Raw genomic sequence first — 57671 nt, 5'->3', positions numbered from 1 at the left:
CGCCACCTGCTGCTCGAGCACACTGACCGGTGCCACGAACTGCTGCTGCACCTGGCTGGTATCCGGTGCCGGCAGGGCCTTGCGGTCCAGCTTGCCGTTGGGGTTGAGCGGCAGTGTGTCGAGGAACACGAAGTACGACGGCACCATGTACTCGGGCAGCATCGCCTTGAGGTGGTCACGCAGCGCACCGCGCAACTCGGCCTGCCCTGCCCCGCTGGCCACCACGTAGGCCGCCAGCTGCTTGCCGCCCAGGCCCTGCACAGCGAGCACCACTGCCTCGCGCACGGCGGCATGCGCCTGCAGCGCGATCTCGATCTCGCCCAGCTCGATACGGAACCCGCGAATCTTGACCTGATGGTCGGTACGCCCGACGTATTCGAGTACCCCGTCGGCACCATGGCGCGCCAGGTCGCCGCTGCGGTACAGGCGCCCGCCACCCTGCACACTGGTGTCGAACGGATCGGGCAGGAAGGTCGCCGCGGTACGCCTGGCATCGCCCAGATAACCGCGCCCCACACCGATGCCGGCCACGAACAGCTCGCTGATGGCGCCGTTGGGCACCGGGTCGAGGTTGCCGTTGAGCAGGTACAGGCGGTTGTTGTCGGTGGCCACGCCGATCGGCAGGCGAATCCCCGTGGTCGAGGCCGGCAGGACGTTGAACAGCGCCACGTCGTCGGAACACTCGGCCGGGCCATAGGCGTTCACCAGGCCCACCTCGGGATAACGCTGCACCCAGCGCCGCGCCAGCTCCGGCGCCAGCGCCTCGCCGGTGGTCAGCAGCCAGCGCAGCCGACCCAGTTCCTGGCCGGGGCTGCCCAGTTGTTCAAGCTCGTCGAGCATCACCTGCAATAACGACGGCACGCTCTCGAGCAGGGTGATGCCGCGCTCGCGAACGTAGCTGAGCAACGCCCGCGGGTCATGCGCAATGCGGTTGGGCACGATATCCACCTGCGCGCCGAACAACGGCGCGGCCAGCAGCTGCCAGACCGAAATGTCGAAGCTCTGCGAGGCGGTCTGGGCGATCACGTCCGCGTCGTCCAGTTGCAGGTAAGGCACCTTGCTCAACTGGTTGTTGAGCATGCCGCGCTGCTCCACCTGTACCCCTTTGGGCGTGCCAGTGGAGCCGGAGGTGTAGATCAGGTAGGCCAGCGCTCGCCCGCCCGTATGGCGACCGGGGTAATCGATCGGCACGTCCACCGGCGGCAGTGCATCGTCGATCAGCAGCGTCGCTCGGCGAGCCTCGGGCAGCAGGGCCAGCAGGCCCTGGGCACGGGCCGCGAAGTCGCTGCTGGCCAGCAGTACCGGCGCACCGGCCAGGGCCAGCACCTCGGCCAGGCGCTGGTCGGGCAGTTGCGGGTCCAGCGCCAGGTAGGCACAGCCGGCCTTGAACACCCCCACGGCCATGCCCAGCAGCTCCAGATTGCGCTCGCTGAGCATCGCCACCGGCTGGTCCGGCTTGGCCCCGGCGGCCATCAGTGCCTGCGCCACCCGGCTGGCGTGCGCGTCCAGCTCGCGGTAGGTCCATGCCTGCGTTTCGCAGCGCGCCACCACCTGCTCGGGGTGGGCCGCCAGTTGCGCCTCGAACAGGTTCACATACCCGGCCTCCAGCGGGTATTCGGCCAGGGCCTCGGGCTGTTCATGCACCTTGGCCAGCTCCGGCGCGCCCACCAGGGCCAGCTCGTCGAAGCGACCATGAAAGCCCTCGGCCAGGGCCAGCAGCAGGCGACGGAAGTCTTCCAGCAGCGCGGCAATGGTGGGCTCGTCGAAGTAGCTCTGGTCGTAGGACAGGTGCAGGCCCAGCTCGTCGCCGGGGTAGATCACCACTGTCAGCGGGTAATTGGTGTGGGTTCGCGACGTGGAACCGGCCACGTTGAGCTGCTGCGCATTGCTCAGCACCTTGCTTTCCATCGGCGCGTTTTCATACACCAGCAGGCTGTCGAAGATCGGGTGCCCCGCTTCTACCGCACTGCACGCCTGGATCTGCACCAGCGGCAGGTACTCGTATTCGCGCAGGGTGAAGTTCTTCTCGAACAGGCGCTGCAGCCAGGCCTTCACGCTCAGGTCGTCACCGGCCTGCGGAATGTCCACGCGCAGCGCGATGCTGTTGATGAACAGCCCCACGGTGCTCTGCATCTCCGGGCGATTGACCGGGCGGCCCGCCACCGTCACCCCGAACAGTACGTCGTGCAGGCCGCTGTAGCGGTGCAGCACCAGCGACCAGGCAGCCTGGGCGAAGGTGTTGACGGTGATCTGATTGCGCTGGGCCAGTTCATGCAGCAGGCGCCCCTGCTCGGGGGCCAGGTACACGTAGTTGTCGCCGATGCCGGCCGACTCGCCATCGCCCTTCTTACGGTCGAACGGCAGCGCGGTGACTTCGCTGAAGTCCTGCAGCTCTTCGCGCCACATTGCCAGCGCCGCCTGCTCGTCCTGTTGCTGCAACCAGCCGATGAAGCTGCCGAAGCGCTCGGCGGCCGGCAGGGTCTGACCGTTGTAGAAGGTGAAGAAGTCTTCGAACAGCTGCGAGTGGCACCAGGCATCCAGCAGGATGTGGTGGTTGCTGAGGATGAACCAGTAATGGTCGGTTTCACGGCGGATCAGACGCACCCAGATCGGCGGCTGCTCCAGCAGCCTGAAGCCCTGGTCGCGCTCCTCGCGCAGCAGCGCCTGCAACGACACCTCCTGCTGCTCAGACGTCTGCTCGCTCCAGTCCAGGAAGCTCACGCTCAACTGCGCCTGGCGGTGCACGATCTGCAGCATCTGGCCATCACGGTCGAGGCTGAACGAGGTGCGCAGCGGTTCGTGACGCTGCGCCACCGCACGCCAGGCCACGGTGAAGCGCTCGAAGTCGATGGGGCTGCGGATGCTCTTGCGCGCCTGCATGAAGTAGATGCCCGAATGCGGGTCCATCAGGGTGTGCAGCAGCATGCCCTGCTGCATCGGTGACAGCGGGTAGATGTCTTCGATATCGCGCGCGGCAACCGGCAACTCGTCCAGGCGTGCCTGGGTCAGGCCGGCAATCGGGAAGTCCGATGGGGTCAGGCCGAAGCTGTCTGGCCGGACGCAATGCGCGATGAGCGCCTTGAGCTCTTCGGCATACGCCTGGGCCAGGGCCTGGATGGTCGGTTCGTCGAACATGCGGCGGCTGAAGCTCCAGCCCAGTTTCAATTCGCCGCCATACACCTGGCCATTGATCGCCAGCCAGTTGCCCAGCGGCGCCTCGGGGCTCTGGTTGGCCCCGGCGTGCTCGCTGGCCGGAGTGAGGAAGGCGTCCTGGCCGTCTTCGGCAAAGCTGCCATCGAACTGGCCCAGGTAGTTGAAGGTGATACGCGGCACCGGCAGCGCGGCCAGTGCTTCGCGGGCCTGCGCGTCACCCAGGTAGCGCAGCGCACCGAAGCCGATGCCTTTGTCCGGCACCGCACGCAACTGTTCCTTGATGCGCTTGATCGAGCCATCGAGGCTGTCGGTGGGGCTCAGCTTGACCGGGAACATGCTGGTGAACCAGCCCACTGTGCGGGTCAGGTCCACGTCATCGAACAGGTCTTCGCGACCATGCCCTTCGAGCTGGATCAGTACCTCATCACGCTCGGTCCAGCGTGCGATCACCCGCGCCAGGGCGGTCAGCAGCAGGTCGTTGACCTGGGTGCGGTAGGCGGCCGGGGCCTGTTGCAGCAACTTGCGGGTGGTGGCCGCGTCGAGCACGGTGTGGGCCGTGGCCAGATGCACGCCCTGCAGCGAACCCTGCGGATGGTCGCACGGCAGTTCGGCGCTGACGCCCGCCAGCTCGGCGGTCCAGTACGCCAGTTGCGGTTGCAGGGTGGCGGCATGGGTTTGCAAACGTTGCGCCCAGGCCTGGGTCGAGCTGGTCTTGGCCGGCAGGGTCACGGCCTGTCCGGCAGCCAGTTGCGTGTAGGCCGTTTGCAGGTCCTCCAGCAGAATGCGCCACGACACGCCATCGACCACCAGGTGGTGGATCGCCAGCAACAGGCGCTGACTGCCATCGGGCAGGGTCGCCAGTACCGCACGCAGCAGTTCACCGCGTTCGAGGTTCAGGCTGCGCTGGGCCTTTTCGCACAGCGCCTGCAACGCCTCGGCGTGTTCTGCCGCAGCCGCCCACACGATGGTCTGTTGCTGGGCCACGGCACCGTAGTGCGCGGCCCATTGGCCGTCGGCCTGGAGGCTGTAGTTCAGGCGCAGCGCATCGTGCTGGGTGGTCAGCGCCTGCAACGCCTGCTCCAGTGTCTGCGCCTGCAATGTCTGGCCGGGCTTGAGCAGCACAGCCTGGTTCCAGTGGTGCTGTTCGGGCATCTGCGCGCCGAAGAAATACTGGTGCACCGGCAGCAGCAGCGCCTGGCCGCTGGCAGCGCCCTGGTCGATCTGGCGGGCCTGCTCGCCCTGGCGCGCCACCGACGCCAGGCCCTGCACGGTCTGATGCTGGAACAGCTCCTTGGGGCTGAAATGGATGCCGGCCTGGCGCGCGCGGCTGACCAGCTGGATGGAGATGATCGAATCGCCGCCCAGTTCGAAAAAGTTGTCGGTAACGCCCACCTGCTCGACCTTGAGCACGCCCGCCCAGAGGGCGGCGAGCTGATGTTCCAGGTCGCTCTGCGGCGCCACGTAGGCCTGTTGCAGCAGGCTGGCGTCCGGTTTGGGCAGCGCCTTGCGGTCGAGCTTGCCGTTTGGGGTCAGCGGCAAGGCGTCGAGCACGATCAGGTGCGCCGGTACCATGTAGTCCGGCAGCACTGCTTTGAGGTGTTCACGCAAGGTGTTGCGCAGCTCGGTGTGCTGCTGCGCATCCGGCGCGGCCACGGGCACCACGTAGCCGGCCAGCTGTTTGCCGCTGGGGCCGGGGATGTCGACGACCACCGCTTCGCGCACCTGCGGGTGCCCCTGCAGACGGGCCTCGATCTCGCCCAGCTCGATACGAAAGCCGCGAATCTTGACCTGATAGTCGATGCGCCCCAGGTAGTCGACCAGGCCGTCGGCGCGCACCCGCGTGAGGTCGCCACTGCGGTACACGCGCGTGCCGTCGGCGGCGAACGGGTCGGGTACGAAGCGTTCGGCGGTCAGGCCGGGGCGGTCCAGGTAACCGCGTGCCACGCCCTGCCCGCCCAGGTACAGCTCACCGGCAAGGCCGTTGGGCAAAAGGTTCAGCTCGGCGTCCAGCACATAGGCCGTGCGGCGCCCCACCAGACTGCCGATGGGCGCGTAGGCGGCGCCACAGGTATCGCCTTCACGGGCCTTCCACAGCAGCGGCGTTACCACTGTTTCGGTCGGGCCGTAGCCGTTGACGATGTACTGCGGGCGCAACACACGCCAAGCCAGTGCATAGCTCGCCTGCGGCACGGCATCGCCGCCAAAGCAGTAGATGCGCACGGCCGGCGGGTTGCCGGCCTGTTCGACATGCTCGGCCACCTGCTGCAGGTATACCGGCGGCAGCGCAGTGACAGTCACGCCCTGCTCGCGCATCACCTGGCAGGCCTGCTCCGGCGACCACAGCTCGTCGCCGCGCAGCAGCAGGCGGGCGCCGTGGCTCAGGGCGGTCAGCCAACGCTCGTGGGCACCGTCGAAGGCCAGCGACATGAACTGCAGCTCGCAGTCGCGCGGGGTCATTTCATAGCGCTCGCCGATGGCCAGCACGTGCGCCACCAGCGGGCCATGCGCCACCGCCACGCCCTTGGGCTGGCCGGTGGAACCGGAGGTGTAGATCACGTAGGCCAGGTTGCCTTCGTTCAGCGCCACCTGCGGCGTGGTGTCGGCCCGCTCCTGCCAGGCCTGGGGCTGGTCCACCAGCAAGGTCGCCATCGCGCCGGGCAGCGCCAGCTGGTCGAGCACGTCGTGCTGGGTCAGCACCAGTGCAGCCTTGCAGTCCTCGATCATGTAGTGCAGACGGTCCTGCGGGTAGGCCACGTCCAGCGGCACATAAGCACCCCCGGCCTTGAGCACCGCCAGCAGGGCCACCACGGTGTCGACCGAGCGGCGCAACGCCACGGCCACGCGCACCTCGGGGCCTACGCCCAGTTCAATCAGGTGATGCGCCAGGCGGTTGGACTGGGCGTTCAGTTGCGCGTAGGTCAACTGGCGCCCTTCGCAGAGCACCGCCACCGCGTTCGGCGTCAGTGTCGCGTGGTCTGCGATCAACTGGTGAACCTGGCGCTGGCTCGACTGCTGGCCGGGCTGCCACTGGCCGAGGATCTGCCGGCGCTCGTCGGCGCCCAGCAGGCTCAGTTGCGCCAGGCGCTGACGCGGGGCCTGGCAGATGCCTTCGAGCAGGTTCTGCCAGTGCGCGGCCATGCGCTGGATGCGCGCGGCGTCGAACAGGTCGGTGCAATAGTTGAAGGTGGCCACCAGCCCGCTGGCGCGCTCGAAGGTGTTGAGCGAGATATCGAAATGCGCGGTCTGCTCGACCAGGTCGATTTCCTCGACGTGCAGGCCGTGCAGGCTGTCGGCCGAGACCTGGCCGCCAACGTCGCGCAGGTGGTTGTACATCACCTGGAACAGCGGGTTATAACCCAGCCCGCGCTCGGGCTTGAGTTCATCGACCAGTGCGTCGAACGGTACGTCCTTGTTGGCCTGGGCCTGCAAGGCAGTGTCCTTGACGGCCTCCAGCAACTGGCTGAAGGTCAGCGCCGGGTCGATGCCCACCCGCGCCACCAGGGTGTTGACGAAGAAGCCGATCAGCCCTTCGAGCTCCAGGCGATTGCGGTTGGTGACCGGGATACCGATGTTGACCTTGGGCTTGCCGCTGTAGCGTGACAGCACGATGGCAAACGCCGCCAGCAATACGTGGAACAGCGTGGCGTTGTGCTGCACCGCCAGTTCGCGCAGGCCGCTGGCCAGCGTGTCCGGCAGGCGGATGTCGATACGCCCGCCCTGATGGCTCTGCTCCTTGGGTCGGCTGCGGTCGGCCGGCAGTTCGAGCACCGCGAAGTCATCTTCGAGCTGGTCCTTCCAGTACTCGAGCTGGGCCTGTTGCAGCCCCTGGGCCAGACGCTTGCGCTGCCAGGCGGCGTAGTCGGCGTACTGCACCGGCAGCGCCTCCAAGTGCAGCGGCTCGCCGCGCACACGGGCGTTGTAGGCGTTCGCCAGCTCGCGCATCATCACCCCCATCGACCAGCCGTCGGAGACGATGTGGTGCAGCATCAGGCCCAGCACATGCTCGTCACCGGCGCACTTGAACAGGCTGACGCGCAGCAGCGGGCCGTGCGCCAGGTCGAACGGGGTGGCGGCCTCTTCGTCCAGGCGCTGCATCAGTGCCTGTACAGGCTCGGCGCTGAGGTCGTGAATCGCGATGGCCAGCGGCGCAGGCGGCAACACGCGCTGCCACGGCATGCCGTCGCGCTCGTCGAACACGCTGCGCAGCGACTCGTGGCGACCCACCAACGAATCGAAGGCCGACTGCAGGGCCGACAGGTCCAGCGCGCCGTGCAGACGCACAGCCAGCGGCGTGTTGTAGGCCGCGCTGTGCGGGTGCAGCTTCCAGAACAGCCACTGGCGGTACTGGGCATGCGAAACCGCCAGCGGCGCGCTGCGGTCCAGTACCTCGAAGTCGGCTTGCGTTACCGGCGCCAGGGCTTGCGCCACGTCGGTGAAGGCCAGCAGGTCGGCGCTGTCGAACAGCGCGCGCAGCGGGATATCCAGGCCCAGTTGCTTGCGCACCCGCGAGACCACCTGGGTGGCCAGCAGCGAGTGTCCGCCCAGGGCGAAGAAGTTGTCGTCCAGGCCCACCTGATCCATGTGCAGTACTTCGGCCCAGATCTGTGCCACCACTGCCTGCAATGGTGTCTGCGGCGCACGGTAGGTAGTCTGTGCCGCTGCCGGCTGCGGCAGGGCCTTGAGGTCGAGCTTGCCGTTGGCGGTCACCGGCAGGCGTTCGAGCAACGACAGGTGGGTGGGCACCATGTGTTCGGGCAGGGCCTGCTTGAGCGCGGTGCGGCTGGCATCGAGCAGGGCCTGCTGCGCGGCATCGCCGTGTGGCGCGTCAACCGGCACCAGGTAAGCGGCCAGTTGCTGCGCCTGGCCCTCGCCCACCACACGCACCACGGCAGCACGAATGCCGGGCAACTCGCGCACGCGACTCTCGATTTCTGCCAGTTCCACACGATAACCGCGAATCTTGACCTGACCGTCCATACGCCCGGCGAACAGCAGTTGCCCCAGGCCGTTGCGACGCACCCAGTCGCCGGTGCGGTACAGGCGCCCGCCGGCAGCGTCATCCGGGTCGGGCACAAAGCGTTCGGCGGTCAGCCCGGCACGCCCCAGGTACCCCCGGGCCAGCCCGGCCCCGGCGATGTACAGCTCGCCTCGCGCCGCGCCTGGCACCTGCTGCAGGCAAGCATCGAGCACCTTCACGCGAAGGTTGTCCAGCGGCGTGCCCAGCACCGGCTGGCCATCCATTGCATGGGTCAGCACACCCACGGTGGTTTCGGTGGGGCCGTAATGGTTGATCACCGCAAGCGTCGGGGCCAGCCCCGCGATGCGTTGCAGCAGAGCAGGCGTGCAGGCTTCGCCGCCGAGGATCAGGCACTGGCGGGGCAACGCTGCTGAACCTGCAGGCAGCATGGCCTCCAGGTGCGAAGGCACGATCTTCAGCGCATCCACCGCGTGCTCGTGCAGGTAGCGGGCGAAAGCGTCGGCATCCAGCACCGTCTGCTTGTCCAGCAGGTGCAGGGTCTTGCCGCTGCACAGTGCACCGAACAGCACGGTGTGGCCCAGGTCGGCGGCAGGCGTGGTGACCATCGCCAGGCTCCCGATGGCCTGCATCGGCAGGCGTCGACCGACCCCGCGCACGTAGTTGGCCAGCGCGCCATGGCTGATGCCGACACCCTTGGGCCTGCCGGTGGTGCCGGAGGTGTAGATCACATAGGCCAGGTTGTCCGGCGCGACCGCCACTACCGGCGCGGCAGCGTCGGGGTACACGGCATCGGCGTGCATCAGGTGTACCTGCACCGGCAATGTTTCTGCCCAGGTCGAAGCGGCCAGCACCACGCGCACGTTGCTGTCAGCCAGCATGAAGTCGAGCCGCTCGCGCGGCTGCTCGGGCTCTAGTGGCAGGTAGGCGGCGCCTGCCTTGAGCACAGCCAGGATGGCCACCAGCATGTCGATGGAGCGGTCGGCAACCACGCCGACCCGCTCGTCCACCTGCACCCCGGCCTGGCGCAACGCCGCAGCCAGTGCGTCGCTGCGCTGGCACAGGGTGGCATAGGTGATCTGCCGACCGGCGCTGATGGCCGCGATGCCCTGCGCAGTGGCTGCGCCCGCCTGCTCGATCAGCTGATGGATGCAGGTGTCGTCCAGCGCGAGGGCCGGCGTGTCGATGTGCGGGGTACCGGCGACCAGCAGCGGCAGCTCACCGACGGCACGCGACGCGTCCGCCACCAGGCCTTGCAGCAATTGCACCCAATGCTCGCCCATGGCGACGATGGTGGCCGCATCGAACAGGTCCAGCGCATAGGTGAAGGTGGCGTGCAGGCGACCGGCGCTTTCGTAGGTGTCCAGCGCCAGATCGAAACGCGCGCTGTGCTTGTCCAGCGCGACCTTCTCCAGGGCCAGGCCCGAGCGGGTGGTGATCTGCGCAGCATCGGCGATGTTGGCCTGGTGGTTGAACAGCACCTGGAACAGCGCGCCCTGGTTGGCGCTGCGTGGCAGATCAAGCGCTTCGACCAGGCGCTCGAACGGCAGGTCCTGATGCGCCTGGGCGCCGACAGCGGTGTGCTTGATGCGCTGCACCAGCTCGGCCACGTCGATCAGCGGGTCGATATCGGTGTGCAGCACCTGGGTATTGATGAAACAGCCGATCAGGCCCTCGACCTCGGCGCGGTTGCGGTTGGCCACCGGCACCCCGACGCGGATCGCGCGCTGGCCGCTGTAGCGTTGCAGCAGCAGCTTGAAGCCGCCCAGCAGCACCATGAACAGCGTTGCGCCCTGGGCGCGGGCGAGGCTGCGCAACTGCTCGGCCAGCGCCGGCTGCACTTCGAAGGCATGCCGCGCCCCGCGCTGAGTCGGTATGGCCGGACGCAGGTGGTCGAACGGCAGCACCAGCGGCGCATGGTCGTCACCGAGCTTTTCGCGCCAGTAGCCAAGCTGGCGTTCCTGCTCGCCGGCCTCCAGCCAGCTGCGTTGCCACAGCGCGTAGTCGCGGTACTGGATCGGCAGCTCGGGCAGGGCCGCTTCGCCCGAACTGCTGGCGGCGTCGTAAAGGCGGATGAACTCGTCGATCAGCACGTTCAGCGACCAGCCGTCGGCGACGATGTGGTGCAGGGTCAGCAGCAGCACGTGCTCGCACGCGTCGAGCCTGAGCAGTTGCACGCGCAGCAGCGGACCGTTGCCCAGGTCGAAGGGGCTGCCGGCATCGGACTCGACCCGTGCGCCGACTTGTGTTTCGCGGTCTGCGGGTGCGAGATGGTTCAGGTCATGGGTGACGATCGTGACCGGTGTGGGCGGCAGAACGCGCTGACGGACCTGCCCGTCGCCCTGTTCGAACAGCGTGCGCAGGGTTTCATGGCGAGCCACCAGCGCATCGAAGGCCTGTTGCAGGGCATGGTTGTCGAGTTCACCCTTGAGGCGCACGGCCATGGGCAGGTTGTAGGCGGCGCCTTGCGGGTCGAGCTGCCACAGGAACCACATGCGCCCTTGCGCGTAGGACAGGCCGTCGCGCTCGCTGCTGGTGGCGTTGGCCGGGATCGGGAACTGCGAGAAATCGACGCCCTCCTTGCGCAGTGCTTCCAGGAACAGCGGACGCTTTTCGGTTGGCAGTTCAATAAAGCGGCGAGCGAGTTTCAGCGAGTCTTGGGCATTCATGCAATGCGTCCTTGTCGATAGGATGCGGGACCACAAGGTCCAGTCGTATCCACAAGAACGAAGCAGGTGCAGGGTGATTTAGGCTGTGAAAGCGCCGGCGCATGCGTTGGCCAGCAAGGCTGGCGCCTGCACAGCGTGCACACGGCACATGCAACGTGCCGGGGCCTGCGGAACTGGAGTGGCCAGCCCCCTAATTTCCCCCCGTCTTCCCTCGTCTCCAAAGAGAACCCGCTGCAAGAAAGGCCTATGCCATGTCCACCGCCTCCTCCCTGACCCGCGCCGTCGGGCGCGGCCTGCGCAAGCTGGCCGGCGCACAGCCCGAGCGCGCCTACCGCCTGTTCGATGTCACCCTCAAGCAACGCATCCAACTGAGCCCGTCGTTGAGCCGCCTGGTGTTCACCGGCCCGGACGTGGCCCGGATGCACACCCTGGCTGCCGATCAACGCGTCAAGCTGTTCTTCCCCGCCGCCGACGGCAGCCCGCCCGAACTGCCCAACGACCTGCACTGGAACGAAGCCCGCCGCGCCCTGGCCGAGGCCAGCCGCCCGCCCATGCGCACCTACACCATCCGTGCCCTGCGCCGCGAACAGGCCGAGGTGGATATCGATTTCGTACTGCACGGGGTCAACGGCCCCGCCTCGGCCTGGGCCACCCACGCCCGCACAGGCGACCGTCTGCAGATCCTGGCACCCAACCTGGCCTTTGCCGGCGACCCCGGGGGCTACGAATGGAACCCGCCCGCTGGGGTGCGCAACATTCTGCTGGTGGGCGATGAAACCGCCTTGCCAGCCATTGCCGGCATTCTCGAAACCCTCGCCGGGCAAGATGACCCGCCCCAGGTCGAAGCCTATGTAGAGGTGCCGCTGCAACAGGACTGCCTGGCCCTGCGCTGCAATGCCAGCACCACCTTGCACTGGCTGCCACGCGACCAGCAACAGCGTATCCAGGGCCAGGCCATGGTGCATGCCGTGACCCAGCTGGCCACCCTGCCCGCCAGACGCCCGCCCGCCGACACGCGCCTCGAGGAGGTGGACATCGACCAGCAGATCCTCTGGGAACGTGCCAGCGCCAGCCACCAGAGCTTCTACGCCTGGGTGGCCGGGGAATCGGCTGCGGTGATGCAGATCCGGCGCTTTCTGATCAACGAACAGGGCCTGGACCGCAACGCGCTGACCCTGATGGGCTACTGGCGCGCCGGCCGCACGTTCGAGTAGGACCGCAGGCGTTTTCCAGGGCTCCGGGCGGCAGGCCGGGAGCCTTGGAAACATTTGCTTGCATTTTTTTGTGCAGGATTTCTGCTTCTCATTCGTCCTAACAATTACCACTGCACCCTTTCGAGCGAGCCTGAGCCCAGACACCCCGTGCTCCGGAACCTCATGCTCACCACACTCCGAATCGAAGTTGCCTGCCCAATGTCGAAAAAGTCACGTTCAAAACTCTGGTTTCTGGTCCACAGCTGGCTAGCCCTGCCGATCTGGTTCTTCGTGCTGATCGTCTGCTTCACCGGGACGCTGGCCGTGGTCAGCCAGGAAATCGTCTGGCTGGCGCAGCCCGAGGTCCGCGCCTCCAAACCCGACGGCGACCCGCCGATGCTGGGCTTCGACCAGGTGCGCGCCGCCGTCGAGGCCGCGCAGCCGGGGGTGTATGTCAGCACCATCGTGCGCCCGGACGAATCGCATTTCGCCCTGACCGTCAGCGTCACCTACCCCGACTCGCGCTCCACCACGCTCTACGTCAACCCGTACACCGGGGTGGTCCAGGGCGAGGCGGCGCAGTTCAACTTCCAGGCCTTTACCCGCGCCCTGCACGGCTGGTGGCTGGTGCCGTTCACCAATGGCTACAGCTGGGGCTGGTACCTGGTGTCGCTGCTGGGGCTGCCGATGCTGGCCTCGCTGGTCACCGGGCTGGTGGTGTACAAGCGCTTCTGGAAGGGCTTTCTCAAGCCGACCCTGCGCCTGAAGCACGGTGCGCGGATTTTCTGGGGCGACTTCCACCGCCTGAGCGGGATCTGGTCGATCTGGTTCATCGCGGTCATCTCGATCACCGGTACCTGGTTCCTGATCCAGGCGATTCTGTTCGACAACCAGATCTCGATTTCCAGCAACCAGGTGCTGCCGGTGATCGCCCGCGAGAACGTGCCCACCGCGCCCGCCGGCCAGCCGGCCCCGGTGCTGAGCCTGGATGCCATCGAAAAGATCGCCATCGACAAGATCCCGGGGCTGGACGTGAGCTTCATCAGCCTGCCGAGCAACGCCTACAGCCACACCGAAGTGGGTGGGCGCAGCTGGTACCCGCTGATGTTCCAGACCGCATCGGTCAACCCCTACAGCGGCGTGGTCGAGGCCCATGAGCTGCTGTCCGACCGCAGCAAGCTCGAATTCGTCACCGAGTCGATGCGCCCGCTGCATACCGGCGATTTCGGCGGTATCTGGATCAAGCTGATCTGGTTCGTGTTCGGCCTGCTGCTGAGCATGATGGTGCTCAGCGGCCTGCTGATCTGGACCAAGCGCACCGCCATCGCCACGGCCACCGCCCTCAAGCGCAGCGAAAAACCGGCACGCGCCAAGCGCGCCGCCGCTGCCACCCCTACCCCTTCGGAGAGCCAGGCATGAGCAAGGCAATCGCTGCACAACCGCCTTCGCGCCTGCGCCAGTTCTGGCTGAAGTGGCGCTTTCACATCAACGTCCTGCTATTGCTGGTACCGCTGGGTTTCATGCCCAAGTACTTCGCCGATGTGGCCTTGTTTCGCGGTGACGTGGGCCTGGGCGAACGCGAGATCGGCGAGGTCCAGGTCGGCCCCTGGAGCCTGAAGCTGGCCGAGCTGCGCAACGAGGCGCCGCGCCAGGACGGGCCGGCCGGCTACATGAAGAGCTTCAACGCCAGCCTGTGCGAAGCCTGTATCCCACAGGTCAAGGCCACCTACCTGCGTATCGGCAAGCCGCGCAGCCTGCGCGCCGCCGGCGGAATCTTCTTCGGTTCCCCTTACCGCATGGGCGCCACGGTGCCGGTGCCGCTCAAGACCAGCCCCGACGCCGAACTGTGGGTGACCATGGAAGGCTGGGACGGCAGCATGCACCAGGGTTCGGTCCCGCTCAGCAAGGCTTCGCCAAGCACTGTCGCCTGGCTTCAAAAACAAGGAGGCAAATGATGCCTGTTTCTGACCTGCTGCGTCGCCTGGGTGGCGCGGCACTGCTCACTTCGCTCGCCACCTTCAGCAACCTGGCGCTGGCCCACAACCCGATCTGCGAATGCAAGCAGATCGAAGGCGGCCAGATCCAGTGCACCGGCGGCTTTTCCGACGGCAGCGGCGCCCCCGGCGTAACCCTCGACGTGATCGGCTACGACGAAAGCATCCTGGTGCCCGGCAAGCTGGGCGAAGACTCCAAGCTCACCTTCAAGCGCCCCGATGCCGAGTTCTACGTGCTGTTCGACGCAGGCCCCGGTCATGTGGTGGAAATCGACCAGGCCGACATCGAGGCACCATGAGCACCCCGACCACGACCCAGACCATCCGCCCGGCCGGTGCCGGCCATGAAACGCTGTACGTGCTGCTGTTCTGCGCCCTGGTGCTGCTGGTGGCCGGCGCGGTGGTCAGCTGGCGCGGCGAAACCACCGAAACCAGCGAAGTGGCGGCCCATCAGTTCGATGCGCGCCGCGACCTCACGGCCGGCGAGCAAGGGATGTACGCCGACCTGCGGGTTACCCTGGAGGAGATCCAGCTGCGTCAGCAGGAAGAACAGCGCCTGCCCACCCCGGCCGAGCTGGATGCCGAGGGCTACGCCCCGTTCGCCCGCGACGCCAGCGCCGTGAGCCGTGGCGGCCACACCTGGCAGTTGCTCGAAGGCGGCGCCTACCTGGGGCTCAGCCAGGCCAGCGAAGTGGCCGGCTCGTTCCTGATGCGCCTGGGCGCACAGCCCGACAGCCCGGCCGATATCTGGCTCAACCGCAGCACCGACCTCACCGCCCCCCACGACCTCAGCGACGCCGCCTTGAGCGCTGCGGGCTGGCAACAGGTCGTCGCGCAATTCGATGCCGGGGTCACTCGCCAGCATCGGCACTGAACCCACGGATACACCTGAGAGAAGACCGCCTGCCCATGTCTATTTCATCGTTTCTGGTCAACCGCCGACGCATCCTGGCCGGCGTGTTCGCCCTGTGCCTGGCGCCCCTGGCGCACGCCGAAGAGGCCAAGCGCCTGCGTATCGGCATCACCCTGCACCCCTACTACAGCTACGTGGCCAACATCGTCGGCGACAAGGCCGAGGTGGTGCCGCTGATTCCGGCAGGCTTCAACCCGCACGCCTACGAGCCACGCGCCGAGGACATCAAGCGCATCGGCACGCTGGACGTGGTGGTGCTCAACGGCGTGGGGCATGACGATTTTGCCGACCGCATGATCGAGGCCAGCGAAAAGCCTGGCGTGGCCACCATCGAGGCCAACGCCAATGTGCCGCTGCTGGCGGCCACCGGCATCGCCGCACGCGGCGCGGGCAAGGTGGTCAACCCGCACACCTTCCTGTCGATCAGCGCCTCGATCGCCCAGGTCAACAACATCGCCCGCGAGCTGGGCAAGCTCGACCCGGCCAACGCCAAGGCCTACACCGCCAATGCCCGCGCCTATGGCAAGCGCCTGCGCCAGCTGCGTGCCGAGGCCCTGGCCAAGCTCACCAGCGCGCCCAATGCCGACCTGCGCGTGGCCACCGTGCACGCGGCCTACGACTACCTGCTGCGTGAATTCGGCCTGGAAGTCACCGCCGTGGTCGAGCCCGCCCATGGCATCGAACCGAGCCCCAGCCAGTTGAAGAAGACCATCAACCAGCTGCGCGACCTGGACGTGAAGGTGATCTTCTCGGAGCTCGACTTCCCGTCCACCTATGTGGACACCATCCAGCGTGAGTCCGGCGTGCGCCTGTACCCGCTGTCGCACATCTCCTACGGCGACTACAGCGCCGAAAAGTACGAAAAGGAGATGACCAGCAACCTCGATACCGTGGTGCGCGCGATCCAGGAGGCCGGGGCATGAGCGCCATCGAGCCGATCACCCTTGCCAGCCAGGGCCCCGGCGTGGAGTTCGACGCCGTTGGCCTGACCCTGGGCCGCACCACCATCCTCGACCAGGTGAGTTTCAAGGTGCGCCCTGGCAGCGTGCATGCGCTGGTGGGGCCCAACGGCGGCGGCAAGAGTTCGCTGATCAAGACCCTGCTCGGCCAGATGCCCCACCACGGCCGCCTGAACCTGCACTGGGCCGGCGCCCCCGGCTGCATCGGCTACGTGCCGCAGGCCCTGGAATTCGACCGTGGCCTGCCGATGACCGTGGACGACTTCATGGCCGCCATGTGCCAGCGCCGCCCGGCGTTCTTGGGGCTGTCGCGCCACTACGCGGCGAGCATCGGCCAGGCGCTGGAGCGCGTGGGCATGCAGGACAAGCGCAAGCGGCGCATGGGCGCCCTCTCCGGCGGCGAGCGTCAGCGCGTGCTGCTGGCCCAGGGGCTGATTCCGGCGCCGCAACTGCTGGTGCTGGACGAACCGATGTCGGCGCTGGATGAAGCCGGCATCCGCATCTTCGAACAACTGCTGCTGGACTGGCGCGCCAGCGGCACCACCGTGCTGTGGATCGAACACGACCTGGAGGCGGTGAAACGCCTGGCCGATCACGTCACCGGCCTCAACCGGCGCATCCTGTTCGACGCGCCGCCCGAGCAGGCCCTGCGCCCGGAGGCGCTGCTGCAACTGTTTTCCACCCACCCACGCAGCGCTGCGGTGACCGGGAGCCACGCCTGATGAACTATGAAGAATTTCGCCTGATGATCCAGGGCCTGGCGTCCTCGGGCTACCTGCCCGAAGCCCTGGCCTATGGCTTCGTGGTCAACGCGCTGCTCGCCGGCCTGCTGATCGGGCCGGTGCTGGGCGGGCTGGGCACGCTGGTGGTGGTCAAGCGCTTTGCGTTCTTCTCCGAGGCGGTGGGCCACGCGGCCCTGACCGGGGTGGCCATCGGCATCCTGCTCGGCGAACCCTATACCGGCCCCTACGGCAGCCTGTTCGGCTACTGCCTGCTGTTCGGCGTGCTGCTCAACTACCTGCGCAACCGCACCGGGCTGGCCCCGGACACCCTGATCGGGGTGTTCCTGTCGGTGTCGCTGGCGCTGGGCGCAAGCCTGCTGCTGATACTGGCGGGCAAGATCAACGTGCACATCCTGGAGAACGTGCTGTTCGGCTCGGTGCTGACGGTCAACGGCAACGACCTGCTGGTGCTGGCCATCGTCGGCGCGCTGGTGCTGGGCCTGAGCCTGCCGCTGTACAACCGCATCATGCTGGCCAGCTTCAACCCGCAGCTGGCGGCAGTGCGCGGGGTGGCAGTGAAGACCCTGGACTACCTGTTCGTGGTGCTGGTGACGCTGATCACCGTGGCCGCGGTGAAGGTCATCGGCGCGATCCTGGTGGGCGCACTGCTGGTGATCCCGGCCGCTGCCGCCCGCCTGCTGAGCCAGTCGCTCAAGGGGTTTTTCTGGACCTCGGTGGTGATCGCCACCCTCAGCACCCTGAGCGGCATCCTGCTGCCGATCGTGTTCGACCTGCCGTTGCCTTCGGGCGCCGCGATCATCCTGGTCGCCGGCATGGCCTTCGCCCTGGCCGCCATCGCCCGTGGCACCCTGCCCAGCCTGAAAGGAAACATCGGATGAAGCCGACATTTCGCCAACTGACCCTGGTACTGGCCCTGAGCGGCGCCTTCAGTGTTGCCGCACAGGCCGCCGAAGCCGCGCGCCCGGTGCAGGTACTGGCGTCCCTGCCCATCACCTACGGCCTTGGCCAATTGCTGCTCGACGGCAGCGAGGTGAAGCTGCAACGCGCCGCCGCGGCCAACCTGCCCGGCTCGCGCCAGACCGCCTACTTCAGCGGGCGTGGGGCGCCGGCCCTGCAGAAGCTGGCCGTGAACGCCGATGCGGTGATCGGCCTGCGCTCGGTATGGGCGGACGACCCGCTGTACCCGATGGCGCGGCGCAGCAATATCCGCATCGTCGAAGTGGATGCCGCACGCCCGGTGGATGGCAGCTTGCCCGGCATTGCGGTGCAGCCGGGGGCGCCAAAGGACGGCCTGAACAGCCAGCCGTGGCTGTCGAGCAACAACCTGGGGCGCATGGCCGACGTGACCGCCGCCGACCTGGTGCGCCTGGCGCCGGCCGCCAAGCCGAAAATCGAGGCCAACCTGGCCACGCTCAAGCAGCAGTTGCTCAAGCTCAGTGCCGACAGCGAAGCGCGCCTGGGCGAAGTCGACAACCTCAGCGTGGTAAGCCTGTCGGAGCGCTTCGGTTACCTGATCGGCGGGCTGAACCTGGAGCAGGTGGCCTACAGCGTACCCGCCGAAGACCAGTGGACCCCCGAGGCACTGCAACAGCTGACCGCCCTGCTCAAGGACAACGACGTGGCGCTGGTGCTCGACCACCGCCAACCGAGCGAGGCGGTAGCTGCGGCAGTCGCCAAGGCCGGCAGCCGCCTGCTGGTGCTGGAGGGCGGCGGCGAAAATCCGGTGAGCGAACTGCAGGGCAGTATCGATGAAGTGATCAAGGCACTCGCCGCGAAGGCCTGAAGGCCGGTAAAAACAAAGCCCCAGTGCGCAACGCCTGGGGCTTTTCAGTTGCGCCGAACGCCCGCGTGCGCGCGATCAGCGCGCCGGCAGCGGTTGCGGCACCGGCAGCGGCCTGCCAAGCAGCACACCGACCACCACGGCGAACACCAGCGCCGCCACCCCGGCGCTTTGCAGCACCGTCTCGAAGCCGCCGATGAAGGCGTGCTGTGCCAGCGGCGCGAGGGTTTCGCGCAGTGCCGGGTCGACCATAGCCAGCGCTGCCGGCAGGTCACCGGCGGCAACCCGGGTGGCCATGTCGCCGACCTTGTCCAGTTGCCCAGGCGCCACCCCTGCCACCGCCTCGCGCAGCAACTGCCCGCTGCGCGCCGCCAGGATGCCGCCCAGAATGCCGATGGCCAGCACGATGGCACCAAAGCGCGTGGTAGTGCTCAGGCCCGAGGCCATGCCGGTGCGCTCGCGCGGCACGCAGGCCATGATGTTCTTCTGCGTGTCACCGTTGAGCAGCCCGGCCCCGGCGCCCAGCACGATGCTGGCCAGGGCGAAGCTCAGGTAGCCGCCATAGCTGGCCGCCGCGCCGCACAGCAGGTTGCCCGCGCCCACCAGCAGCAGGCCCAGGGCGAACACCTGGGCGCTGCTCAGCCGCGCCGACAGGCGCATGCCCAGGCGCGGGGTCAGCAGCATCGCCAGGGCAAACGGCAGCATGCCCGCGCCGGCAGCCAAGGCCGACAGTTGCAGGCCGTTCTGCAGGTACAGCGGCAGCAGGGTCATCATCACCTGGGCACAGGCGGCGTAGGCGAACATGCCCAGCAATGCACCGATGAAGCGTGCGCTGCGCATCAGTTGCAGGTCGATCATCGGGCGCGCCTGGTTGCGCTCCACCAGAATGAACAGGCCGAACAGGAACGCTGCGATCACCAGGCGCCCAAGGGTCTGGGCACTGCCCCAGCCGACCTGGTTGGCATCGATCAGCGCCCAGATCAGGTAGCCCAGGCTGCCGGCGAAGGTCAGGCTGCCAAACGGGTCCAGCCGCGCGGCGGCGCTGTCGCGGGACTCCTCGACACTGCGCCGCACCATCACCGCCAGCACCGCCACCAGCGGCAGGTTGATGTAGAAGATCCAGCGCCAGCCCAGGGTGCTGGCGATCAGCCCGCCCAGCAGCGGCGCGAAGGTGATGGTCGCGCCCATGCACGCGCCCCAGAACGCCCAGGCCCGCATGCGCGCCTCGGGCTCGTGGAAGCGGTGGCCGATGGCAGCCAGTGCCGAGGTCAGCAGCAACGCCGCGCCCACGCCCTTGGCGGCCCGTGCGATGTCGAGAAACACCAGGGTGGGCGCCGCGCCGCAGGCCAGCGAGGCGAGGCCGAACAGGCCCAGGCCCAGTTGCAGCATGCGCCGGCGCCCGAAGCGGTCGGCCAGGCTGCCGGCGGGCAGCAGCAGTGCGGCGAAGGCCAGCAGGTAGGCGCTGACCACCCATTCGATGTCGGCGAACGAGCCGGACAGGTCGCGGGCGATGCTCGGCAGGCTGACGGCGACGATATTGGTGTCGAGAATGATCAGGGCGCACACGGCCGAAGCCGTGAACAGGGTGAAACGGGCGGAGGACATTGCAAGGCTCCCGTGCAAGGCGATCTGGGGCCGGTGTCGCGGTGTCCGAGCAGGCTGCCGCGACAGGGCCGGTGTAGCCACCGGATGCTCATCGGCGCAGCGGCTTTGCCGCCACGTCACGCATCTTGTAGTGTTACTACACATTACCGCCGCAACGGCCTGGCCTTGTTAGCCAGGATCGCCTGCGTCATTAGCCTGCAGCTAACGAGACCCCATGGAAATCCGCCATTTCCGCTATTTTCTCAGCGTCGCCCGCCTCGGCCACTTCACCCGCGCCGCCGAGCAACTGGGCATCGCCCCGCCGACCCTGAGCCGGCAGATCCAGGACATGGAAAGGCAGCTGGGTGTGCGCCTGTTCGAGCGCAGCCAGCGCGAGGTGTGCCTGACCGCCGCCGGCGAGGCGCTGCTGCCCGAGGCCGAACAGGCGGTGCGCCAGTTCGATGCCGCGCAGCTGGGCGCACAACGGGCCGGGCGCGGTGACGTGGGGCGTATCGAGTTGGGTTATGTGGCCTCGGCGGCCTTTTCGGGGCTGCTCCAGCAGCAGGTGACGCGCTTCAGCCAGTCGCACCCGGGGGTGGTGCTGAACATCCGCGAGCAACCCATGGCCGAGTCCCCCGCGCTGGTGCGTGACGGTGTGCTGGATATCGCCTACGTGCGCACGCCGATGGACCTGCCCGACGAACTGGTCGCGATGGATCTGCACGAAGAAGGCTTTGTCCTGGCCCTGCCGGCCAGCTCGCGGTTGAACGAGCTGCCGCAGATCATGGCCGCACGCCTGGCCACCGAAACCTTCATCTTGCCCGAGCAGATCTCCGGCACCCTGGCCGTCGCCGCCCAGGGTGGCTTCGTGCCGCGCCTGGGGCCGCAGCCGGGTAGCCTGGTGGCGGTCATCACCCTGGTTTCGCTGGGCCAGGGCGTGGCGCTGGTGCCCGAGTCGGTGCTGCAACACATCACCCTGCCGCAGGTCAGCTACCGGCGCATCGCCGACAGCCAACCCACCTCGTGCCTCACCGTGCTGCATCGGCGTTTCGAGAAGGCGCCCGCGGTGATGCGCTACATCGAGGCCCTGCGCAGCGGCCAGGGCTGATCGCACCCGCGCGCCTTACAGACGCTGCAGGGCCGCCGGCAAGGCGCGGGCGAAGCGCTCGGCCACGTCGTCCACCTGCGCGGCGGTAATGATCAGCGGCGGCAGAAAGCGCACCACGCAACCGTTGCGCCCACCCAGTTCGATGATCAGCCCGCGCTTGAGGCATTCGTTCTGGATCAGCGAGGCCAGCTTGCCGAACCCCGGCGCATGCCCCAGCGCATCGGCTGCCCCTTGCGGGTCCACCACCTCCACGCCGAGCATCAGCCCGCGACCGCGAATGTCGCCCAGGTGCGGGAAGTCGCGCTGCAGCACCGCCAGATGCTCGCACAGCCGTGCGCCCATGGCCTCGGCGTGGGCAGCCACGTCGTGTTCCTTGAGATAACGCATCACCGCCGAGCCTGCAGCCATGGCCATCTGGTTGCCACGGAAGGTGCCGGCGTGGGCGCCCGGCAGCCAGGTGTCGAGCCAGTCGCGGTACACCACCACTGCCAGCGGCAGGCTGCCGCCGATGGCCTTGGACAGCACCACCACGTCCGGCACGATGCCGGCGTGCTCGAAGGCGAACATCCTGCCGGTGCGGGCAAAGCCGCTCTGGATCTCGTCGACGATCAGCGCCACGCCCGCCTGCTCGGTGATGCGCCGCACGCCGCGCAGCCAGTCGAGGTCGGCCGGGATCATGCCGCCCTCGCCCTGCACCACCTCGACGATCACCGCCGCCGGCAACTGCACGCCGCCTTCGGGGTCGCTCAGCAGGTTTTCCAGGTAGCGCAGGTTGACCTGCACGCCCTGCTCGCCGCCCAGCCCGAACGGGCAGCGGTAGTCGTAGGGGTATGGCAGGAACTGAACGCCGTTGCCCAGCAGCGCGCCCATCGGTTTCTTCGGCCCCAGGCTGCCCATCAGGCTCAGCGCGCCCAGGCTCATGCCGTGGTAGCCGCCCTGGAACGACAGCACCGTGCTGCGCCCGGTGGCAGTGCGTACCAGCTTGAGCGCGGCCTCCACCGCATCGGTGCCGGTCGGCCCGCAGAACTGGATCCGGGCCTGGGCGCTGAAGGCCGGTGGCAGCAGGCCGAACAGGTCCTGCACGAACTGGTCCTTGACCGGCGTGGTCAGGTCCAGGGTATGCAGCGGCAGGCCGTCTGCCAGCACCTGCTGGATCGCCTCGATCACCACCGGGTGGTTGTGGCCCAGGGCCAGGGTGCCGGCGCCGGCCAGGCAGTCGATGAACTGGCGGCCCTCGACGTCTTCGACGTAAAGCCCCTGGGCACGCTTGAGCGCCAGCGGAATGCGCCGCGGGTAACTGCGTGCATTGGACTCCTGCTGCTTCTGTCGCGTCAGCAGTGGCGAATCTTCGAAGTGATAAAGCGTTTCGCCAGGCTCGTCGGCTGAAGAAGCCGGCTGTGCCTGGGCAAGGCAGGTAGCGACTGACATCGGAAGTAACCCTCGCAAGCAAGCGGATGGTCCCGCCACGCGCCGATGGCCAGCGTTGTGTCGGGATGTGTACTCGCTTGAAAGACGCACCAACGCCCTGCGGATTTAGCGCGCGGGGCGGTCTTCTAGAAGGTTTTGTGCATCAGTTGCAGGTGCAGGCCATGAAATCCCAGCGCCTCACCGCTGGGCGAATAACCCAGGCGTGCGAAAAAATCCTGGGCCGAGGCGGTGCTGTACAGCGATGCATGGGTACAGCCCCAGCGGCGCAAGGCGTGCTCCAGGTCCAGCACCAGTGCCCGACCGATGCCACGCCCGGTGTGGTCGCGCTGCACGAAGCACTGGCAGATCTCGCCGCTGCGCAAGGCCAGCGCGGTAGCCACCGGGCGACCCTGCCAACGCCCCAGGTTCAGGTACAGGGCCGGGTCGCCCAGCCAGTCGGTGATCTGCGCACGCTGCTTGCTGCGCGACCAGGCGTCGATCACCTGCAGGTCGCCGTGATGGTCCTGGTCGGCTGCGGTGGCGATGCTCTGCTGCATCAGCCGCTCGATCAGGGCGGCCTCGGCCGGCCGGGCCCTGGCAATGCGAATCCGTTCGTCCATGAGTGCTCCCTGGTGCTGTGCGGTCCACACCTTACGGGGGCGACCGGCGCCTGACGAGGCCGGCGGGGTTACATTTGATGTGCACGCAACGGCATCTGCAGCAACACGCGCAAGCCGTCGGCGTGGCTGTCGAACGTCAGCGAGCAGGCGCAGCGCTGCACGATCGCCTGCACGATCGCCAGGCCCAGGCCACAGCCTTCGCTATGGCCATTGCGCCAGAAACGCTGGGTCACATGCTGCAGGTTCTGTGCATCGATGCCCGGCCCATGGTCGCGTACCAGAAAGCCCACGGTGTTCGCCTCGACCTGAACATGCAGCTCCACCGGCGCATCGGCGGCGCTGTGGCGCAGGGCGTTGTCCAGCAGGTTGCGCAAGGCCGCCACCGCCAGCGCCGCGGGCATGTCGGGAAACACCTGGCCCGCCGGCGCCGCAGCCTGCAGCACGATGCGCCGGTTGTCGCCCAGGCCCGCATCCTGGATGGCCTGGCGGGCGATCTGCTCGGCGCTGTACTGCACGCCATCATCGAACGACAGACTGCCCTCCACCCGCGCCAGCAACAGCAGCTGCTCCAGGGTACGGTGCAGGCGATCGGCGCCCTGCTCGGCATGCTCCAGGGCCTGCTCGCGCACCTTGCCATCGGTCATGCGGGCCACTTGCAGGTGGGTCTTGATCGCCGTCAGCGGGCTGCGCAGTTCATGCGCGGCATCGCCGGTCAGGCGCCGTTCGCGCTCGATGGTCTGGCCGATGCGCTGGAACAGCTGGTTCTGGGTTTCGAGCAAAGGCTGCAATTCGCTGGGCAGGGCACGCACCTGCAACGGCTCCAGCGAGTCGGGGCTGCGCCTGCGCAGCGCGTCGCGCATGCGGTTGAGCGGCGCCAGGCCCTTGCCCACCCCCAGCCACAGCAGCCCGAGGCTGCCCAGCAACGCCACCAGCACGGGTGCCGAGGCCGCCAGCAGGATCGAGCGGTTCAGCGCCTCGCGCTCCAGGTGCCGGTCGGCAGTTGTGATGCGCACATCACCGCGTGCATAGGTGAAGCTGCGCCACAGTGCGCCATCGATCATCTGGTCGTGAAAGCCGCTGCGCTGATCGTCGAGGGTCTGGTCGGCATGGTTGTGGCTGCGCGCCAGGATCTCGCCGCGCAGCGAGCTGACCTGGCAGGCCATGCCATCGGGGATGCTGAACTGGTCGGTGCTCAGGCGCGTGCCCTCGCCCTTGCTGGTCAGCGGCTGCGGCAACTGGTCGATCAGCCCGGCGACCATGCGCGCCGACGCCACCAGGCGCTGGTCGAGGGAGAACATCATCTGCTGACGCAGGTCGCACAGCATCCACGTCGCGGCCAGGGCCCAGATCAGGATGAAGGCAGTGCCCAGAATCAGGCTCAGGCGCAGGCGCAGGCTCATCGTTGCAACGCCTGCGGCACCTGGGCCGGCCCCAGGCGATAACCCAGGCCGCGCACGGTCTCGACGATGCCGTTGCCCAGCTTGCGGCGCAGGTGATGGATGTGCACGTTCAGGGCATTGCTTTCGACCTCGTCGCCAAAGCCGTAGACGCTGTCCTTGAGCTGCTCGCTGGACAACACCCGGCCGCGGTTCTGCAGCAGGGCCTGGAGCAGCGCCTGTTCGCGGCGCGACAGGTCCACCGGCTGACCGGCCAGGTGCGCTTCGCAGCTGGAGGGGTCGAAGCTCAGCGGGCCGTGTTCGATGACGTTGACACAGCGCCCGGCCACGCGGCGCAGCAGGGTGTGCAGGCGCGCGGCCAGCTCGCGCAGATCGAAGGGTTTGAGCAGGTAGTCGTCGGCGCCGGCCTGCAGCCCGTCGACCCGGTCGGTGACCGCATCGCGCGCGGTCAGGATCAGCACCGGCAGGCTGTGGCCCTGCTGGCGCAGGCGTTGCAGCAGCTTGAGGCCGTCTTCGTCGGGCAGCCCCAGGTCCAGCACCATCACGTCGAAATGCGCGGCCTGCAGCATCGCCCGCGCCGCACCGGCGCTAGCCACGCGGTCGACGGTCAGGCCCTGGGCACTCAGGCCGGCAATGATGCCGCTGGCGATCAGGTCATCGTCTTCACAGAGCAGTACGTGCATGGGGCGGGCTCGGTCGTTGGCAGAAAGGCCCAGTGGGCCACAGGCGGATTAACCGGGGATTATGCCGCGCCCAGGCGCACACGTCGCCTGCGAGGCGACGGCTGCCCATCGGTTAACCCTGGGTTAATCCATGCCGGTCAGTCTTGCGGGCTTATCGCACTGCCAAGGCGTCGACATGCGCGTATTTCTTCTAGCCCTGCTGTGGCTGTTCAGTTCGCTGAGCCAGGCCCAGCCCTTCAACAACCCTTTTGCCCAGAGCGAGTTCCTGCCCGTGGAAAAGGCCTTCGTGTTCAGCAGCGAGCGCCTGCCCTCGGGGCAGATGCGCCTGCACTGGCAGATCAGCGACGGCTACTACCTGTACCAGAAGCGTCTGAAGTTCGATGGCCTGGCCCCCGAGGCGGTACCACCACTGCCGCCGGCCCTGCCCCACAGCGACGAGTACTTCGGCGAAACCCAGGTGTACCGCGGCGAACTCGAGCTGCTGATACCGGCCAACGCCACCGGCCAGTTGCGCATGGGCTGGCAGGGCTGTGCCGACGCGGGGCTGTGCTACCCGCCCCAAACCAGCCCGGTCGACCTGGGCGGGCAGGCCGCAGGCGCCGAACAGGCCAGCGACCAGGCCCTGGCCGGCAGCCTCGGCGAACACCCGCTGGCCTGGAGCCTGCTGGCCTTCTTCGGCCTGGGACTGCTGCTGGCCTTTACCCCCTGTTCGTTGCCGATGCTGCCGATCCTGGCCGGGCTGGTGATGGGCAACGGCGCCAGCACCCGCCGCGGGCTGGTGCTGGCAGGCGCCTACGTACTGAGCATGGCGCTGGTGTATGCCGCCCTGGGCGTGGTTGCCGCACTGCTTGGCGCCAGCCTGCAGGCATGGCTGCAGCAGCCTTGGCTGCTGGGCAGCCTGGCCGCGCTGTTCGTGCTGCTGGCCCTGCCGATGTTCGGCGCCTTCGAGCTGCAGCTGCCCACCTTCGTGCGCGACCGCCTGGAGCGCGCAGGCCGCAACACCCGTGGCGGCAATCTGTATGGCGCGGTACTGCTGGGGGCCTTGTCGGGCCTGCTGATGGGGCCGTGCATGACCGCCCCGCTGGCCGGCGCGCTGCTGTACATCGCGCAGAGCGGCAATGCCGTGCATGGCGCGCTGGTGCTGTTCAGCCTGGGCCTGGGCATGGGCCTGCCGCTGTTGCTGCTGGTGACCGTGGGCAACCGCTACCTGCCACGTCCGGGGGCCTGGATGAACCGGGTCAAGGCGGTGTTCGGCTTCGTGTTCCTGGGCATGGCGTTGTACACCCTGCGCGCGGTGCTCGACCCTGCGCTGTGGCTGGGCCTGTGCGGGGCCTGGCTGATCGCGCTGGCCTGGGGCGCCTGGCCCGCGGTCCACACCCTGCGCGCCCTGCAACCGGCCGTGCTGCTGGCGGGCCTGTGGGGCGCCTTGCTGGTGGTGGGCGCGGCCGGTGGCGCGAGCAACCTGCTGCAGCCCCTGCAACCCTATGCCGGTGGCACCGGCAATGCCGTGGCTGCGCCCCACGCCGACGCCTTCACCACGGTGCGCACCCCGGCCGAGCTGCAGGCGCAGCTGGACGCCGCCAAGGCCCAGGGGCAGTGGGTGTTCCTGGATTACTACGCCGACTGGTGCGTGTCGTGCAAAGTCATGGAAAAACAGGTGTTCGCCCGCCCCGACGTGCTCGCTGCGCTGGAAGGCGTGCGCCTGGTACGCCTGGACGTGACCGCCGATGCCCCGGCCAGCCAGCAGCTGCTGCAGCGCTACCAGGTGCCCGGCCCGCCGAGCATGCTGTGGATCGGCCCCGAGGGCGACGAGCGCCGGGCCAGGCGCATCACCGGTGAAGTCAACGCCGCCACCTTCCTGCAACACTGGACCGCCACCCGGAGCCAAGGCTGATGCTGACCGTTAACCTGGGCCCCCTGACCATCGCCCTCGACCACCTGCTGCTGCTCTGCGCCCTGGGCCTGGCCACGCTGGTGGGCTGGCGGGTGGCCAGGCGCGGCGGCGACAACCCCGAGGCCGCACTGTTTCGCCTGTTCCTGCTCGGCCTGCTGTGCGCCCGGCTGGGGTTCGTGGCGCGCTACTGGTCGATGTATGCCGAAGACCCGGTGCAGATCATCGACATCCGCGATGGCGGCTTTTTGCCCTGGGCCGGCCTGGTGGCGGTGCTGCTGGGGGCGGCCTGGTACGCCTGGCGCCAGGCGAGCCTGCGCCGGCCACTGGGCTGGGGCCTGTTCAGCGGCGCGCTGTTCTGGTTGCTGGCCAGCTGGGCCAGCCACCTCTACGAACAGGGCACGCAACTGCCGGACCTGGCCCTGCGCGATGCCCAGGGCCATTCGGTGGCGCTGCACAGCCACCGCGGCCGGCCGTTGGTGATCAACCTGTGGGCCACCTGGTGCCCGCCGTGCCGGCGCGAGATGCCGGTGCTGCAACAGGCCCAGCATGATTATCCGGACGTGACCTTCCTGTTCGTCAACCAGGGCGAAACCCCGCAGATCGTCACCAACTTCCTGGCCACCACCGGCCTGAACCTGTCCCATGTACTGTTCGATACCGGTGGCCAGCTGGCCCAGCAGGTCGGCTCCATGGCGCTGCCAACCACCCTGTTCTACGACGCCGAGGGGCGCCTGGTGGGCAGCCACCTGGGGGAGCTGTCCCGTGCCAGCCTGCGCCATGCCCTCGAATCCTTCGACCGCGATACCGCGCTCGCTCCCACCGTTCCAGCAAGGACGACACCATGAAAGTTTCCGCCATTACCCTCGCCCTGGGCATGTTCGCCACCCAACTGGCCGTCGCCGAAGAATTGCCCAAGGCCGTGCAGCAGATCGAGGCCAAGGGCGCCAAGGTCACCGGCAGCTTCGATGCGCCCAATGGCCTGAAAGGTTATGCCGCGCAGTTCCAGAACCGTGGCGTGGCCCTGTACCTGACCCCGGACGGCAAGCACGTGCTGGTTGGCAGCCTGTTCGACGAACAGGGCCAGGACCTGAGCGAGGCGCCGCTGGAGAAGCTGGTGTATGGACCCATGGCCAAGCAGGTGTGGGCCAAGCTCGACAAGACCGCGTGGATTGCCGATGGCAAGGCCGATGCACCGCGGGTGGTGTACCTGTTCAGCGACCCCAACTGCCCGTACTGCAACATGTTCTGGCAGCAGGCACGGCCGTGGGTGGACTCGGGCAAGGTGCAATTGCGCCACATCATGGTCGGCATCATCCGCGCCGACAGCCCGGCCAAGTCGGCCGCGTTGCTGGCCAGCGCCGACCCGCAGAAGGCCTTGCAGGCCCATGAAAGCGCGGGCAAGGCCAGCACCCTCAAGCCGCTGGCGAAGATTCCGGCGCAGGTGCAGGCCAAGCTGGATGCGAACCTGGCGCTGATGGAGGAGCTGGGGTTGTCGGCTACGCCGGCGATCTTCTACCTGGATGACAAGGGGCAGTTGCAGACCCAGCAGGGTGCGCCGCGGCCAGAGATGTTGGGGAAGATACTGGGCAAGCGCTGAGACTCACCACGCCAACAGATATCTGAAGCCGGGCACCAGGGCTGGCGATGCAAATCCCACAGGCCATGGCCTGCAGGATCGGTGTTGTCAGCCTTGTTTGTTCGGCCGAAGATCGCAGTAGGGCCATCATGGCCTTTGGGGGTTGGGGTGGCGCTACAGCATCACCAGCGTCAACACCACCAGCAACGGCAACAGCACCGCACACGACCACGCCATGTACCCGAAGAAGCTCGGCATCTTCACCCCGCGCTGCTCGGCTATCGCCTTGACCATGAAGTTCGGCGCGTTGCCAATGTAGGTCATCGCACCCATGAACACCGAACCCATGGAGATCGCCAGCAAGGTCTGCGGCATGCGCTCCATCAACACCTGCGCATCCCCAGCCGCCATGTTGAAGAACAACAAATAGGTCGGCGCATTGTCCAGGAAGCTCGACAAGGTCCCGCTCAACCAGAAGTACATGCTGTCGATCGGCTCGCCCTGCGCACCACTCACGCTCGCCACCAACCACGCCAACTGGCCGTCACTGCCGGCCCGCAATATCGCAATCACCGGGGCAATGGTGAGAAAGATGCCCGCAAACAACTTGGCCACCTCGACGATCGGCCCCCAGTCGAACTCGTTGGCAACCCGCAGGCCGCGCGGGGTGAACCACAACGACAGCAAGGCCAGTACCACCAGCAGGCCGTCACGCAACAGGTTCTGCACCTCGACCCGAGTGCCCATCAGCTCGACGCCAATCCCCGGTTTCCAGAGGCCCGACATCAATACCGCCAGCACCACGCCCGCCAACAGCAGGAAGTTGCGCTTGCCCAGCAGGCGCAACGGCGCATCCGGCGTCGGGTCTTCGGCCAGCATCTCGTTTTCGCGGCGATAGTAGTAGCGGTCGATCAGGTAGAACACGCCCAGCAACGGCACCGCCAGCAGCACCACCGGCAAGGCCATGTGCTGCAGGGTCCAGGCAAAGCTCACACCCTTGAGAAAACCCAGGAACAACGGCGGGTCGCCCAACGGGGTCAGGCCGCCGCCGACGTTAGCCACCAGAAAGATGAAGAACACCACCACGTGCGCGGTGTGCTTGCGGTTGTCGTTGGCACGCAGCAGCGGGCGGATCAGCAGCATCGCCGCCCCCGTGGTGCCCATCACCGAGGCCAGCACCGCCCCCAGCGCCAGCAACCGCGTGTTGAGCCACGGCGAGCCATGCAGGTTGCCCTCCACCACGATCCCGCCCGAAATGGTGAACAGCGCAAACAGCAGGATGATGAACGGCAGGTACTCGGCCAGCAGTACGTGCACGCCCAGCCCCAGGCTGGCGTGCCAGCCGAAGGCAAAGCAGAACGGCAGCGCGAACAGCAGCGTCCAGCCCAGGGTGATCTTGCCGAAATGGTGATGCCACAGCGGTGCGGCCACGATGGGCAGCAAGGCGATGCTCAGCAGGATGCCGGCAAACGGCACGCCCCACAGCAGGCCCATGCGCGCGCCATCGACCTCCGCGGCGCTGGCGATGCCCGGCAGGCACATCAACAAGAGGGCCGCCAGCAGCGACAGACAGGAACAACCACGAAACAAAGCAGGGAAAAGGCGCATCGATACCGACCGTGTGCAGATGAACAGCAGCGCGCCAGCCCGAAGGCTGGCGCGCATGAGCGAAGCATGGATGCTAAACCAAAATGCCCCGCTCGGCTGCCTACAACGCCTCCAGCGAAGCCATCAGGTCACTCAGCCGGTCGACCTTGTCGTCGCTCAGCACCGTGGCCTCGAGGCCCTCCACATAGATCGCCAGTTCCTCCACGCTGCTGCATTCGAACATGGCCCGCAGCGGCACGTTCAGTTGCAGCACCTTCTGCACCCGCGAAGCAATCTGGGTGGCCAGCAGCGAATGCCCGCCCAACTCGAAGAAGTTGTCGCGCACCCCCACCCGCTCGACCTTGAGCACATCGGCCCAGATGTCAGCCAGTTGCTGCTCCAGTTCGCTGCGCGGCGCCAGGTAGGCCTGGCTGTGCTGCTGGCCGAACTCGATGGCCGGCAGCGCCTTGCGGTCGAGCTTGCCATTGGCGTTGCGCGGCAACTCGGCCAGCCACGCCCAGTGCAGCGGCACCATGTACTCCGGCAGTTCGGCGCGCAGGCGCTGGCGAACCTGTTCCAGCAATGGCGCCGTGTCGGCACGGCTGTCGGCCGCCACCAGGTAGCCGACCAGGTGCTTGCCGTTGGCACCCTCCTGCACGCCCACCGCCGCGTCACGCACCTGGACCTGTTCATGCAGGCGTGCCTCGATTTCGCCCAGTTCGATGCGGTAGCCGCGAATCTTCACCTGGTGATCGATGCGCCCCACGTACTCCAGCACCCCGTCGGCACGCCGGCGTGCCAGGTCGCCGGTGCGGTACAGGCGCTCGCCCGGGGCGCCGAACGGGTGCGGGATGAACGCCTGGGCCGTGCGCAGCGGGTCGCCCACGTAGCCGCGCCCTACCCCGGTGCCGGCCACGCACAGCTCGCCCACCGCGCCCAGCGGCACCAGCTCGTGATCTTCACCGAACAGGTACAGGCGGTTGTTGTCGGTCGGCGTGCCGATCGGCAGGTAGCTGCCCTGGGTGGAGGCCGCATCGACGCGGAAGAACGCCACGTCATCGGAGCACTCGGCCGGGCCGTAGGCATTCACCAGGCCGACCTGCGGGTAGCGCTCCAGCCACTGCCAGGCCAGCTCCGGCGGCATCGCCTCGCCGGTGGGCAGCATCCAGCGCAGGCCGCTCAGGTGCTGGCGCTCGTTGGCCAGCATGCCCTGGATCAGCGACGGCACGCTTTCGAGCACCGTGATGCCGGCGGCCTGCACATGCTCCAGCAGCCCTTGCGGATCGTGCGCGATGGCATTGGGCACGATCGCCACCTGCGCGCCGAACAGCGGCGCGGCAAGGAACTGCCACACCGAGATATCAAAGCTCTGCGAGGCGGTCTGCGCGATCACGTCCGCTTCGCCCAGTTGCAGGTACGGCACCTTGCTCAGCTGGTTGTTGAGCATGCCGCGCTGCTCGACCATCACGCCCTTGGGCAGGCCGGTGGAGCCGGAGGTGTAGATCACGTAGGCGAGATTGTCCGGCGCGCTGTAGATGCCCGGGCTGGCTTCGCTGCCGTCGCCGGCCTGAATGTCCTCCCACACCAGCAGGCGCGGCCGCCCGGCACACCCCAGTTCGTCGAGCAGGGCCTGTGCCTGGGCCAGGCAGGCCCGAGTGCAGACGATCACCGGGGTGCGGCTGAGCTCGACGATGCGTTGCAGACGCGCGCCGGGCAGGCCCGGGTCCAGCGGCAGGTAGCCGGCGCCGGCCTTGAAGCTGCCGACGATCATGCCCAGCAGCGCCAGCCCGCGCTCGGCCAGCAGTGCCACCGGCTGGTCGACCTGCACCCCGGCCGCCACCAGGGCATGCCCGAGGCGGTTGGCCTGGCAGTTCAGCTCGGCGTAGCTGCACTGCTGTTCGAGGCAGCGTGCGACCACCCGATCGGGATGCGCCGCCACCCTCGCCTCGAACAACGCCGCGTAGCTCTGCTGCAGCGGATAGGCATGCTCGCTGCGGTTGCAGTCCTGCAGCAGGAAGCGCTGTTCCTGCTCGCCCAGCAGTGCCAGCTGCGCCACATCGCCGTGCAAGCCCTCCATCAGCGCCAGCAGCAGGCGCTTGAATTCTCCCAGCAGGCGTTCGACGGTGGCGCGGTCGAAGTAGCGCTGGTCGAACGACAGGTGCAGGCCCAGGTCGTCGCCGGGGTAGCACACCGCCGTGAGCGGGAAGTTGGTGTGGGTGCGGCCCGAGTCGGAGGTTGCATTCAGGCTCTGGGCGCGGTCCAGCACCGCCACTTCGACCGGGGCGTTCTCGAACACGAACAGGCTGTCGAACAGCGGCTGGCCCTTGGGCAGTTCGCTGCATTCCTGGATGTTGACCAGCGGCAGGTACTCGTACTCGCGCACCTCCATGTTGCGCTCCAGCAGGCCCTGCAGCCACTGGCGCACCGAACACCGCTGGCCGGGGGCCGGCAGGGTGACACGCAGTGCGATGCTGTTGATGAACAGGCCCACGGTGTGCTGCATCTGCGGCAGGCTGACCGGGCGCCCGGCCACGGTCACGCCGAACACCACGTCACGCTCGCCGCTGAAGCGGCTGAGCACCAGCGCCCAGGCCGCCTGGGCGAAGGTGTTGACGGTCAGCTGATGGGCCTGGGCCAGCTCGCGCAGGCGTACCCCGTCCTCCACCGCCAGGCGCGTGTAGCAGTCGCCCACCTGCATGCCGCCGTGATCGCCCGCGTGCTCGCGCAGCAGCGGGCGGTCGCTTGGAAGGTAGGTGGTGCGCTCGAAGCCCTGCAGGTTCTGCCGCCACCACTGGCGCGCCTCGTCCAGGCTCTGGTGCTGCAGCCAGCCGATGTAGTCGCGGTAGCGCGGCGGCGTCGCCAGCTGCGCCTCACGGCCCTCGCCCAGGGCCAGGTAGAGCTCGAAGAAGTCGTTCATCAGCAGCGAGCGGCACCAGGCATCGATGAGGATGTGGTGGTTGCTCATCATGAACCAGTACTGCGCCTGGCCCACGCGCATCAGGCGCAGGTGGAACGGCGCCTGCTGCAACAGCTCGAAACCGGCCTCGCGCTCCTGCTTGTGCAGGGCCTGCAGGCGTGCTTCGTGATCGGCCTGCGGGTCGGCGCTCCAGTCCTGATAGTCGATAGGCGTGGTGCCGGGCTTGTGAATGATCTGCAGCATGCCTTCGCCGGCATTCCAGCAGAACGAGGCGCGCAGGGCTTCGTGCCGCGCCACCACCGCCTGCCAGGCCTGGGCGAAGCGCTGCGGGTCGATCTCGCTGTTGATGCGGTAGCGGTCCTGCATGTAGTAGATGCCGGTGCCCGGTTCGAGCAGCGTGTGCAGCAGCATGCCCTCCTGCATCGGGGTCAGCGGGTACACGTCCTCGATCTGCGCGGCGGGCACCGGCAGGCTGTCGATCTGTGCCTGGGTCAGGCGCGCCAGCGGGAAGTCCGACGGCGTGAAGCTGCCGTTGGCGTCATCCAGGCAATGGACGATCAGGCTCGCCAGCTCGCCGAGGTAGGCGCGGGCCAGCTCTTCGATGGTCTGGGTGTCGAAGCGCTCGCGGCTGAAGGTCCAGCGCAGCTGCAACTGGCCGCCGTACACCTGGCCGTCGACGCTCAGCCAGTTGGGCAGCGGTGCGTCGAGGTCGTGGGCCAGGCCCGCGGGTTCGTCCACCGGCTGATACAGCGCCGCACTGCCGAACTGCTGGTCGAACTGGCCCAGGTAGTTGAAGGTGATGCGCGCCTGGGGCAGCGCGGCCATGGCTTCGCGGGTGGCGTCATCGGCCAGGTAGCGCAGTACCCCATACCCCAGGCCCTTGTGCGGCACGCTGCGCAGTTGCTCCTTGATCGCCTTGATCGAGGCCGCCTGCCCGGCGGCCTCCTCGATGTTCAGCGGGCTCAGGCGCAGCGGGTAGGCGCTGGTGAACCAGCCGACGCTGCGGCTCAGGTCGATCTCGTCGAACAGGGTCTCGCGGCCATGCCCTTCGAGCTGCACCAGCACCGAGGTATCGCCGCTCCAGCGGCACAGCACCCGGGCCAGCGCGGTCAGCAACAGGTCGTTGACCTGGGTGCGGTAGGCCGCGGGGGCCTGCTGCAGCAACTGGCGCGTCTGCCCCTGGCTCAGTTGCACGCTGACGGTGTGCGCCTGGCGGTGCAGGTTGGCACCCTGGGGGTGGTCGCACGGCAGCTCGCGGGTGGCGGCACTGAGCTGCGCCTGCCACCAGTGCTGCTCGTCACGCAGCGAGTCGCTGCCGGCATAGGTGGCCAGGCGTGCGGCCCAGTGGCTCATCGCGCTGGTCTTGGCTGCCAGCGGCTGGCCACGGTACAGCGCCTGCAGGTCTTCGAGCAGCACGCGCCACGACACGCCATCCACCACCAGGTGATGGATCGCCAGCAGCAGGCGCTGGGCGCCCTGCCCGTCCTCCACCAGCAGCGCACGCAGCAGCGGGCCGTCGGCGAGGTCGAGGCTGCGCTGCACATCGCTGTACAGGGCCTGGCAATCCTGCAGGTCGGCCACCGAGGCCTGCCACAGCAGTGCGCGCGTATCGGCCGGGGCGTAGCTGGCGCGGCCCTCGCAAAAGCGCAGGCGCAGTGCATCGTGATGCGCCACCAGCGCCTGCAGGGCCTGTTCCAGCGCGGCGCCGGCCAGGCGTTCGGCAGGCGCCAGCAGCACGGCCTGGTTCCAGTGCTGCGGTTGCACCACGTCGCTGTCGAAGAACCAGTGCTGGATCGGCGTGAGCGCTGCGGCGCCGCTGAGCGGGCCCTGTTCGATCAACGTGGCCTGGCTGCGGCTGGCCACCGTGGCCAGGGTCTGCACGGTCTGCTGCTGGAACAGGTCGCGGGCGCTGAAGTGCAGGCCCAGCTGGCGGGCGCGGCTGACCACCTGGATCGACAGGATCGAGTCGCCGCCCAGTTCGAAGAAGTTGTCCTGCAGGCCCACGCGCTCGACGTTGAGCACATCGCGCCAGATCGCGGCCAGTTGCTGCTCCACCTCGCTGCGTGGCGCCTCGTAGTGCTCGCGGCCCTGCTCCCTGTCCGGCAGCGGCAACGCGTGACGGTCGAGCTTGCCGTTGCCGGTCAGCGGCATCTGATCCAGCAGCACCAGGTGGGCGGGCACCATGTAGTCGGGCAGGTTCACCCGCAGTTGCGCCTTGAGGCTGTCGCGCAGCGCCGCCTGCTGTTCGGCGCCGGCCTGTGCCTGCTCGCACACCAGGTAGGCAGCCAGTTGCTTGCCGCCGGGCATGTCCAGCGCCAGCACCACGGCCTCGCGCACGTCGGCATGTTCCAGCAGGCGGCTTTCGATTTCACCCAGCTCGATACGGAAGCCGCGGATCTTCACCTGGTGGTCGATACGCCCCATGTACTCCACCAGCCCGTCGGCGCGCTGGCGCACCAGGTCGCCGGTGCGGTACAGGCGCCCGCCCCGCTGGCTGAACGGGTCGGCGACGAAGCGTTCGGCGCTCAGCCCAGGTCGATCATGGTAGCCCTGGGCCAGGCCTGCGCCACCGATGTACAGCTCGCCAATGGCGCCCTGCGGCAGCAGCGCCAGGTCGGCATCGAGGATGTACGCCACGCGGGCGCCGATCACCCGGCCGATCGGCACACTGCCGACGCCCGCTTCAAGGGCCGGTGGTGCCAGGCAGGCCAGCGGCATCACCACGGTTTCGGTGGGGCCGTAGGCATTGAAGAACTGCGCCGGCTTGAACGCCTCGCGAATGCGTTGCAGGTGCTCGCCGGTCAGTGCTTCGCCGCCGGTGATGCACAGGCGCACCGGCAGCTGTTCGTCGCGGCTGGCCAGCCATTGCGCCAACTGGCTGCCGTAGCTCGGCGTGAAGCCCAGCACGCTGACCTGCTGCTGGCGGATCAGCGTGCAGATTTCCTCGGCGCCCCACTGCCCCTGGGCGCGCAGCACCACCCGTGCGCCGCTGAGCAATGGCACCAGCAGGCGCTCGGTGGCCGCGTCGAAGTTGATCGAATAGAAGTGCAGCTCGCAGTCGTCGCTGCGCATGCCGAACGCCTCGATCACCGCCAGGCAGTGCATGGCGATCTCGCCATGGCTGACCACCACGCCCTTGGGCTTGCCGGTGGAGCCGGAGGTGTAGATCAGGTAGGCCTGGTGGCCCGGCAGGCTGAGTGACGGCAAGGCCTCGGCGCTGTAGCCGTGCAGCGCCGCCGCGTCGTCGTCCAGGCACCAGCGGGCCACGCCGGGCGGCAGCTCGCCCAGCCTGTCGAACAGCGCGCGCTGGCCCAGCAGCAGGCCGATGCCGCTGTCCTGGATCATGTACTGCAGGCGTTCGAGGGGGTATTCCGGGTCCAGCGGCACGTAGGCACCGCCGGCCTTGAGAATCGCCAGCAGGCCGATCACCAACTGCGCCGAACGCTCCAGCGCCAGGCCCACCCGCACCTGCGGGCCCACGCCACGTTCGCGCAGCACCCGCGCCAGGCGGTTGGCCCGGGCATCGAGCTGGGCGTAGCTCAGGTGTTCGCCGGCAAAGGTCAGTGCCAGTGCCTCCGGGGTGCGCTGGGCCTGTGCACTGAACAGGTCATGCACGGTGCGGTTCAGGCCCGGCGCTGCGGGGTCGCCGGCCAGGTTGTCGAACAGGGCCTGGCGCTCGCCCTCGCCCAGCAGCGGCAGTTCGCACAGGCGTTGCTGCGGGTCGAGCAGCAAGGCGTCGAGCAATCGCTGCCAGTGCGCCGCCATGCGCGCGATGCGCGGCGCGTCGAACAGGTCGCAACTGTAGGTCAGGCAGCAGCCCAGGCGACGGTCGAGGTCGGTGACTTCCAGGTTGAGGTCGAACTTGGTCGCCCGGGCGTCGTTGACCAGGTACTCCACCTGCATGCCGGCCAGTTGGCGGCTCTGCTGGAATTCCCAGCGCTGCACGTTGCACATCACCTGGAACAGCGGGTTGTAGGCGGCGCTGCGCGGTGGCTGCAAGGCTTCGACCAGGTGGTCGAACGGCAGGTCCTGGTGCGACTGGCCGTCGATCACGGTCTGGCGCACCTGCTCGATCAGGTCGGCCACGCGCATCTGCCCGTCCAGCTGGCAACGCAGCACCTGGGTGTTGAGGAAGGCGCCGATCAACCCCTCGCTTTCCGGGCGGATGCGGTTGGCCACCGGTGCGCCGATGCGCAGGTCGGTCTGCCCGCTGTAGCGGTACAGCAGCAGCGCCAGGGTGGCAGTCATGGTCATGAACAGGGTCAGGCCATGCTCGGCATTGAAGGCGCGCACCCTGGCGGCCAGCTCATCGCTCAGGTCGAAGCGGTACAGCTCGCCGCGGTGGCTCTGCACCGCCGGGCGCGGACGATCGGCGGGCAATTCCAGCACCGGGTGTTCATCGCCCAGCTGTGCGCGCCAGTAGTCCAGCTGGCGCTGGCGCTCGCCGGCCTCCAGCCACTGGCGCTGCCACACGCTGTAGTCCAGGTACTGCACCGGCAGCGGTTCGAGCGGCGAATCGCGGTCGTCGAGAAACGCTTCGTACAGCTCGCCCAGCTCGCGGGCAAAGATGTCCATGGCCCAGCCTTCGGTGACGATGTGGTGCAGGGTGAGCACGAAGTAGTGCTCCTGCTCGCCGGCCTTGACCAGGCAGGCACGCAGCAGCGGCCCGGTCTCCAGGTCGAACGGCTGGTGCGCCTGCTCGTCGGCCAGAGCCTGCAGGCGCTGCTGGCGCTGCACCTGGTCGTGGGCCGAAAAATCCAGCCAGTTCATCAGCAGCCCGGTGTCGGGCGAAACGGCCTGGTACGGTACGCCATCGATGCTCGGGAAGGTGGTGCGCAAGGTCTCGTGGCGCACGATCAGCGCCTGCAGGGCCTGTTCGAAGCGGCTGACGTCCAGCACCCCGCGCAGGCGTGCCATGCCGCCGACGTTGTAGGCCGGGCTGTCCGGCTCCATCTGCCAGAGGAACCACATGCGCTGCTGCGAGTACGATAGCGGCACCGGCTGGCTGCGGTCGATGCGCGTTATTTCGCCTTGCAGGTTGTGCTGCCCGGCCAGTTGCAGGGCCTCGATGCGCGCGGCGAAGGCGCCCAGCGCGCTGGCTTCGAACAGGGTGCGCAGTGGCAGTTCGACGTCGCAGGCCTGGCGCGTGCGGGCGATGATCTGGGTGGCCAGCAGCGAGTGCCCGCCGAGGGCGAAGAAGTCATCGTCCAGGCCGACCCGCGCCAGGCCCAGCACATCGCACCAGATGGCGGCGATCTGCTGTTGCAGCGGCGTGACCGGGGCAACATGCACGCGCTGCTGCCAGCTCGGCTCGGGCAGCGCCTTGCGGTCGAGCTTGCCGCTGGGGCCCAGCGGCATCTGCGCCAGGTGCACCAGTTGCGCGGGCACCATGTAGGGCGGCAATTGCGCCGCCAGTGCGCTCAGCAATGCTTCGCCGCAGTCGTGCGCGTGGGTGTAGTAGCCGACCAGTTGCGGGCCGGCCGCCGTGTCGCGTACCAGCACCACGGCCTGCTCCACGCCCGGCTGGGCCAGCAGGCAGGCCTGCACCTCTTCGGGCTCTACACGAAAACCGCGCAGTTTGACCTGCTGGTCGATGCGGCCCAGGTATTCCAGTGCCCCCAGGTCGGCCAGCCAGCGCGCACGGTCGCCGCTGCGGTACAGGCGCTGGCCGTCGGCGCCGGGCACGAAGCGTTCGGCGGTGAGGCCTGGCCGGCCCAGGTAGCCACGGGCCAGGCCCGCACCGCCCAGGCACAGCTCACCGGGCACCCCCACAGGCGAAAGCGCCAGCTCCTCATCGAGCACCTGGCACTGCACGTTGGCCAGGGGCCGGCCGATGGGCGAGCGCAGGCCGTCTTCACGGCGGCAGTGCCAGTGGGTGACATTGATCGCGGTTTCGGTCGGCCCATAGCGGTTGTGCAGTGCCACGTGCGGCAGTACCTGCAGCACACGGTCGCGCAGCGCCGCCGGCAACGCCTCGCCGCCGGAGAACACCCGGCGCAGGCTGGTACAGGCGGCCGCCAGGGGCTCCTGCACGAACACCTGCAACAGCGGCGGCACGAAGTGCAGCGTGGTCACGCCATGCTGCTGCACCAGTTCGGCGATGCGCTGCGGGTCGCGGTGCTCGCCGGGGCCGGCCAGCACCAGCGTGCAGCCCTGGGCCAGCGGCCAGAAGCATTCCCACACCGACACGTCGAAGCTGATCGGGGCTTTTTGCAGCAGCACGTCGTGGTCGTCCAGCGCATAGGTGGCCTGCATCCAGTGCAGGCGCTCGGCCAGGGCCGCATGGGTGTTGCCCACGCCCTTGGGCTGGCCGGTGGAGCCGGAGGTGTAGATCACGTAGGCCAGGTTGTCACCGTGCAGGTGCAGGCCCGGCGCCTGGCTGGGCCAGTTGTCCAGGTGCAGGGTGTCCATGGCGATGGTACTCACGCCCTCGACCTGGGGCAGGCGTTCGAGCACCTCGCTGTGGCTGAGCAGCAGGCTTGCGCCGCAGTCGGCGAGCATGTAGGCCAGGCGCTCGGCCGGGTAGTCGACGTCCAGCGGCACGTAGGCACCACCGGCCTTGAGAATCGCCAGCAGGCCCACCAGCAGCTGCGGCGAACGCTCGGCGGCAATCGCCACGCACACGTCCGGGCCCACGCCCTTGTCGCGCAGGTAATGGGCCAGGCGGTTGGCCTGGGTGTGCAGGCTCGCGTAGTCCAGGCTGCCGCCGGCCCATACCAGCGCGGTGCGCTGCGGGGTGCTGCGCGCCTGTTCGTTGAGTTGCTCCACCAGCCACTGGCCGGGGGCCGCTGCCGGGGCCTGGCCCCAGTCGAGCAGTTGGGCGCGGCCCGGGGCGTCGAGCAGGTTCAGCTCGGCCAGCGGCAGCTGCGGCGCGCTGCTCACCTGCTGCAGCAGGCTGACCAGTTGCGCGGCCAGGCGCTCGATGCTGGCAGCGTCGAACAGCTCGTCGGCATAGTCGAAGGAAAGGCTGATGCGGCCCTGGTGGTCTTCTTCGCTGTGCAGTTGCAGGTCGAACTTGGCCTCGCGGCTGTGCCACGCCAGTTCGTCGGCCAACAGCCCCGGCAGGCGGCGCAAGGCGCCGAGGTCGCGCTGCTGGTGGTTGAACATGACCTGGAACAGGCCCTGCTCGCGGGCCTCGGGGAAGGCTTCGACCAACTGCTCGAACGGCAGGTCCTGGTTGGCCTGGGCTTCAAGGGTGCGCTGGCGCACCTGGGCCAGCAAGGCACTGAAGGGCTGGCGCGGGTCAAGCTCGGCACGCAGCACCTGGGGGTTGATGAAGAAGCCGACCAGGCCCTGGGTTTCCAGGCGCGGGCGGTTGGCATTGGGCACGCCGACACGGATGTCGCGCTGGCCGCTGTAGCGGTGCAGCAGGGTTTGCCAGGCCGCCAGCAACAGCATGAACAGGCTGGCATCGTGGGCCTGGGCCACCTGGCGCAGTGCAGTGCCCAGCGCCGGCTCAAGACGCAGGCTCAGGCGCGTGGCGCTGTTGCGCTGCTGCACCGAGCGCGGGTGATCGGTGGGCAGGTCGAGCACCGGCTGCGCATCGCCGAGCAAGGCCTTCCAGTAGGCGAGCTGGCGGTTACTTTCCCCCTGGGCCAGCCACTGCCGCTGCCAGCTGGCATAGTCGGCGTAATGCACCGGCAATGCATTCAGTCGCGACTGCTGGCCCTGGCAGGCGGCGGCATACAGGCGCGCGAATTCGTCCAGCAGAATGTTCATCGACCAGCCGTCGGCGATGATGTGGTGCAGGGTCACCCACAGCTGATGGGTTTCGTTGTCCTGGCGTACCAGGGTGACCCGCAGCAGCGGCCCGCGCTCCAGGTCGAAGGGTTGGCGCGCCTCGTCTTCGCGCAACTGTTGAACGCGGGCCGGGGTTTCGTGCCCCAGGTCCAGGCTGTGCACCTGCAACGCCAGGTTCGCCAGCACGCGCTGCACCGGTTGCCCGTGGTGGTCGGCAAACACCGTGCGCAGCGCTTCATGGCGGGCCACCAGCGCCTGGAAGCTGCTGCGCAGCGCAGCCTCGTCCAGTTCGCCGCGCAAGCGCAGGCCCCCCGGGATGTTGTAGGCCGCACTGCCGGGCTCCAGTTGCCACAGCAGCCACAGCCGGGCCTGGGCCAGCGATTGCGGCAGCGCCTGTTCCCGGGGCAATTGCGCGATGGCGCCCTGGGCCACCCCGCCGTCGATGTGCAGGCGGGCCACCTGGGCAGTGAAGCCTGCCAGGGTCGGCGCTTCGAACAGCAGGCTCAGGCTCAGTTCCAGCCCCAGTTCGTCACGCAGGCGCGCCGTGAGCTGGGTGGCGGCGATGGAGTTGCCGCCGAGCAGGAAGAAGTGATCGTCTTCGCCCACCTCGGCCACGTTCAGTTGCTCGCACCACAGCCGCGCGATCAGCGCCTGCAACCCGTCGCCGCTCGGCGCCGCGTGGCGTGCGGCAGGCGCCTGGGCCTCCGGGAAGCGGGCGTAGCAGTCCAGGCTGCCATCGTGCAGGCGCAGGCGGCAGGCCGAACGCTGCAACTTGCCGCTGGAGGTCTTGGGCAACGCACCGGGGTTGAGCAGCAGCACCACCGCCGGTGCCTGCTGGCAGGCATCGGCGATGACCTGGCGCAGGGTGCAGATCAGGTTCGCCGGCTCGATGACCTTCTGCACGTTGCGGCTGATCTCCACCGCGATGCCGATACCCTCCTCGCCCTGGTCGTCGACGGCGAACACTGCCACGCGGCCCTTGCGCAGCACGTCGACCTCGCGCTCCAGGGTCTTTTCCAGGTCCTGCGGGTAGAGGTTGTGCCCGCGCACGATGAGCATGTCCTTCAGGCGCCCGGTGACGAACAGTTCGCCGTCACGCATGAAGCCCAGGTCGCCGGTGCGCAGCCAGGTGCGCCCGCCGTGCTCGACGAAGGTCTTTGCGCTGGCCTCGGGGTTGCGCCAGTAACCGTGGGCGATGCTCGGGCCGGCGGCCCAGATCTCGCCCACCTGGTTGTCGCCCAGCACAGCCAGGGTGTGCGGTTCGACGACCTGCACCGCGTGCAGCGGCTGGCTGAAGCCGCAGCTCATCTGCACGCTGCCCTCGCCTGCTTCGGCGCGGTTGTGCGCCAGTGCCGCGCTGTCCAGCGCCAGCGCGGGGATACCGCCGCCGCGCACGCTGCCACTGACGAACAGGGTGGCTTCGGCCAGGCCGTAGCTGGCGAAGAAACTCGAGGGCACAAAACCGCACGCGGCGAATTTGTCGGCAAAGCTGTCGAGGCTGTCCTGGCGGATCGGCTCGGAGCCCGAATAGGCCACGCGCCAGCAGCTCAGGTCGAAGCTGGCCAGCGCCGCACTGCTGACGCGCTCGTTGCACAGGCGGTAGGCGAAGTCCGGCCCGCCGCTGATGGTGCCGCGGTAATCGCTGATCGCCTGCAGCCAGCGCTGCGGCCGCGCCAGGAAGTAGGCCGGGGCCATCAGCACGCAGGGCACGCCGCTGAAGATCGGTTGCAGCAGGCCGCCGATCAGGCCCATGTCGTGGTACAGCGGCAGCCAGCTGACGATCACGTCGTCGGGGTTCACGTCGATGCCGAAACCGTGGCGGATCAGCACTTCGTTGGCCACCAGGTTGCCGTGGCTGACCTGCACGCCCTTGGGCAGCGCGGTGGAGCCGGAGGTGTACTGCAGAAAGGCGATGTCGTCCGGCTTGAGCGACGGGGCCTGCCACTGCTCGCCCAGGCCGGCGTCAAGGTGATCGACGCTGAGCAGCTGCGGCGCATCCTCGCCCTTGAGTGCATCCAGGGCCAGCAGGCTGTTGTGCAGGTTATCGACGGTCAGCAGCAGGCGCGGCTGGGCGTCCTCGATGATCGACAGCAGGCGGGCCTGGTGGTGGGTGCGCGAGGATTCCGGCGGATAGGCCGGCACGGCGATCACCCCGGCATACAGGCAGCCGAAGAACGCGGCGACGTAGTCCGGGCCACTGGGGAACAGCAGGATCGCGCGGTCGCCCGGCACCGCACGCGCCTGCAATGCGGCGGCGATGCTGCATGCACGCAGGTGCAGGTCACGGTAGCTGAGCACGGCCTGGTCGCGGGCGTCTTCGGCGAGAAAGCGCAAGGCCACCCGCTCAGGGGTCAGCGCAGCACGCTGGGTGAGGGCCTGGACCAGCGTAACCGGGAGTTCGAAGGCGTCCGTCATGGAAAGTTCCTGCCAGTGTCTGTACGTGAAAATCGGCATCGCGGGGCGCAGGGAGCCGGGTGTTCGGGCACCGGCACACGCCCTTCAGGGGCCGAGGATGTACACAGGGGAACGGATGAACGGGTGAAATAATTAGGCGCCACTGTGGCGCGGCGACAGGTGATTTTCGAAGCGGATCACGGGGTGGTGCTTAGAACCAAAAAACAGTTTGAAGTATTACTTTTCGCATTTGACAATAATTATCATTAAGAATAGCTTGTCGCACGTCGTAGGAAGCATCTCCTCGCGGAGTGCTTCGCTTCCCTCTTCGAGAACAAGGTGAAATTTCCATGGCGGAACAACTGTCCACAAGTAAGTGCGATTCACCGTTACTCCAAGCGTTCGTCGACAATCGCAGCATTCTGGTGAAAATTGCCGCCCGGATCACCGGGTGTCGCTCACGCGCCGAGGATGTCGTGCAGGACGCTTTCTTCCGGCTCAGTGCAGCCCCGCAGATCACCTCGTCGTTCAAGGCGCAGTTGAGCTACCTGTTCCAGATCGTGCGCAACCTGGCCATCGACCATTACCGCAAGCAGGCGATGGAGCTGAAGTATTCCGGCAGCGAAGAGGAAGGTCTGAATGTGGTCATCCATGGTGCCTCGCCCGAAGCCACGCACATCAATTTCGCGACGCTTGAGCACATTGCCGATGCGCTGAGCGAGCTGCCGCAGCGCACCCGCTATGCGTTCGAGATGTACCGCCTGCATGGCGTGCCGCAGAAGGACATCGCCAAGGAGCTGGGCGTGTCGCCGACCCTGGTGAACTTCATGATTCGCGATGCGCTGGTGCATTGCCGCAAGGTGTCGCTGGCGCGGGGTGAGGTGGCCTGAAGGGGCCACCCTGCGCCGCTGCTGCCCTGTAGGAGCCGGCGTTGCCGGCGACCCTCCAGGCCAGATGCCGGGTGTCCGGCAGCACGAGCGCCTTGTGCTGGTTCGCCGGCAACGCCGGCGCCTACAGGATCGGGTGCCGGCCTATACCAGCCTGCAGCGCTCGAAGAAGCGCTCGCGCCCCAGGATCATCAGCGCCGCACGCTTGTGCGGGAAGTCGAATTCCTTCTCGCAGTGAAAGCACTGGTCATGCATGTAGCCGATCATCTTGGCATTGTCGGCCCGAGGCTCGGCCACCACGCGCTGGGTACGCGGGTCGTCCAGGAACAGGTAGTGCACCAGCGCCGACAGCCAGCTGGCCACCTTGTGCGGCCCGCGGTGCGTCTGCTCCCCTACCAGCATGTGAATGCCACGGTCGTAGTCGTCGGCCGCATAGAACGGTGCAATCCGGTCCTCCTTGGCCCAGTAGGCTTCGAAGTAGGCAAACGGCTGGTCGTCGAAGCAGCCGATCAGGGTCAGTGTGTGCGGGTCGGCCTCAAGCTTGCTCAGGTAGTCGCGGTGCTGTTCGAGGCTGCCGCCCTCCTGCCAGAAGCTCAGCACCCGCGGGTTGTTCTGCCAACGGTTGAAGCGCTCCAGGTCGTGGTCGATTTCCAGGGTCCGCAACGAGATCCAGGCCCCCAGCCGCGCATCGAAGCGCCGATACACTTCCCCCCGCGGCTTGGGCGCACGGCGCGGATGACGCTTGCCGGCACTGATCTGCATCTGCTGCGGGTACACGCCCGACAGCGATTCGCCCAGCCACGGTTGCGGCAACTGCCAGAACAGCGTGCGCTCGCAGCGGTAGCGCCCCGCCTGTTCGTCGGCCACCAGCAGGCCGCTGGCCAGTGCCGCCTCGGGCTCCTGCGCCAGATGCCAGCACAGGCGCTGACACCCCGGATCGCGGGAAAACAGCCAGTAGCACGCGGCCCACAACGCCTGCTGTGGGCGCTCGGGGCAGGTGTATTGCAGGTGCACGTTGAGGTCGTCACCGCGCTCCAGACGCAGGCGCACCAATGGCGTGTCTTCGAGCACCAGGCTCAGGTGGCAGTCGGTTTCATCGGCGCTGAGGCTGCGCCAGCGCGGCAGGGACAACGCGCAGGTTGCGGTATCGGAAGGCATGGTCTTGGGCTCACGAAGTGGAAGAGACAATCTCACTGCTGTTGACGTGAAAACCGTGGGCGAATTTAGGGCGAATGGGCCGCGCTGACACCGATCTGGTAAGGCCCGAAGATGTCCTGCAACTGGCCGTTCTCGTGCAGTTGCTGCAACAGGCGGGCAAAGGCCTCGCCACTGATCGGTGCCTGGGGACGCAGCAGTGCGTAATGGTGATAGGTCTGGTCGGTACGCTCGGAGGCCAGGAACTGGCCTCGGTAATCCTCGTGGCGCGCCAGAAAGTCGTACAGGTACGAACGGGTCACCAAGGCCACGTCGGCGCGGTCGCGCTGCACCATCATCAGGTTGCTGTCGTGGGAATAGGTCAGGGTGGCGCCGAATGTTTGCTGCAGGTACCTGGCGTCGGCATTGAAACCGGCGAAGGCGTAGTGATAGCCGCTGTACAACGCCAGGCGCTTGCCCTGCAGGCTGTCGAAGTAGCCCTGGCCGCGGCCTTCGATATTGTGCGTGACGAAGACTTCGGCATCTTCGAGGCCGAGATCGACCTTGACGAAGTCGATGCCTTTCCAGCCCCAGTCAGGGTTTTCGAAGATCGCCATGTCGATGCGACCCTCGTTGAAGTCGCGAAAGCGTCGCGGTATGGAGGTGGGCACCAGCGTGAAATGGTAGGTGTCCTGAAGCGCGTTCAAGGCCTGGATCAACTGCGCCAGCAGGCCGCTGCCGGTATCGCGTTCGGGATTGACGGTGTACGGCGGAAAGTGCGCTGCGCCGATCCTGATCTGCTCCTGGGCACACGCCGGTGTGGTCAGCCACGCCACCGCGAGCATCGACAGGGAGAGCACGACCTGTGGCAGTGACGCTGAACTCAAGGCAACACACTCTTTACGGGTTCGCGCCTAAACTAGGCGTTTTCCTACGCTTGCACAACTGGCAGAACCATCAGGCAAATGGCCACGGGATACCGCACAGGCCACAGATTGGCTACGCTCAGGCGAGTATCTGTCAAGGAGCCTGCCATGGGCCACTGGTTGGTGATCGACCTGGAAGCTACCACCGACGAGGGTGGCTGGCCGATCGAAGACATGGAAATCATCGAGATCGGCGCCAGCCTGGTCAACCGCGAAGGCCGCGAGGTGGACCACTTCCAGCGCTTCGTCAAACCCCGGCGGCGCCCGCTGCTGACGCCCTTTTGCCGTGAGCTGACGCATATCGCCCAGACGGACATCGACGCCGCCGCCTCCTTTGCCAAGGTGTGGGACGGGTTCGAGCACTGGCTGCAGCATCAGCAGGCGCACCTGCAGGGCTGGGTCAGCTGGGGCGACTACGATCGCCGCCAGCTGCTGCAGGAATGGCAGGTGCACCAGGTGCACAGCCTGCTGGCCGACACCTGCCACCTCAACCTCAAGCAGCGCTTCGCCAAGGCCCGCCACCTGAAACGCCCGCCCGGGCTCAAGGGCGCGCTGGCCCTGGCCGGGCTGCAGTTTGTCGGGCAGCAGCACCGCGCCCTGGAAGATGCGCGCAATACCGCACGCCTGCTGCCGCTGAGCCTGCCGGCCCAGGGCGCCTGAAAGCGGATGACGCCACCGGGAGGCTTGGGCATACTGGCCAGCCCTTTTTTGCCCCTTTCAGGAGTCGCCCATGTTTAAGGTCAACGAGTACTTTGATGGCACGGTCAAGTCGATCGCCTTCACCAGCGCCGAAGGCCCGGCCACTGTCGGCGTGATGGCCCCGGGCGAGTACGAGTTCGGTACGGCCAAGCGCGAGATCATGCACGTGGTGTCCGGCGCCCTGATCGTCAAGCTGCCGGGCAGCGACAACTGGGAAACCTTTACCGCCGGCAGCCAGTTCAATGTGCCGGCCGACAGCAAGTTCCAGTTGCAGGTGAAGGTCGATACCGCCTACCTGTGCGAATACCGCGACTGATTCAAAGGCTTCGCCGGCAAGGCCGGCTCCTGCAGGGGACTGCGGTCGTTGCAGGAGCCGGCCTTGCCGGCGAAGCGGCCATCAGCGTAAAAACGCCACGATGCTGTCCGCCGCCGCCCCCAGGTGGTGCGCATGGCTGAACCCCGAGGCCTTCAGCGGCTTCAAGTCATGATCCCCTGCCACCAGCCAGCACAGCTCGATGGCTGACGACAGTGCATACCCCTCCACCGTCTCGCGATTGCCCAGCGCATCACGCTCGCCCTGCACGATCAGGGTTGGCGTCTTCAGTTCGGCCAGGTGCGCCACCCGCGGCTTCTCGGGCTTGCCTGCGGCATAGAACGGATACCCCAGGCACACCAGCGCATCCACCCCCAGTTCGTCCGCCACCAGGCTGGCCATGCGCCCGCCCATGGACTTGCCGCCGATCACCAGCGGCCCAGCGACCAATGGTCGCACCTGGGCCACCACTTCGCGCCAGCAGTCGAGCAGGCGGGCCTGGGGGTTTGGCGGCCTTCTGCCACCATCGAGCCGGCGCTGGGCCATGTAGGGAAACTCGAAGCGCAGTACCGCCAGCCCTTGCGCGGCAAGCCTCTGCGCCATGTCGGTCATGAACGCGCTGTCCATGGGTGCGCCCGCGCCGTGGGCCAGGATCAGGCACCCCAGGGGCGACGCATCTGCCTGATTTTGCGGGGCATCGTACAACCAGCCGCGTTGTTCGACCCACTGCGCCCATTGATCCCCGTCAATACCGGCCACTTGCCCATTACTCATGCTTGCCTCGCTGTTTAGCCTGCCTATAACCGTGGATGGGAACCCATACATGAACACAACCAGCAGTACCGCCTACAACTACCAGGTGGTCCGCCAATTCGCCATTATGACGGTGGTGTGGGGAATCGTCGGGATGGGGCTCGGCGTTTTTCTCGCCGCGCAGCTCGTCTGGCCTTCACTCAACTTCGACCTCCCGTGGACCAGCTTCGGGCGCCTGCGCCCCTTGCACACCAACGCGGTGATCTTCGCCTTCGGGGGCTGTGCACTGTTCGCCGCCTCCTACTACTCGGTACAGCGTACCTGCCAGACCGTGCTGTTCTCGCCACGCCTTGCCGCCTTTACCTTCTGGGGCTGGCAACTGGTGATCGTGCTCGCGGCCGTCAGCCTGCCGCTGGGTTATACCAGCTCCAAGGAATACGCCGAACTGGAATGGCCGATCGACATCCTGATCACCATCGTCTGGGTGGCCTACGCCGTGGTGTTCTTCGGCACCCTGATGAAGCGCACCACCAAGCACATCTACGTGGGCAACTGGTTCTTCGGTGCGTTCATCATCACCGTGGCGATCCTGCATATCGTCAACAACCTGGAAATCCCGGTCAGCCTGACCAAGTCGTACTCGCTGTACGGCGGCGCCACCGACGCGATGGTGCAATGGTGGTACGGCCACAACGCCGTAGGCTTCTTCCTGACCGCAGGCTTCCTGGGCATGATGTACTACTTCGTGCCCAAGCAGGCCGAGCGCCCGGTGTACTCGTATCGCCTGTCGATCGTGCACTTCTGGGCCCTGATCACCCTGTACATCTGGGCCGGCCCGCACCACCTGCACTACACCGCCCTGCCCGACTGGGCGCAGTCGCTGGGCATGGTGATGTCGCTGATCCTGCTGGCGCCCAGCTGGGGCGGCATGATCAACGGCATGATGACCCTCTCGGGCGCCTGGCATAAGCTGCGCAGCGACCCGATCCTGCGCTTTCTGGTGGTATCGCTGGCGTTCTACGGCATGTCGACCTTCGAAGGCCCGATGATGGCGATCAAGACCGTCAACGCCCTGTCGCACTACACCGACTGGACCATCGGCCACGTACACGCCGGCGCCCTTGGCTGGGTAGCGATGATCTCGATCGGCGCGCTGTACCACATGATCCCGAAAGTGTTCGGCCGCGAGCAGATGTACAGCCTGGGCCTGATCAACGCGCACTTCTGGCTGGCGACCATCGGCACCGTGCTGTACATCGCCTCGATGTGGGTCAACGGCATCGCCCAGGGCCTGATGTGGCGTGCAGTCAACGCCGACGGCACCCTGACCTACTCCTTCGTCGAAACCCTGGTGGCCAGCCACCCTGGCTTCATCGTGCGGTTCGTGGGCGGTGCGATCTTCCTCACCGGCATGTTCCTGATGGCCTGGAACACCTGGCGCACCGTGCGTGCCCCAGCGGGCGAGACCGCCAACGCCACTGCGCAGCTGGCCTGAGGAGAACCTGATGAAACACGAAGTAATCGAGAAGAACGTCTTCCTGCTGGTGCTGTTGATGGTGTTTGCCGTCAGCATCGGCGGCCTGACCCAGATCGTCCCGCTGTTCTTCCAGGACGTCACCAACAAGCCGGTCGAAGGCATGAAGCCCTACACCGCGCTGCAGCTGGAAGGCCGCGACATCTACATCCGTGAAGGCTGCGTACAGTGCCACTCGCAGATGATCCGCCCGTTCCGCGCCGAAACCGAACGCTACGGCCACTACTCGGTAGCCGGTGAAAGCGTGTGGGACCACCCGTTCCTGTGGGGCTCCAAGCGTACCGGGCCTGACCTGGCCCGCGTCGGCGGCCGCTACTCCGACGACTGGCACCGTGCGCACCTGTACAACCCGCGCAACGTGGTACCCGAGTCGAAGATGCCGGCCTACCCGTGGCTGGTGGCCAACCCGGTCGACAGCAGCCATACCGAGACCAAGCTGCGCGTGATGCGCACCCTGGGCGTGCCCTACAGCGACGACGATATCACCGGCGCCGTGGCCTCGCTCAAGGGCAAGTCCGAGATGGACGCGCTGGTCGCCTACCTGCAGGTGCTCGGCACCGCGATCAAGAACAAGAGGTAAGCGCCATGGACTTCACACTGGATATCGGCCAGTTGCGCGGCCTGGGCACCCTGCTGGTAGCCATCGCCTTCATCGGCCTGGCGCTGTGGGTGTTCAGCGGCCGGCGTGACCGCGAGTTCGCCGAAGCGAGCCTGCTGCCGTTCGCCGACGATCGCCTTGTACCTGCCGCCAAAGAATCCGAATCGAGGAGTAACGGGCAATGACCACCTTCTGGAGTACGTACATCTGCGTACTGACCATCGGTAGCCTGATCGGCCTGACCTGGCTGCTGCTCAGCACCCGCAAGGGCCAGAGCAAGGGCACCACCGACCAGACCATGGGCCACAGCTTCGACGGCATCGAGGAGTACGACAACCCGCTGCCCAAGTGGTGGTTCTGGCTGTTCGTCGGCACCCTGGTGTTCTCGGTGGGCTACCTGATCCTGTACCCGGGCCTGGGCAACTGGAAAGGCATCCTGCCCGGCTACGAGAACGGCTGGACCGGCGCCAACGAGTGGCAAAAGGAAATGGACCGCGCCGACGCCAAGTTCGGGCCGATCTTCGCCAAGTTCGCCGCCATGCCGGTGGAGGAAGTGGCCAAGGACCCGCAGGCGCTGAAAATGGGCGGTCGCCTGTTCGCCTCCAACTGCTCGGTGTGCCACGGCTCGGACGCCAAGGGTGCCTACGGCTTCCCCAACCTCACCGACAATGACTGGCGCTGGGGCGGTGACCCGGAAACCATCAAGGCTTCGATCATGGGCGGTCGTCACGGCGTGATGCCGGCCTGGGCCGAAGTGATCGGCGAGCAGGGCGTGGCCGATGTGGCCGGGTTCGTGCTGACCAACCTCGATGGCCGCAGCCTGCCCAAGGACGCCAAGGCCGACGTGGAAAACGGCAAGCAGCTGTTCGCCACCAACTGCGTGGCCTGCCACGGACCGGAAGGCAAAGGCACCCCGGCGATGGGCGCACCTGACCTGACCCACCCGCAGGCATTCATCTACGGTTCGAGCTATGCCCAGCTGCAGCAGACCATCCGTTACGGCCGTCAGGGCCAGATGCCGGCGCAGCAGGACATTCAGGGCAACGACAAGGTCCACCTGCTGGCGGCCTATGTCTACAGCCTGTCGCAACCGGCAGAGAACGTAACTGCCAAGTGAAACGATGATGTAACTGAGCCTTGACTCAAACCGCCGCATCGACAACGGTGCGGCGGTTCCCACCGCCCCTTGCGACCAAGTGTCGCACCCCGCCGCACACCCGCCTTGCACCCCCCCTGATCGAGACTAAGCTTGTTGCCACAGTGGCTTGAAGTCTTGCACCTGAATGCACCTTTTTGGCGCACTTTCTGTTCGCGAGCCACCACCAAAGGCTGATGGATCCCGGCCCAAGTGCGAATTGCCTGCCCTGACCACGCAGGACGATAGTGCCAAGGCAGCTTAATGCGTGCACAACGAAAGCGGAATAATGGTGCACATTATCGCCTTGCGATTGTGTACAATTCCCACCGCCAATCGGCTGGAAACGCCGTAAAATCGGCCTTCGCAAGGTGCGGCGCGATTTCCATCGCGTTGCAATAACCACACGGTTTATACATACTTGCGCCGATTTTTTAACCAACAAAAACACCCAAACCGTGGAACCTTAGAATGAGCACAGCAATCAGTCCGACTGCTTATAACTATAAGGTCGTCCGCCAGTTCGCCATCATGACGGTGGTCTGGGGGATCCTTGGCATGGGCCTCGGTGTCTTCATCGCCTCGCAACTGGTCTGGCCTCAGCTGAACCTGGACCTGCCGTGGACGAGCTTTGGACGCCTGCGCCCCCTGCACACCAACCTGGTGATCTTCGCCTTCGGTGGGTGCGCACTGTTTGCCACTTCCTACTATGTCGTGCAGCGAACCTGCCAGACGCGACTGATTTCCGACAGCCTCGCGGCCTTCACCTTCTGGGGCTGGCAAGCGGTGATCGTCGGCGCGCTGGTCACCCTGCCGCTGGGCTACACCACGACCAAGGAATACGCAGAACTGGAATGGCCTATCGCCATTTTGCTGGCCATCGTGTGGGTTACCTACGGTGCGGTGTTCTTCGGCACCATCGTCAAGCGCAAGACCAAGCACATCTATGTGGGCAACTGGTTCTACGGTGCCTTCATCGTGGTGACCGCGATGCTGCACATCGTCAACCACGCCTCGCTGCCGGTCAGCCTGTTCAAGTCGTACTCGGCCTACTCGGGCGCGACCGACGCGATGATCCAGTGGTGGTACGGCCACAACGCCGTAGGCTTCTTCCTGACCACCGGCTTCCTGGGCATGATGTACTACTTCGTACCCAAGCAGGCCGAACGCCCGATCTACTCGTATCGCCTGTCGATCGTGCACTTCTGGGCGCTGATCACCCTGTACATCTGGGCAGGCCCCCACCACCTGCACTACACCGCACTGCCCGACTGGGCGCAGTCGCTGGGCATGGCGATGTCGATCATCCTGCTGGCCCCGAGCTGGGGCGGCATGATCAACGGCATGATGACCCTGTCGGGCGCCTGGCATAAGCTGCGCACCGACCCGATCCTGCGTTTTCTGGTGGTGTCGCTGGCGTTCTACGGCATGTCGACCTTCGAAGGCCCGATGATGGCGATCAAGACCGTCAACTCGCTGTCGCACTACACCGACTGGACCATCGGCCACGTACACGCCGGCGCTCTGGGCTGGGTAGCGATGATCTCGATCGGCGCGCTGTACCACATGATTCCGAAAATCTATGGCCGCGTGCAGATGCACAGCGTGGGCCTGATCAACGCGCACTTCTGGCTGGCGACCATCGGCACCGTGCTGTACATCGCCTCGATGTGGGTCAACGGCATCACCCAGGGCCTGATGTGGCGCGCCATCAACGACGACGGCACCCTCACCTACTCCTTCGTCGAAGCGCTGCAGGCCAGCCACCCGGGCTTTATCGTGCGTGCACTGGGCGGTGCGTTCTTCGCCTCCGGCATGCTGCTGATGGCCTACAACGTTTGGCGCACCGTCCGCGCCTCGCAGCCGGCCGAAGCTGAAGCCGCCGCTCAGATCGCTGTCGTTGGAGCTCACTGATGAAGCACGAAGTAGTCGAGAAGAATATCGGCCTGCTGGCCTTCTTCATGGTCATCGCCGTGAGCATCGGCGGCCTGACCCAGATCGTCCCGCTGTTCTTCCAGGACGTCACCAACAAGCCGGTCGAGGGCATGAAGCCCCGCGTCGCGCTGGAGCTGGAAGGCCGCGACATCTACATCCGTGAAGGCTGCGTGCAGTGTCACTCGCAGATGATCCGTCCGTTCCGCGCCGAAACCGAGCGCTACGGCCACTACTCGGTAGCCGGTGAAAGCGTATGGGACCACCCGTTCCTGTGGGGTTCCAAGCGTACCGGGCCTGACCTGGCCCGCGTCGGCGGCCGCTACTCCGACGACTGGCACCGCGCGCACCTGTACAACCCGCGCAACGTGGTGCCGGAGTCGAAGATGCCGGCCTACCCGTGGCTGGTGGAGAACACCCTCGACGGCAAGCTGACCGCCAGGAAAATGGAAGTGTTGCGTACCCTCGGCACGCCCTACACCGACGAGGACATCGCCGGTGCCCGCGACGCGGTCAAGGGCAAGACTGAAATGGACGCTCTGGTTGCCTACCTGCAAGGGCTGGGCACCATCATCAAAAGCAAACGGTGACCTTGATGGATATCGGGATGATTCGTGGCCTGGGCACCGTCGTGGTGATGGTGGCCTTCATCGGCCTGGCGTTGTGGGTATTCAGTTCTCGGCGCAAGTCCGAGTTCGACGAAGCGACCATGCTGCCCTTCGCGGATGATCCCGAAGCCAGCAAGCACGTCGAGCAAGCGCAAGCGAGCGCTTCTAGGAGTAACAAAGAATGACTACCTTCTGGAGTCTGTACGTCACCGTTCTGAGTCTGGGTACCATCTTTGCCCTGACCTGGCTGCTGCTGTCCACCCGCAAGGGCCAGCGCAGCGAAACCACCGAAGAAACCGTGGGCCACGCCTACGACGGCATCGAGGAATACGACAACCCGCTGCCCAAGTGGTGGTTCATGCTGTTCGTGGGCACCATCGTGTTCGCCCTGGGCTACCTGGTGCTGTACCCGGGCCTGGGCAACTGGAAAGGCCTGCTGCCGGGCTACCAGTACCTGGACAACGAAAACAAGGTGGCCTTTGCCAACGGCGAGTCGGGCTGGACCGGCGTGCACGAGTGGGAAAAGGAAATGGCGCGCTCGGATGCCAAGTTCGGGCCGATCTTCGCCAAATTTGCAGCGATGCCAATTGAAGAAGTGGCCAAGGACCCGCAAGCCCTGAAGATGGGTGGCCGCCTGTTCGCCTCCAACTGCTCGGTATGCCACGGCTCCGACGCCAAGGGCTCCTACGGCTTCCCCAACCTGACCGACGACGACTGGCGCTGGGGCGGCGAGCCCGAGACCATCAAGGCCACCATCATGGGCGGTCGTCACGGCGTGATGCCGGCGTGGGCCGAAGTGATCGGCGAGCAGGGCGTGGCCGATGTGGCCGGGTTCGTGCTGACCAACCTCGATGGCCGCACCCTGCCCAAGGACGCCAAGGCCGACGTGGAAAACGGCAAGAAGCTGTTCGCCGCCAACTGCGTGGCCTGCCACGGGCCGGAAGGCAAAGGCACCCCGGCGATGGGCGCGCCCAACCTGACCCATCCGCAGGCGTTCATCTACGGCTCGAGCTACGCCCAGCTGCAGCAGACCATCCGTTACGGCCGCCAGGGCCAGATGCCGGCGCAGCAGGACATTCAGGGCAACGACAAGGTCCACCTGCTGGCGGCCTATGTCTACAGCCTGTCGCACCAGCCAGAGAAAACCGCCGAAGCGCAGTGAACATGCCCCGGCTGTGAAAAGGCCCCGCCAGTGTTGCTGGCGGGGCCTTTTTATTGGCGCAGGCCCCTTCTGCCGGCAAGCCGGCCAAGGGGCCGGATCTGCCACCCACGTGACTCAGGTCAATTGACAAGCTCCACTACACTATCGCCCGCCACTAACCAACGCGACCAAAGGTCGCACTGCACCCTGTACCGCAATGACAGGCGTATCATGCGCCCTAGAGCAGCAACAACTTCTGACTGCGGTCGGCATGTACTGGCCGCGGCACTTTTCCACTGCCGTGGGACTCAATGATGAGCAAACAGATTCCAGTACATGACGTCACCCCACCTGCCAAGAAAGATGCCGGCGGCGTCGACCTCTATGCCGCACGGGAAAAGATCTACACCCGCGCCTTCACCGGCCTGTTCCGCAACCTGCGCATGGCCGGCGGGGCCCTCCTGTTTCTGCTGTACTTCGGTACCGTCTGGCTGAACTGGGGCGGGCACCAGGCCGTGTGGTGGAACCTGCCCGAGCGCAAGTTCTACATCTTCGGCACCACCATCTGGCCCCAGGACTTCATCCTGCTCTCGGGCATCCTGATCGTCGCGGCCTTCGGCCTGTTCTTCATCACCGTGTTCGCCGGGCGCGTGTGGTGCGGCTATACCTGCCCGCAAAGCGTGTGGACCTGGATCTTCATGTGGTGCGAGAAGGTCACCGAAGGCGACCGCAACCAGCGCATCAAGCTCGACAAGGCGCCCATGAGCGCCAACAAGCTGCTGCGCAAGCTGGCCAAGCACAGCCTGTGGCTGAGCATCGGCTTCGTCACCGGCATGACCTTCGTCGGCTACTTCAGCCCCATTCGCGAACTGAGCATCGAATTCTTCACCGGCCAGGCCGACGGCTGGGCCTACTTCTGGGTCGGCTTCTTCACCCTGGCCACCTACGGCAACGCCGGCTGGCTGCGTGAGCAGGTGTGCATCTACATGTGCCCGTATGCGCGCTTCCAGAGCGTGATGTTCGACAAGGACACGCTGATCGTGTCGTACGACCCGCGTCGCGGCGAAACCCGCGGCCCGCGCAAGAAGGACATGGACTACAAGGCCAAGGGCCTGGGCGACTGCATCGACTGCACCATGTGCGTGCAGGTGTGCCCGACCGGCATCGACATCCGCGACGGCCTGCAGATCGAGTGCATCGGCTGCGCCGCCTGCATCGATGCCTGCGACACCATCATGGACAAGATGGAGTACCCGCGCGGGCTGATCAGCTACACCACCGAGCACAACCTGTCGGGGCAGAAGACGCACATGCTGCGCCCGCGCCTGATCGGCTACTTCGTGGTGCTGCTGGTGATGATCGGCCTGCTGGCCACCGCCTTCCTCATGCGCCCGCTGGTGGGCTTCGACGTGAGCAAGGACCGCGTGCTGTACCGCGAGAACGCCCAGGGCCGCATCGAGAACGTGTACAGCCTCAAGGTGATGAACAAGGACCAGCGCGACCACGTGTACGTGCTCGATGCCTCCGGCCTGCCGGACCTCAAGCTCGAAGGCGCGCGGGAGATCCGCGTGGCGGCCGGCGATATCGTCAGCCTGCCGGTACAACTGTCGATGGCACCGGAAGATCTGCCTTCGACTGCCAACGAAGTCACCTTCACCCTCAAGGACGCCGACGACAACGGCACCCAGGTCGAAGCCAAGAGCCGTTTCATCGGCCCCAACATTCGCTAAGAGAGTAGAGACATGCCTGCAAACGCCTCCAGCCCCTGGCACCACCACCTCTGGCCGTGGATCATCATCGGCGTGCTGGCCACGTCGGTGACCTTGAGCCTGACCATGGTGACCATCGCGGTGAACAACCCGGACAACCTGGTCAACGACAACTACTACGAGGCTGGCAAGGGCATCAACCGCTCGCTGGACCGCGAGCTGCTGGGGCAGAGCCTGAAGCTCAAGGCCAGCGTGCACCTGGACGAGCTGACCGGCGAAGTGGACCTGCGCCTGAGCGGTGACAGCCAGCCGCAGACCCTGGAGCTGAACCTGATCTCGCCGACCCAGCCGGAGAAGGACCGCAAGATCATGCTGACCCGCAGCGAAAGCGAGCCCGGACGTTACCTGGGGCAGTTGAGCGACAAGGTCGAGGGCCGGCGTTTCGTCGAGCTGCTGGGTACCGAAAAGGGCCAGGTATGGCGCCTGTTCGAAGAAGAGCAAGTGGCGCACGACACCACGCTGATGCTGGGTGACGAGGCGCTGCAAGGGGCTGAACACCTCGAGAAATGAGTCGACTGCAATCGCGGGTCAAGCCCGCTCCCACAGGGTTTTCGGTGCTCAAACACCCTGTGGGAGCGGGCTTGACCCGCGACAAGGTCACCACCCATCTGCGATAGATAACAATGACCAGCCCCACGCCTTGCTACCACTGCGCCCTGCCCGTCCCGGCCGGCAGCCACTTCACCGCCGTGGTACTCGGCGAACCCCGTGCATTCTGCTGCCCCGGCTGCCAGGCCGTGGCCGAAGCCATCGTCGCCGGCAACCTGGAAAGCTACTACCAGCACCGCAGCGAAGCCAGCGCCAACCCCGACGCGCTGCCCGTGCAACTGGTCGACGAACTGGCCCTGTACGATCGCAGCGACGTGCAGAAGCCTTTTGTGCGCCACACCGGCGAACTCGCTGAAACCACCCTGATGATCGAAGGCATCAGTTGCGCCGCCTGCGGCTGGCTGATC

Annotated in this window: 38 protein-coding genes (2 of these 38 cut by a window edge); 27 read left to right on the top strand and 11 right to left on the bottom strand. The window is 66.9% G+C overall.

Annotated elements, in window-relative coordinates:
- Positions 1 to 10797 carry part of the coding region annotated (locus B4I46_RS15610) for a non-ribosomal peptide synthase/polyketide synthase (RefSeq protein WP_286900894.1) on the bottom strand (this coding region is incomplete at its 3' end). 1731 nt of the annotated region lie to the left of the window's left edge, so 10797 of the 12528 annotated nt are shown.
- Between the two features lie 251 nt (positions 10798 to 11048).
- On the opposite strand from B4I46_RS15610, the gene B4I46_RS15605 reads away from it, so the two are divergent.
- The 9 genes from B4I46_RS15605 (at position 11049) to B4I46_RS15565 (ending at position 18382) form a co-directional block, all read left to right on the top strand.
- On the top strand, positions 11049 to 12011 hold the full coding sequence (locus B4I46_RS15605; protein WP_043862414.1) for a siderophore-interacting protein: 963 nt from the start codon (positions 11049 to 11051) through the stop codon (positions 12009 to 12011).
- 198 nt (positions 12012 to 12209) lie between these two features.
- Positions 12210 to 13409 (top strand): PepSY-associated TM helix domain-containing protein, encoded by a 1200-nt coding sequence (locus B4I46_RS15600; RefSeq protein ID WP_058542014.1) that lies wholly within the window; start codon positions 12210 to 12212, stop codon positions 13407 to 13409.
- Complete coding sequence (locus tag B4I46_RS15595; protein WP_275731494.1) at positions 13406 to 13945, top strand: thiamine pyrophosphate-binding protein; 540 nt, start codon at positions 13406 to 13408, stop codon at positions 13943 to 13945. The genes B4I46_RS15600 and B4I46_RS15595 overlap by 4 nt, the downstream gene beginning before the upstream one ends.
- Complete coding sequence (locus B4I46_RS15590) at positions 13945 to 14283, top strand: hypothetical protein (RefSeq protein WP_043862411.1); 339 nt, start codon at positions 13945 to 13947, stop codon at positions 14281 to 14283. Before B4I46_RS15595 ends, B4I46_RS15590 begins: the two co-directional genes overlap by 1 nt.
- Positions 14280 to 14858 carry a DUF6162 family protein gene (locus B4I46_RS15585; protein ID WP_286900891.1) on the top strand — a complete coding sequence of 193 codons (579 nt, stop codon included), beginning with the start codon at positions 14280 to 14282 and terminating at the stop codon, positions 14856 to 14858. The genes B4I46_RS15590 and B4I46_RS15585 overlap by 4 nt, the downstream gene beginning before the upstream one ends.
- Positions 14859 to 14893: 35 nt before the next feature.
- Complete coding sequence (locus B4I46_RS15580) at positions 14894 to 15820, top strand: metal ABC transporter substrate-binding protein (RefSeq protein ID WP_274097157.1); 927 nt, start codon at positions 14894 to 14896, stop codon at positions 15818 to 15820.
- Complete coding sequence (locus B4I46_RS15575) at positions 15817 to 16578, top strand: metal ABC transporter ATP-binding protein (protein ID WP_058542016.1); 762 nt, start codon at positions 15817 to 15819, stop codon at positions 16576 to 16578. The genes B4I46_RS15580 and B4I46_RS15575 overlap by 4 nt, the downstream gene beginning before the upstream one ends.
- Positions 16578 to 17477: a metal ABC transporter permease gene (locus B4I46_RS15570; RefSeq protein ID WP_043862407.1), complete on the top strand. Its 900-nt coding sequence runs from the start codon at positions 16578 to 16580 to the stop codon at positions 17475 to 17477. The genes B4I46_RS15575 and B4I46_RS15570 overlap by 1 nt, the downstream gene beginning before the upstream one ends.
- A complete protein-coding gene (locus B4I46_RS15565; RefSeq protein WP_043862406.1) occupies positions 17474 to 18382 on the top strand; it encodes a metal ABC transporter solute-binding protein, Zn/Mn family in 909 nt (302 codons plus the stop codon). Before B4I46_RS15570 ends, B4I46_RS15565 begins: the two co-directional genes overlap by 4 nt.
- Before the next feature lie 75 nt (positions 18383 to 18457).
- On the opposite strand, the gene B4I46_RS15560 is transcribed toward B4I46_RS15565, so the two are convergent.
- Positions 18458 to 19984, bottom strand: a complete 1527-nt coding sequence (locus B4I46_RS15560; RefSeq protein ID WP_054915568.1) for an MFS transporter — start codon at positions 19982 to 19984, stop codon at positions 18458 to 18460.
- A 214-nt stretch (positions 19985 to 20198) separates the two neighbouring features.
- On the opposite strand from B4I46_RS15560, the gene B4I46_RS15555 reads away from it, so the two are divergent.
- A complete protein-coding gene (locus B4I46_RS15555) occupies positions 20199 to 21071 on the top strand; it encodes a LysR family transcriptional regulator (protein ID WP_043862404.1) in 873 nt (290 codons plus the stop codon).
- 15 nt (positions 21072 to 21086) lie between these two features.
- On the opposite strand, the gene B4I46_RS15550 is transcribed toward B4I46_RS15555, so the two are convergent.
- The 4 genes from B4I46_RS15550 to B4I46_RS15535 all read right to left on the bottom strand — a co-directional run bounded on the left by B4I46_RS15550 (position 21087) and on the right by B4I46_RS15535 (position 25178).
- Positions 21087 to 22499 carry an aspartate aminotransferase family protein gene (locus B4I46_RS15550; protein ID WP_054915569.1) on the bottom strand — a complete coding sequence of 471 codons (1413 nt, stop codon included), beginning with the start codon at positions 22497 to 22499 and terminating at the stop codon, positions 21087 to 21089.
- A 125-nt stretch (positions 22500 to 22624) separates the two neighbouring features.
- Positions 22625 to 23098 carry a GNAT family N-acetyltransferase gene (locus tag B4I46_RS15545; protein ID WP_286900887.1) on the bottom strand — a complete coding sequence of 158 codons (474 nt, stop codon included), beginning with the start codon at positions 23096 to 23098 and terminating at the stop codon, positions 22625 to 22627.
- A gap of 68 nt (positions 23099 to 23166) precedes the next feature.
- Complete coding sequence (locus B4I46_RS15540; RefSeq protein WP_104572908.1) at positions 23167 to 24498, bottom strand: ATP-binding protein; 1332 nt, start codon at positions 24496 to 24498, stop codon at positions 23167 to 23169.
- Positions 24495 to 25178 (bottom strand): response regulator, encoded by a 684-nt coding sequence (locus B4I46_RS15535; RefSeq protein ID WP_286900885.1) that lies wholly within the window; start codon positions 25176 to 25178, stop codon positions 24495 to 24497. Before B4I46_RS15535 ends, B4I46_RS15540 begins: the two co-directional genes overlap by 4 nt.
- A 175-nt stretch (positions 25179 to 25353) precedes the next feature.
- Between B4I46_RS15535 and dsbD the strand changes: the two genes are divergently transcribed.
- The 3 genes from dsbD to dsbG are packed head-to-tail and all read left to right on the top strand — an operon-like array spanning position 25354 to position 28669.
- Positions 25354 to 27072 carry a protein-disulfide reductase DsbD gene (gene dsbD, locus B4I46_RS15530; RefSeq protein ID WP_210015285.1) on the top strand — a complete coding sequence of 573 codons (1719 nt, stop codon included), beginning with the start codon at positions 25354 to 25356 and terminating at the stop codon, positions 27070 to 27072.
- Positions 27072 to 27917 (top strand): TlpA family protein disulfide reductase, encoded by an 846-nt coding sequence (locus B4I46_RS15525; RefSeq protein ID WP_043862398.1) that lies wholly within the window; start codon positions 27072 to 27074, stop codon positions 27915 to 27917. The genes dsbD and B4I46_RS15525 overlap by 1 nt, the downstream gene beginning before the upstream one ends.
- A complete protein-coding gene (gene dsbG, locus B4I46_RS15520) occupies positions 27914 to 28669 on the top strand; it encodes a thiol:disulfide interchange protein DsbG (RefSeq protein WP_058542021.1) in 756 nt (251 codons plus the stop codon). The genes B4I46_RS15525 and dsbG overlap by 4 nt, the downstream gene beginning before the upstream one ends.
- Before the next feature lie 153 nt (positions 28670 to 28822).
- Here dsbG and B4I46_RS15515 read toward each other — a convergent pair whose 3' ends face one another.
- Together B4I46_RS15515 and B4I46_RS15510 are read right to left on the bottom strand one after the other, a co-directional pair.
- Positions 28823 to 30190, bottom strand: a complete 1368-nt coding sequence (locus B4I46_RS15515; RefSeq protein WP_240619937.1) for a sodium:proton antiporter — start codon at positions 30188 to 30190, stop codon at positions 28823 to 28825.
- A 166-nt stretch (positions 30191 to 30356) separates the two neighbouring features.
- Entirely contained in the window at positions 30357 to 43307 is a 12951-nt protein-coding gene (locus tag B4I46_RS15510; protein WP_286900884.1) for a non-ribosomal peptide synthetase, read from the bottom strand.
- A gap of 329 nt (positions 43308 to 43636) precedes the next feature.
- Between B4I46_RS15510 and B4I46_RS15505 the strand changes: the two genes are divergently transcribed.
- A complete protein-coding gene (locus tag B4I46_RS15505) occupies positions 43637 to 44176 on the top strand; it encodes an RNA polymerase factor sigma-70 (protein WP_043862395.1) in 540 nt (179 codons plus the stop codon).
- Between the two features lie 141 nt (positions 44177 to 44317).
- Here B4I46_RS15505 and B4I46_RS15500 read toward each other — a convergent pair whose 3' ends face one another.
- Both B4I46_RS15500 and B4I46_RS15495 read right to left on the bottom strand, forming a co-directional pair.
- Positions 44318 to 45331: a GNAT family N-acetyltransferase gene (locus tag B4I46_RS15500; protein WP_123753609.1), complete on the bottom strand. Its 1014-nt coding sequence runs from the start codon at positions 45329 to 45331 to the stop codon at positions 44318 to 44320.
- Between the two features lie 65 nt (positions 45332 to 45396).
- Complete coding sequence (locus B4I46_RS15495; RefSeq protein WP_043862419.1) at positions 45397 to 46152, bottom strand: substrate-binding periplasmic protein; 756 nt, start codon at positions 46150 to 46152, stop codon at positions 45397 to 45399.
- Positions 46153 to 46341: 189 nt separating this feature from the next.
- On the opposite strand from B4I46_RS15495, the gene B4I46_RS15490 reads away from it, so the two are divergent.
- Together B4I46_RS15490 and B4I46_RS15485 are read left to right on the top strand one after the other, a co-directional pair.
- Positions 46342 to 46893, top strand: coding sequence for an exonuclease domain-containing protein (locus tag B4I46_RS15490; protein ID WP_286900883.1), 552 nt, complete (start codon positions 46342 to 46344; stop codon positions 46891 to 46893).
- Between the two features lie 70 nt (positions 46894 to 46963).
- A complete protein-coding gene (locus B4I46_RS15485; protein ID WP_043862392.1) occupies positions 46964 to 47248 on the top strand; it encodes a pyrimidine/purine nucleoside phosphorylase in 285 nt (94 codons plus the stop codon).
- Positions 47249 to 47329: 81 nt separating this feature from the next.
- Here B4I46_RS15485 and B4I46_RS15480 read toward each other — a convergent pair whose 3' ends face one another.
- A complete protein-coding gene (locus B4I46_RS15480) occupies positions 47330 to 48019 on the bottom strand; it encodes an alpha/beta fold hydrolase (RefSeq protein WP_043862391.1) in 690 nt (229 codons plus the stop codon).
- Between the two features lie 49 nt (positions 48020 to 48068).
- Between B4I46_RS15480 and ccoN (B4I46_RS15475) the strand changes: the two genes are divergently transcribed.
- The 11 genes from ccoN (B4I46_RS15475) to B4I46_RS15425 all read left to right on the top strand — a co-directional run.
- Positions 48069 to 49493 carry a cytochrome-c oxidase, cbb3-type subunit I gene (gene ccoN / locus B4I46_RS15475; RefSeq protein WP_043862390.1) on the top strand — a complete coding sequence of 475 codons (1425 nt, stop codon included), beginning with the start codon at positions 48069 to 48071 and terminating at the stop codon, positions 49491 to 49493.
- Between the two features lie 10 nt (positions 49494 to 49503).
- Positions 49504 to 50112 carry a cytochrome-c oxidase, cbb3-type subunit II gene (gene ccoO / locus B4I46_RS15470; RefSeq protein ID WP_043862389.1) on the top strand — a complete coding sequence of 203 codons (609 nt, stop codon included), beginning with the start codon at positions 49504 to 49506 and terminating at the stop codon, positions 50110 to 50112.
- Between the two features lie 5 nt (positions 50113 to 50117).
- Positions 50118 to 50315: a cbb3-type cytochrome oxidase subunit 3 gene (locus B4I46_RS15465; protein ID WP_043862388.1), complete on the top strand. Its 198-nt coding sequence runs from the start codon at positions 50118 to 50120 to the stop codon at positions 50313 to 50315.
- Positions 50312 to 51247, top strand: a complete 936-nt coding sequence (gene ccoP / locus B4I46_RS15460; RefSeq protein ID WP_043862387.1) for a cytochrome-c oxidase, cbb3-type subunit III — start codon at positions 50312 to 50314, stop codon at positions 51245 to 51247. The genes B4I46_RS15465 and ccoP (B4I46_RS15460) overlap by 4 nt, the downstream gene beginning before the upstream one ends.
- A 489-nt stretch (positions 51248 to 51736) precedes the next feature.
- A complete protein-coding gene (gene ccoN, locus B4I46_RS15455; RefSeq protein WP_043862386.1) occupies positions 51737 to 53179 on the top strand; it encodes a cytochrome-c oxidase, cbb3-type subunit I in 1443 nt (480 codons plus the stop codon).
- A complete protein-coding gene (ccoO, locus tag B4I46_RS15450; protein ID WP_043862385.1) occupies positions 53179 to 53787 on the top strand; it encodes a cytochrome-c oxidase, cbb3-type subunit II in 609 nt (202 codons plus the stop codon). Before ccoN (B4I46_RS15455) ends, ccoO (B4I46_RS15450) begins: the two co-directional genes overlap by 1 nt.
- A gap of 5 nt (positions 53788 to 53792) precedes the next feature.
- Positions 53793 to 53990: a CcoQ/FixQ family Cbb3-type cytochrome c oxidase assembly chaperone gene (locus B4I46_RS15445; protein ID WP_043862418.1), complete on the top strand. Its 198-nt coding sequence runs from the start codon at positions 53793 to 53795 to the stop codon at positions 53988 to 53990.
- A complete protein-coding gene (ccoP, locus tag B4I46_RS15440; protein WP_043862384.1) occupies positions 53987 to 54967 on the top strand; it encodes a cytochrome-c oxidase, cbb3-type subunit III in 981 nt (326 codons plus the stop codon). Before B4I46_RS15445 ends, ccoP (B4I46_RS15440) begins: the two co-directional genes overlap by 4 nt.
- A gap of 293 nt (positions 54968 to 55260) precedes the next feature.
- Entirely contained in the window at positions 55261 to 56676 is a 1416-nt protein-coding gene (ccoG, locus tag B4I46_RS15435; protein ID WP_054915577.1) for a cytochrome c oxidase accessory protein CcoG, read from the top strand.
- A gap of 12 nt (positions 56677 to 56688) precedes the next feature.
- The gene (locus B4I46_RS15430; protein WP_043862382.1) at positions 56689 to 57225 is read left to right on the top strand and encodes a FixH family protein; all 537 of its coding nucleotides are present in this window, start codon (positions 56689 to 56691) and stop codon (positions 57223 to 57225) included.
- 113 nt (positions 57226 to 57338) lie between these two features.
- Positions 57339 to 57671: the beginning of a heavy metal translocating P-type ATPase gene (locus B4I46_RS15425; protein ID WP_258662428.1), read on the top strand. The gene runs 2121 nt beyond the window's last position; only the first 333 of its 2454 coding nucleotides appear in the window; the start codon lies at positions 57339 to 57341; the stop codon falls past the right edge of the window.

The organism is Pseudomonas sp. UBA7500, assembly GCF_002478435.1.
Lineage (GTDB): Bacteria > Pseudomonadota > Gammaproteobacteria > Pseudomonadales > Pseudomonadaceae > Aquipseudomonas > Aquipseudomonas palmensis.
The sequence above is the reverse complement of the archived record's forward strand: the minus strand, read 5'-3'. Positions and strand labels throughout refer to the sequence as shown.

Bases quoted from the DNA above. Each gene is read 5' to 3' on its own strand.
- B4I46_RS15605 (WP_043862414.1), top strand. From the start codon at position 11,049: ATGTCCACCGCCTCCTCCCTGACCCGCGCCGTCGGGCGCGGCCTGCGC.
- B4I46_RS15600 (WP_058542014.1), top strand. From the start codon at position 12,210: ATGTCGAAAAAGTCACGTTCAAAACTCTGGTTTCTGGTCCACAGCTGG.
- B4I46_RS15595 (WP_275731494.1), top strand. From the start codon at position 13,406: ATGAGCAAGGCAATCGCTGCACAACCGCCTTCGCGCCTGCGCCAGTTC.
- B4I46_RS15590 (WP_043862411.1), top strand. From the start codon at position 13,945: ATGCCTGTTTCTGACCTGCTGCGTCGCCTGGGTGGCGCGGCACTGCTC.
- B4I46_RS15585 (WP_286900891.1), top strand. From the start codon at position 14,280: ATGAGCACCCCGACCACGACCCAGACCATCCGCCCGGCCGGTGCCGGC.
- B4I46_RS15580 (WP_274097157.1), top strand. From the start codon at position 14,894: ATGTCTATTTCATCGTTTCTGGTCAACCGCCGACGCATCCTGGCCGGC.
- B4I46_RS15575 (WP_058542016.1), top strand. From the start codon at position 15,817: ATGAGCGCCATCGAGCCGATCACCCTTGCCAGCCAGGGCCCCGGCGTG.
- B4I46_RS15570 (WP_043862407.1), top strand. From the start codon at position 16,578: ATGAACTATGAAGAATTTCGCCTGATGATCCAGGGCCTGGCGTCCTCG.
- B4I46_RS15565 (WP_043862406.1), top strand. From the start codon at position 17,474: ATGAAGCCGACATTTCGCCAACTGACCCTGGTACTGGCCCTGAGCGGC.
- B4I46_RS15560 (WP_054915568.1), bottom strand. From the start codon at position 19,984: ATGTCCTCCGCCCGTTTCACCCTGTTCACGGCTTCGGCCGTGTGCGCC.
- B4I46_RS15555 (WP_043862404.1), top strand. From the start codon at position 20,199: ATGGAAATCCGCCATTTCCGCTATTTTCTCAGCGTCGCCCGCCTCGGC.
- B4I46_RS15550 (WP_054915569.1), bottom strand. From the start codon at position 22,499: ATGTCAGTCGCTACCTGCCTTGCCCAGGCACAGCCGGCTTCTTCAGCC.
- B4I46_RS15545 (WP_286900887.1), bottom strand. From the start codon at position 23,098: ATGGACGAACGGATTCGCATTGCCAGGGCCCGGCCGGCCGAGGCCGCC.
- B4I46_RS15540 (WP_104572908.1), bottom strand. From the start codon at position 24,498: ATGAGCCTGCGCCTGCGCCTGAGCCTGATTCTGGGCACTGCCTTCATC.
- B4I46_RS15535 (WP_286900885.1), bottom strand. From the start codon at position 25,178: ATGCACGTACTGCTCTGTGAAGACGATGACCTGATCGCCAGCGGCATC.
- dsbD (WP_210015285.1), top strand. From the start codon at position 25,354: ATGCGCGTATTTCTTCTAGCCCTGCTGTGGCTGTTCAGTTCGCTGAGC.
- B4I46_RS15525 (WP_043862398.1), top strand. From the start codon at position 27,072: ATGCTGACCGTTAACCTGGGCCCCCTGACCATCGCCCTCGACCACCTG.
- dsbG (WP_058542021.1), top strand. From the start codon at position 27,914: ATGAAAGTTTCCGCCATTACCCTCGCCCTGGGCATGTTCGCCACCCAA.
- B4I46_RS15515 (WP_240619937.1), bottom strand. From the start codon at position 30,190: ATGTGCCTGCCGGGCATCGCCAGCGCCGCGGAGGTCGATGGCGCGCGC.
- B4I46_RS15510 (WP_286900884.1), bottom strand. From the start codon at position 43,307: ATGACGGACGCCTTCGAACTCCCGGTTACGCTGGTCCAGGCCCTCACC.
- B4I46_RS15505 (WP_043862395.1), top strand. From the start codon at position 43,637: ATGGCGGAACAACTGTCCACAAGTAAGTGCGATTCACCGTTACTCCAA.
- B4I46_RS15500 (WP_123753609.1), bottom strand. From the start codon at position 45,331: ATGCCTTCCGATACCGCAACCTGCGCGTTGTCCCTGCCGCGCTGGCGC.
- B4I46_RS15495 (WP_043862419.1), bottom strand. From the start codon at position 46,152: ATGCTCGCGGTGGCGTGGCTGACCACACCGGCGTGTGCCCAGGAGCAG.
- B4I46_RS15490 (WP_286900883.1), top strand. From the start codon at position 46,342: ATGGGCCACTGGTTGGTGATCGACCTGGAAGCTACCACCGACGAGGGT.
- B4I46_RS15485 (WP_043862392.1), top strand. From the start codon at position 46,964: ATGTTTAAGGTCAACGAGTACTTTGATGGCACGGTCAAGTCGATCGCC.
- B4I46_RS15480 (WP_043862391.1), bottom strand. From the start codon at position 48,019: ATGAGTAATGGGCAAGTGGCCGGTATTGACGGGGATCAATGGGCGCAG.
- ccoN (WP_043862390.1), top strand. From the start codon at position 48,069: ATGAACACAACCAGCAGTACCGCCTACAACTACCAGGTGGTCCGCCAA.
- ccoO (WP_043862389.1), top strand. From the start codon at position 49,504: ATGAAACACGAAGTAATCGAGAAGAACGTCTTCCTGCTGGTGCTGTTG.
- B4I46_RS15465 (WP_043862388.1), top strand. From the start codon at position 50,118: ATGGACTTCACACTGGATATCGGCCAGTTGCGCGGCCTGGGCACCCTG.
- ccoP (WP_043862387.1), top strand. From the start codon at position 50,312: ATGACCACCTTCTGGAGTACGTACATCTGCGTACTGACCATCGGTAGC.
- ccoN (WP_043862386.1), top strand. From the start codon at position 51,737: ATGAGCACAGCAATCAGTCCGACTGCTTATAACTATAAGGTCGTCCGC.
- ccoO (WP_043862385.1), top strand. From the start codon at position 53,179: ATGAAGCACGAAGTAGTCGAGAAGAATATCGGCCTGCTGGCCTTCTTC.
- B4I46_RS15445 (WP_043862418.1), top strand. From the start codon at position 53,793: ATGGATATCGGGATGATTCGTGGCCTGGGCACCGTCGTGGTGATGGTG.
- ccoP (WP_043862384.1), top strand. From the start codon at position 53,987: ATGACTACCTTCTGGAGTCTGTACGTCACCGTTCTGAGTCTGGGTACC.
- ccoG (WP_054915577.1), top strand. From the start codon at position 55,261: ATGAGCAAACAGATTCCAGTACATGACGTCACCCCACCTGCCAAGAAA.
- B4I46_RS15430 (WP_043862382.1), top strand. From the start codon at position 56,689: ATGCCTGCAAACGCCTCCAGCCCCTGGCACCACCACCTCTGGCCGTGG.